Source organism: Bacterioplanoides pacificum, from assembly GCF_042648445.1.
Taxonomy (GTDB): domain Bacteria; phylum Pseudomonadota; class Gammaproteobacteria; order Pseudomonadales; family Oceanobacteraceae; genus Bacterioplanoides; species Bacterioplanoides pacificum.
Genome location: NZ_JBHRYB010000001.1, coordinates 113,401 through 169,425 on the forward strand (window position 1 = coordinate 113,401; position 56,025 = coordinate 169,425).

General features: G+C 51.8%; 58 protein-coding genes and 3 tRNA genes (2 of these 61 cut by a window edge). 41 read left to right on the top strand and 20 right to left on the bottom strand.

The window, feature by feature from the left end:
• Nucleotides 1-465: the 5' portion of a hypothetical protein gene (locus ACFOMG_RS00580; RefSeq protein ID WP_376864156.1), read on the bottom strand. The gene continues 210 nt to the left of window position 1, outside the view; the window shows 465 of its 675 coding nt (coding positions 1-465); the start codon lies at nt 463-465; its stop codon lies beyond the left edge, outside the window.
• 206 nt (nt 466-671) lie between these two features.
• Between ACFOMG_RS00580 and ACFOMG_RS00585 the strand changes: the two genes are divergently transcribed.
• Nucleotides 672-1,400 carry a TetR/AcrR family transcriptional regulator gene (locus ACFOMG_RS00585; protein WP_376864157.1) on the top strand — a complete coding sequence of 243 codons (729 nt, stop codon included), beginning with the start codon at nt 672-674 and terminating at the stop codon, nt 1,398-1,400.
• A 50-nt stretch (nt 1,401-1,450) separates the two neighbouring features.
• Here the strand turns inward: ACFOMG_RS00585 and ACFOMG_RS00590 are convergent, their stop codons facing one another.
• Complete coding sequence (locus ACFOMG_RS00590; protein ID WP_376864158.1) at nt 1,451-2,137, bottom strand: replication protein P; 687 nt, start codon at nt 2,135-2,137, stop codon at nt 1,451-1,453.
• Nucleotides 2,052-3,236, bottom strand: a complete 1,185-nt coding sequence (locus ACFOMG_RS00595) for a DnaT-like ssDNA-binding domain-containing protein (RefSeq protein ID WP_376864159.1) — start codon at nt 3,234-3,236, stop codon at nt 2,052-2,054. Before ACFOMG_RS00595 ends, ACFOMG_RS00590 begins: the two co-directional genes overlap by 86 nt.
• Nucleotides 3,237-3,334: 98 nt before the next feature.
• Between ACFOMG_RS00595 and alr the strand changes: the two genes are divergently transcribed.
• From alr to ACFOMG_RS00640, 9 genes are all read left to right on the top strand, one after another.
• Nucleotides 3,335-4,468: an alanine racemase gene (gene alr / locus ACFOMG_RS00600; protein ID WP_376864160.1), complete on the top strand. Its 1,134-nt coding sequence runs from the start codon at nt 3,335-3,337 to the stop codon at nt 4,466-4,468.
• Nucleotides 4,469-4,617: 149 nt separating this feature from the next.
• Complete coding sequence (locus ACFOMG_RS00605) at nt 4,618-5,052, top strand: MmcQ/YjbR family DNA-binding protein (protein ID WP_376864161.1); 435 nt, start codon at nt 4,618-4,620, stop codon at nt 5,050-5,052.
• 372 nt (nt 5,053-5,424) lie between these two features.
• Complete coding sequence (locus tag ACFOMG_RS00610) at nt 5,425-5,856, top strand: hypothetical protein (protein WP_376864162.1); 432 nt, start codon at nt 5,425-5,427, stop codon at nt 5,854-5,856.
• 99 nt (nt 5,857-5,955) lie between these two features.
• On the top strand, nt 5,956-6,312 hold the full coding sequence (locus tag ACFOMG_RS00615) for an immunity protein Imm33 domain-containing protein (RefSeq protein ID WP_376864163.1): 357 nt from the start codon (nt 5,956-5,958) through the stop codon (nt 6,310-6,312).
• A 268-nt stretch (nt 6,313-6,580) separates the two neighbouring features.
• Nucleotides 6,581-7,477: an RHS repeat-associated core domain-containing protein gene (locus tag ACFOMG_RS00620; RefSeq protein WP_376864164.1), complete on the top strand. Its 897-nt coding sequence runs from the start codon at nt 6,581-6,583 to the stop codon at nt 7,475-7,477.
• Nucleotides 7,474-7,800 (top strand): hypothetical protein, encoded by a 327-nt coding sequence (locus ACFOMG_RS00625; protein ID WP_376864165.1) that lies wholly within the window; start codon nt 7,474-7,476, stop codon nt 7,798-7,800. Before ACFOMG_RS00620 ends, ACFOMG_RS00625 begins: the two co-directional genes overlap by 4 nt.
• A 269-nt stretch (nt 7,801-8,069) precedes the next feature.
• Nucleotides 8,070-8,339 carry a hypothetical protein gene (locus ACFOMG_RS00630; protein WP_376864792.1) on the top strand — a complete coding sequence of 90 codons (270 nt, stop codon included), beginning with the start codon at nt 8,070-8,072 and terminating at the stop codon, nt 8,337-8,339.
• A complete protein-coding gene (locus ACFOMG_RS00635) occupies nt 8,339-9,253 on the top strand; it encodes an RHS repeat-associated core domain-containing protein (protein ID WP_376864166.1) in 915 nt (304 codons plus the stop codon). The genes ACFOMG_RS00630 and ACFOMG_RS00635 overlap by 1 nt, the downstream gene beginning before the upstream one ends.
• Nucleotides 9,253-9,798 (top strand): hypothetical protein, encoded by a 546-nt coding sequence (locus ACFOMG_RS00640; RefSeq protein ID WP_376864167.1) that lies wholly within the window; start codon nt 9,253-9,255, stop codon nt 9,796-9,798. The genes ACFOMG_RS00635 and ACFOMG_RS00640 overlap by 1 nt, the downstream gene beginning before the upstream one ends.
• A gap of 371 nt (nt 9,799-10,169) precedes the next feature.
• On the opposite strand, the gene ACFOMG_RS00645 is transcribed toward ACFOMG_RS00640, so the two are convergent.
• The gene (locus ACFOMG_RS00645; RefSeq protein ID WP_376864168.1) at nt 10,170-11,495 is read right to left on the bottom strand and encodes a YncE family protein; all 1,326 of its coding nucleotides are present in this window, start codon (nt 11,493-11,495) and stop codon (nt 10,170-10,172) included.
• A 262-nt stretch (nt 11,496-11,757) separates the two neighbouring features.
• On the opposite strand from ACFOMG_RS00645, the gene ACFOMG_RS00650 reads away from it, so the two are divergent.
• Complete coding sequence (locus ACFOMG_RS00650; protein ID WP_376864169.1) at nt 11,758-12,090, top strand: VF530 family protein; 333 nt, start codon at nt 11,758-11,760, stop codon at nt 12,088-12,090.
• Here the strand turns inward: ACFOMG_RS00650 and ACFOMG_RS00655 are convergent.
• Together ACFOMG_RS00655 and ACFOMG_RS00660 are read right to left on the bottom strand one after the other, a co-directional pair.
• Nucleotides 12,087-12,410, bottom strand: a complete 324-nt coding sequence (locus tag ACFOMG_RS00655) for a CZB domain-containing protein (RefSeq protein WP_376864170.1) — start codon at nt 12,408-12,410, stop codon at nt 12,087-12,089. The two genes, ACFOMG_RS00650 and ACFOMG_RS00655, sit on opposite strands and share 4 nt — an antisense overlap.
• Entirely contained in the window at nt 12,407-12,535 is a 129-nt protein-coding gene (locus ACFOMG_RS00660) for a hypothetical protein (protein WP_376864171.1), read from the bottom strand. The genes ACFOMG_RS00655 and ACFOMG_RS00660 overlap by 4 nt, the downstream gene beginning before the upstream one ends.
• A 292-nt stretch (nt 12,536-12,827) precedes the next feature.
• Here ACFOMG_RS00660 and ACFOMG_RS00665 point away from each other — a divergent pair, with 292 nt between their 5' ends.
• The 11 genes from ACFOMG_RS00665 to rpoS all read left to right on the top strand — a co-directional run bounded on the left by ACFOMG_RS00665 (nt 12,828) and on the right by rpoS (nt 22,902).
• Nucleotides 12,828-14,450 (top strand): CTP synthase, encoded by a 1,623-nt coding sequence (locus tag ACFOMG_RS00665; protein WP_376864172.1) that lies wholly within the window; start codon nt 12,828-12,830, stop codon nt 14,448-14,450.
• Nucleotides 14,451-14,480: 30 nt separating this feature from the next.
• On the top strand, nt 14,481-15,776 hold the full coding sequence (gene eno, locus ACFOMG_RS00670; protein WP_376864173.1) for a phosphopyruvate hydratase: 1,296 nt from the start codon (nt 14,481-14,483) through the stop codon (nt 15,774-15,776).
• Between the two features lie 73 nt (nt 15,777-15,849).
• Nucleotides 15,850-16,164, top strand: a complete 315-nt coding sequence (locus ACFOMG_RS00675; protein ID WP_376864174.1) for an FtsB family cell division protein — start codon at nt 15,850-15,852, stop codon at nt 16,162-16,164.
• Nucleotides 16,161-16,874: a 2-C-methyl-D-erythritol 4-phosphate cytidylyltransferase gene (ispD, locus tag ACFOMG_RS00680; protein WP_376864175.1), complete on the top strand. Its 714-nt coding sequence runs from the start codon at nt 16,161-16,163 to the stop codon at nt 16,872-16,874. The genes ACFOMG_RS00675 and ispD overlap by 4 nt, the downstream gene beginning before the upstream one ends.
• A gap of 8 nt (nt 16,875-16,882) precedes the next feature.
• On the top strand, nt 16,883-17,368 hold the full coding sequence (gene ispF, locus ACFOMG_RS00685) for a 2-C-methyl-D-erythritol 2,4-cyclodiphosphate synthase (protein ID WP_376864176.1): 486 nt from the start codon (nt 16,883-16,885) through the stop codon (nt 17,366-17,368).
• Nucleotides 17,365-18,432, top strand: coding sequence for a tRNA pseudouridine(13) synthase TruD (gene truD / locus ACFOMG_RS00690; protein WP_376864177.1), 1,068 nt, complete (start codon nt 17,365-17,367; stop codon nt 18,430-18,432). Before ispF ends, truD begins: the two co-directional genes overlap by 4 nt.
• 18 nt (nt 18,433-18,450) lie before the next feature.
• Nucleotides 18,451-19,200, top strand: coding sequence for a 5'/3'-nucleotidase SurE (gene surE / locus ACFOMG_RS00695; protein ID WP_376864178.1), 750 nt, complete (start codon nt 18,451-18,453; stop codon nt 19,198-19,200).
• A 42-nt stretch (nt 19,201-19,242) separates the two neighbouring features.
• Nucleotides 19,243-19,875, top strand: a complete 633-nt coding sequence (locus ACFOMG_RS00700; protein ID WP_376864793.1) for a protein-L-isoaspartate(D-aspartate) O-methyltransferase — start codon at nt 19,243-19,245, stop codon at nt 19,873-19,875.
• Nucleotides 19,876-19,907: 32 nt separating this feature from the next.
• Entirely contained in the window at nt 19,908-20,819 is a 912-nt protein-coding gene (locus ACFOMG_RS00705) for a DUF368 domain-containing protein (protein WP_376864179.1), read from the top strand.
• Between the two features lie 371 nt (nt 20,820-21,190).
• Nucleotides 21,191-21,832, top strand: a complete 642-nt coding sequence (locus ACFOMG_RS00710) for a peptidoglycan DD-metalloendopeptidase family protein (protein WP_376864180.1) — start codon at nt 21,191-21,193, stop codon at nt 21,830-21,832.
• A gap of 104 nt (nt 21,833-21,936) precedes the next feature.
• A complete protein-coding gene (rpoS, locus tag ACFOMG_RS00715; RefSeq protein ID WP_376864181.1) occupies nt 21,937-22,902 on the top strand; it encodes an RNA polymerase sigma factor RpoS in 966 nt (321 codons plus the stop codon).
• 181 nt (nt 22,903-23,083) lie between these two features.
• On the opposite strand, the gene fdxA is transcribed toward rpoS, so the two are convergent.
• Both fdxA and mutS read right to left on the bottom strand, forming a co-directional pair.
• Nucleotides 23,084-23,413 carry a ferredoxin FdxA gene (fdxA, locus tag ACFOMG_RS00720; RefSeq protein WP_376864182.1) on the bottom strand — a complete coding sequence of 110 codons (330 nt, stop codon included), beginning with the start codon at nt 23,411-23,413 and terminating at the stop codon, nt 23,084-23,086.
• A gap of 168 nt (nt 23,414-23,581) precedes the next feature.
• On the bottom strand, nt 23,582-26,215 hold the full coding sequence (gene mutS / locus ACFOMG_RS00725) for a DNA mismatch repair protein MutS (RefSeq protein WP_376864183.1): 2,634 nt from the start codon (nt 26,213-26,215) through the stop codon (nt 23,582-23,584).
• A 79-nt stretch (nt 26,216-26,294) separates the two neighbouring features.
• Here mutS and ACFOMG_RS00730 point away from each other — a divergent pair, with 79 nt between their 5' ends.
• The 4 genes from ACFOMG_RS00730 (at nt 26,295) to ACFOMG_RS00745 (ending at nt 29,732) form a co-directional block, all read left to right on the top strand.
• Entirely contained in the window at nt 26,295-26,777 is a 483-nt protein-coding gene (locus tag ACFOMG_RS00730) for a CinA family protein (protein WP_376864184.1), read from the top strand.
• A gap of 149 nt (nt 26,778-26,926) precedes the next feature.
• Nucleotides 26,927-27,967, top strand: a complete 1,041-nt coding sequence (gene recA / locus ACFOMG_RS00735; RefSeq protein ID WP_376864185.1) for a recombinase RecA — start codon at nt 26,927-26,929, stop codon at nt 27,965-27,967.
• Entirely contained in the window at nt 27,948-28,412 is a 465-nt protein-coding gene (locus tag ACFOMG_RS00740) for a regulatory protein RecX (protein ID WP_376864186.1), read from the top strand. The genes recA and ACFOMG_RS00740 overlap by 20 nt, the downstream gene beginning before the upstream one ends.
• A 276-nt stretch (nt 28,413-28,688) precedes the next feature.
• Nucleotides 28,689-29,732: a helix-turn-helix transcriptional regulator gene (locus tag ACFOMG_RS00745; RefSeq protein ID WP_376864187.1), complete on the top strand. Its 1,044-nt coding sequence runs from the start codon at nt 28,689-28,691 to the stop codon at nt 29,730-29,732.
• Here the strand turns inward: ACFOMG_RS00745 and ACFOMG_RS00750 are convergent.
• From ACFOMG_RS00750 to ACFOMG_RS00765, 4 genes are all read right to left on the bottom strand, one after another.
• Nucleotides 29,707-31,002 carry an NAD(P)/FAD-dependent oxidoreductase gene (locus ACFOMG_RS00750; protein ID WP_376864188.1) on the bottom strand — a complete coding sequence of 432 codons (1,296 nt, stop codon included), beginning with the start codon at nt 31,000-31,002 and terminating at the stop codon, nt 29,707-29,709. The two genes, ACFOMG_RS00745 and ACFOMG_RS00750, sit on opposite strands and share 26 nt — an antisense overlap.
• Nucleotides 31,003-31,114: 112 nt before the next feature.
• Nucleotides 31,115-31,363: a hypothetical protein gene (locus ACFOMG_RS00755; RefSeq protein ID WP_376864189.1), complete on the bottom strand. Its 249-nt coding sequence runs from the start codon at nt 31,361-31,363 to the stop codon at nt 31,115-31,117.
• Nucleotides 31,364-32,344, bottom strand: coding sequence for a hypothetical protein (locus ACFOMG_RS00760; RefSeq protein WP_376864190.1), 981 nt, complete (start codon nt 32,342-32,344; stop codon nt 31,364-31,366).
• 114 nt (nt 32,345-32,458) lie between these two features.
• On the bottom strand, nt 32,459-32,662 hold the full coding sequence (locus ACFOMG_RS00765) for a YgaP family membrane protein (RefSeq protein ID WP_376864191.1): 204 nt from the start codon (nt 32,660-32,662) through the stop codon (nt 32,459-32,461).
• A 148-nt stretch (nt 32,663-32,810) separates the two neighbouring features.
• On the opposite strand from ACFOMG_RS00765, the gene alaS reads away from it, so the two are divergent.
• The 7 genes from alaS (at nt 32,811) to ACFOMG_RS00800 (ending at nt 39,934) form a co-directional block, all read left to right on the top strand.
• Nucleotides 32,811-35,438 (top strand): alanine--tRNA ligase, encoded by a 2,628-nt coding sequence (gene alaS, locus ACFOMG_RS00770; protein ID WP_376864192.1) that lies wholly within the window; start codon nt 32,811-32,813, stop codon nt 35,436-35,438.
• Nucleotides 35,439-35,589: 151 nt separating this feature from the next.
• On the top strand, nt 35,590-36,822 hold the full coding sequence (locus ACFOMG_RS00775) for an aspartate kinase (protein WP_376864193.1): 1,233 nt from the start codon (nt 35,590-35,592) through the stop codon (nt 36,820-36,822).
• Nucleotides 36,823-37,014: 192 nt separating this feature from the next.
• A complete protein-coding gene (csrA, locus tag ACFOMG_RS00780) occupies nt 37,015-37,212 on the top strand; it encodes a carbon storage regulator CsrA (protein WP_376864194.1) in 198 nt (65 codons plus the stop codon).
• 93 nt (nt 37,213-37,305) lie between these two features.
• Nucleotides 37,306-37,395, top strand: a tRNA-Ser gene (locus ACFOMG_RS00785).
• Between the two features lie 82 nt (nt 37,396-37,477).
• A tRNA-Arg gene (locus ACFOMG_RS00790) sits at nt 37,478-37,554 on the top strand.
• Between the two features lie 61 nt (nt 37,555-37,615).
• Nucleotides 37,616-37,692: transfer RNA gene (locus tag ACFOMG_RS00795), tRNA-Arg, on the top strand.
• A gap of 319 nt (nt 37,693-38,011) precedes the next feature.
• Entirely contained in the window at nt 38,012-39,934 is a 1,923-nt protein-coding gene (locus ACFOMG_RS00800; protein WP_376864195.1) for a methyl-accepting chemotaxis protein, read from the top strand.
• Between the two features lie 64 nt (nt 39,935-39,998).
• On the opposite strand, the gene ACFOMG_RS00805 is transcribed toward ACFOMG_RS00800, so the two are convergent.
• Together ACFOMG_RS00805 and ACFOMG_RS00810 are read right to left on the bottom strand one after the other, a co-directional pair.
• Nucleotides 39,999-40,664 carry a VWA domain-containing protein gene (locus ACFOMG_RS00805; RefSeq protein ID WP_376864196.1) on the bottom strand — a complete coding sequence of 222 codons (666 nt, stop codon included), beginning with the start codon at nt 40,662-40,664 and terminating at the stop codon, nt 39,999-40,001.
• 14 nt (nt 40,665-40,678) lie between these two features.
• A complete protein-coding gene (locus tag ACFOMG_RS00810; RefSeq protein WP_376864197.1) occupies nt 40,679-42,136 on the bottom strand; it encodes a hypothetical protein in 1,458 nt (485 codons plus the stop codon).
• A 210-nt stretch (nt 42,137-42,346) separates the two neighbouring features.
• On the opposite strand from ACFOMG_RS00810, the gene ACFOMG_RS00815 reads away from it, so the two are divergent.
• The 3 genes from ACFOMG_RS00815 to ACFOMG_RS00825 all read left to right on the top strand — a co-directional run bounded on the left by ACFOMG_RS00815 (nt 42,347) and on the right by ACFOMG_RS00825 (nt 45,956).
• Nucleotides 42,347-43,165, top strand: coding sequence for a response regulator transcription factor (locus tag ACFOMG_RS00815; RefSeq protein WP_376864198.1), 819 nt, complete (start codon nt 42,347-42,349; stop codon nt 43,163-43,165).
• Nucleotides 43,165-44,799, top strand: coding sequence for a sensor histidine kinase (locus tag ACFOMG_RS00820; RefSeq protein ID WP_376864199.1), 1,635 nt, complete (start codon nt 43,165-43,167; stop codon nt 44,797-44,799). The genes ACFOMG_RS00815 and ACFOMG_RS00820 overlap by 1 nt, the downstream gene beginning before the upstream one ends.
• Nucleotides 44,800-44,918: 119 nt before the next feature.
• Nucleotides 44,919-45,956 carry a type I glyceraldehyde-3-phosphate dehydrogenase gene (locus ACFOMG_RS00825; protein WP_376864200.1) on the top strand — a complete coding sequence of 346 codons (1,038 nt, stop codon included), beginning with the start codon at nt 44,919-44,921 and terminating at the stop codon, nt 45,954-45,956.
• A gap of 8 nt (nt 45,957-45,964) precedes the next feature.
• On the opposite strand, the gene ACFOMG_RS00830 is transcribed toward ACFOMG_RS00825, so the two are convergent.
• Both ACFOMG_RS00830 and ACFOMG_RS00835 read right to left on the bottom strand, forming a co-directional pair.
• Nucleotides 45,965-47,068, bottom strand: coding sequence for a polysaccharide deacetylase family protein (locus ACFOMG_RS00830; protein WP_376864201.1), 1,104 nt, complete (start codon nt 47,066-47,068; stop codon nt 45,965-45,967).
• A 70-nt stretch (nt 47,069-47,138) separates the two neighbouring features.
• Complete coding sequence (locus ACFOMG_RS00835) at nt 47,139-48,317, bottom strand: tetratricopeptide repeat protein (protein ID WP_376864202.1); 1,179 nt, start codon at nt 48,315-48,317, stop codon at nt 47,139-47,141.
• 209 nt (nt 48,318-48,526) lie between these two features.
• Between ACFOMG_RS00835 and ACFOMG_RS00840 the strand changes: the two genes are divergently transcribed.
• From ACFOMG_RS00840 to ACFOMG_RS00850, 3 genes are all read left to right on the top strand, one after another.
• Nucleotides 48,527-49,690: a phosphoglycerate kinase gene (locus tag ACFOMG_RS00840; protein ID WP_376864203.1), complete on the top strand. Its 1,164-nt coding sequence runs from the start codon at nt 48,527-48,529 to the stop codon at nt 49,688-49,690.
• Between the two features lie 145 nt (nt 49,691-49,835).
• Entirely contained in the window at nt 49,836-50,900 is a 1,065-nt protein-coding gene (fba, locus tag ACFOMG_RS00845; protein ID WP_376864204.1) for a class II fructose-bisphosphate aldolase, read from the top strand.
• A gap of 253 nt (nt 50,901-51,153) precedes the next feature.
• A complete protein-coding gene (locus ACFOMG_RS00850; RefSeq protein WP_376864205.1) occupies nt 51,154-51,621 on the top strand; it encodes a bacteriohemerythrin in 468 nt (155 codons plus the stop codon).
• A 153-nt stretch (nt 51,622-51,774) separates the two neighbouring features.
• Here ACFOMG_RS00850 and ACFOMG_RS00855 read toward each other — a convergent pair whose 3' ends face one another.
• Genes ACFOMG_RS00855 through ACFOMG_RS00870 form a run of 4 tightly spaced genes read right to left on the bottom strand, consistent with a single transcriptional unit; the run spans nt 51,775 to nt 53,845 of the window.
• Nucleotides 51,775-52,176 carry a hypothetical protein gene (locus tag ACFOMG_RS00855; protein ID WP_376864206.1) on the bottom strand — a complete coding sequence of 134 codons (402 nt, stop codon included), beginning with the start codon at nt 52,174-52,176 and terminating at the stop codon, nt 51,775-51,777.
• A 1-nt stretch (nt 52,177) separates the two neighbouring features.
• Nucleotides 52,178-52,714, bottom strand: a complete 537-nt coding sequence (locus ACFOMG_RS00860) for a GTP-binding protein (RefSeq protein WP_376864207.1) — start codon at nt 52,712-52,714, stop codon at nt 52,178-52,180.
• On the bottom strand, nt 52,701-53,447 hold the full coding sequence (locus ACFOMG_RS00865; RefSeq protein ID WP_376864208.1) for a BLUF domain-containing protein: 747 nt from the start codon (nt 53,445-53,447) through the stop codon (nt 52,701-52,703). The genes ACFOMG_RS00860 and ACFOMG_RS00865 overlap by 14 nt, the downstream gene beginning before the upstream one ends.
• A gap of 38 nt (nt 53,448-53,485) precedes the next feature.
• On the bottom strand, nt 53,486-53,845 hold the full coding sequence (locus ACFOMG_RS00870) for a hypothetical protein (protein WP_376864209.1): 360 nt from the start codon (nt 53,843-53,845) through the stop codon (nt 53,486-53,488).
• Between the two features lie 334 nt (nt 53,846-54,179).
• Here ACFOMG_RS00870 and ACFOMG_RS00875 point away from each other — a divergent pair, with 334 nt between their 5' ends.
• Together ACFOMG_RS00875 and ACFOMG_RS00880 are read left to right on the top strand one after the other, a co-directional pair.
• Entirely contained in the window at nt 54,180-55,211 is a 1,032-nt protein-coding gene (locus tag ACFOMG_RS00875) for a phospholipase (RefSeq protein ID WP_376864210.1), read from the top strand.
• 78 nt (nt 55,212-55,289) lie between these two features.
• Nucleotides 55,290-56,025, top strand: partial view of a peptidylprolyl isomerase gene (locus ACFOMG_RS00880; protein ID WP_376864211.1) — the 5' portion only. Its footprint extends 593 nt past the window's final position; only the first 736 of its 1,329 coding nucleotides appear in the window; its start codon is at nt 55,290-55,292; its stop codon lies beyond the right edge, outside the window.

The following is a 56,025-nucleotide window of genomic DNA, read 5'->3' on the forward strand; positions in this document are numbered from 1 at the left end:
GTTCGCAACCACTGCACCGGCGGCAGCATTCACCACCCCCGCCAGCAGGTGATTAATCCAGCTTTGTTCGTATTGTTCCCGCTGTGCTACCTGAGCGAGCCACTGTTCTGCGCGTGCCAGTTTGGCTTGTTGCTGTTGTGGCGTTTGTTGCGGCATGGCCCGCAGCTGGCTGGCGTATTGATGGGTGCGCAGTGGATTCAGCAACATGTCTGCGGCCCCGAGAAAGCTGCTGGTAAAGCCCACGGCTCTGTCGGTCAGACGTGGCTCCTGTTCCGTCTGGCTATAGGCCAGTCCCTGAACGGCAGCCACCGAGGAAAAAAATGTCAGCCAGCCCTGTTGCCACAAGCGTGAATGTTGTTGCTGCTGATCAAAGTGTTGCTGGATAAAGTCGATTTTTTGTTGTGCATCGGCTGCATTGGCCTGGCAGCCCAGTGACAGCATTAGCAGCAGGGTAAGAAATTTCATAACACGTCGTCTTATTATTGTAAGTTATTGTTATCAGGCAGCGGCTATCTAAGCGTAAATCGGTACGAAAGTACATTAAAATCCGGGTTGATGTCATGAAGTGAAAAGATTGCCCGGCTGAGACCATAGTCCCGGTAAATTCCGTTTTATTATTCTCGCCAACAGGCATAATTGCTTTATTACAATAACTTTACCGGAGATCGCTTATGACGCCTGACGGCGCAGAATCAGGTGCTGGAGATAAATCCTTAATCTATCAGGGCCGCAAAGCCAGTCGTGCAAAAAGTGAGCACCGTCGGCGGCTGATCCTGGAAGCCGCTTTACGTATTGTGATCCGAGAGGGGGTTCGTGGCATCCGGCACCGGGCGGTGGCGAAAGAAGCCGATGTGCCGCTGGCTGCAACCACCTATTATTTTAAAGATATCCAGGAGCTGATTGTTGATACCTTCACCCTGTATACCGAAAAAGCCCTGAATGTGGTGAATCGTTTTACTGAGCGGTTTTATCAGCCATTGCAACAGTTGGTGGGTGGTAACCTGGCGGAATTACAGGCCGGCAATCTCAGTGATGAAGCGTTAAATACGATGCTCGATTACCTGGTCGCACAGTTAACTCTGTACGTGCGTGAGCAGGTCGGGGAAGAGCGCGATATGCTGATCGCAGAACAGGCATTCCGCTATGAAGCGATTGTGAATGAGCGTATCCGTGAGCTGGCGCTGATGCATCGCCGGGCGTTGTTTGGCAAGATCGAAGAGTTTATGCAGATGATGTCGTCAGCCACTCCCAGAGAAGACGCTGAACTGCTGTTGGGGTTATTCCATTCGGTGGAATATTCGGCGTTGTTATTAGGCGCTGAAAATACCGATTTTGATCATGTCAGTACGACGCTGAAGCGTCAGTTCTCGTTATTGTTGCCAGCCTTATTGTATAAATAAATGGTCTGAACAATACCTCTCCCGGCCTGTTTTGTCAGGCCGGCCGCACTTTATAATCCTTCAGCCAATCCTTTACGCAACTCTGCCAGACGTTGTTTTTGTTGTTGTTTATCCAGCGGCGTTTCACTTTCCTGTGGCAGGGCTTTGGCGATTTCCAGCTCCAGAGTTTCGCCGGCCTGAATGCGCTGCAACAAAATCTGATAATTTCGCTGAAACACCGGAAACGCTTTTTGTTCCGGGCTGTTGGCGAGAAAATACCAGTCGCTGGCACGGCCGGCGTAATACACCGCCGGATGGCTCCAGTTAAATTCTTTTTTCGGTGATGGCGCGCGACAGGCTTCTATATAAGCAGCGTGGACGTCGGGCAGGCCTAATACCTCTGCAATATCACAACGGGCCACAACTTCATGTACGTTGGGTAAAAAACTGCTTTCTTTAACCGCCTTTTCCGCTGCTTTCATAATGACTTCGCCGCTGTAATCCATCAGCAGCCGCGACCATAAGCGTTTGGCCATGATAAGGGTGTCGTAATCCGGGAACGCCTTTAAAAACTGGTTGTGGTAGTTAAAGCGAAATAACTCAAAAATCTGGTTAATGGCTTCTTTTTGTTCAACCGTGGCTTGCGGGCTGGTGATGGCGCCCGCCGGGTCGTTACCAGCTGGTGTCTTTGAGTCGCCGGACGCTGGCTTCAGCTGTTGCGTAACCCGGTTGATCAGTTGCTTGCTGGCTGTGTCCATGACGAGGGTCTCCCGGATTGGTGGATGGTTGCGCCAGGCGTTTGGCCCACTGTTGTTTTACATATTGCAGGAAACGGCTGTTCCAGCTGTTATGCACCTGGTTGGAATCGCGCCAGTACAATACAAACTCCGGCACCAGGCTGCGAGCGAATTCCGCATCGATATGTCCCATGGATAAAATATCGAAGCAGTCCTGGGCGGGTTGCCAGTCGTCGCTGATGCGGCTCGGCAGGGTGGAGTGTTCAACCGAGGCGCTGTAACGTGCCCATTGCTGACGCACATGCTGAATAAATTTACTGTTCCAGGTTTTAAACGCATCGCCGCGTTCGGCCCAGTACAGCACGAACTCGGGCACGGCGTCCTGAATAAACTGCGGATCAATACCGGCGCGTTGCAGAATCTGGCAGGCATCCTGACTCGGTTGCCAGTGGTTTTCAATTGGCCGCGGCTCATCGGCAACCACGTTAAACGCGCTGCGCTCCCGTACGCCCAGCTGTTGCTGGCGCTGGCGGGCGGCATCATTCTGGGTATACACCCACTGACCTTTTACATACTGGAAAAAACGGTGATTCCAGTCGTTGCGGTTGGCGCCCTGTTCCTGGCCACGCAGAATAAAACTATCAAGTTGGGCCATCGCAAAGGCACTGCTGATGCCATGTTGCTCTAACCGCTTCAGGGTATCTGCGCCCGGTTGCCAGCCCGCCTCCAGTGGCTGGTGGGGCGCTGGCTGGCTGGCTCGTGCTGCGGGTGATGTTGCCGGTCTGGTTGTCTGTGTCGCCGCAGGGCGCTGACCGGCTGATGTATTGCTGGTCTGGCGAAAGTGATAAATCAAGCCTTCGCCATCGGGAAATACCTCACCATGTAACGTCATCAGGCCTTTGTCGATCAGGCTATGCAACACCCGGCGTATGCTCACGTCATCCCAAAACGGTAACTGATTACGTAATGCCTGATTATGCAGCCGGGTCCAGCCGTTGCCCTGGATCACCGTTGCGTCGTTCAGCACCGTCAGCAGGATCGCTTCCTCCAGACCAATGGTGGCCGCCAGAGTGGCAGACAACGCGATGGTTTTGTCAGTCAGTAGCGGATGGCCGGGCATGAACAGCTTCCAGTTAGGCAAGGGTGAAATTACAACCGCGCAGGCTATGGAGCCGTTGCGCTGATCTGCTATTGTACTCACTTTTTACGACAACGCCCATGATCTCAACGGTTTCTCAAACGGCTTCAGCTGCCACAAGCAAACAGTTAACAACCCGTCCGACCTATGCCCGGATTAACTGGGCTAACCTGCGCAGTAACTACCAGATTGCCAAAGCCCAAGCCCCCGGAGCTGCGTATGCCGTGATTAAGGCCAATGGTTATGGCCATGGCATCGTGGCCTGTGCTCGGGCGCTGGGTGAGGCTGACGGTTTCGCCGTAGCCTGTGTTGACGAAGCCATGGCGTTACGTCAGGCCGGCATCAAACGTCCGGTGGTTGTACTGCAGGGGGCCTATTGCAGTAAAGAGTGGCAACTGGCCAGTGACAACGACCTGCAGCTGGTGGTGCAACACCCGCAGCAATTGCAGCAACGGGCGGAACTGGTGTTGCCGAATCCGGTCGCTGTGTGGCTGAAAATTAACTCCGGCATGAACCGTGTCGGCGTACGCGCTGATGAAGCGCAGGCATTGATTGATCTCATCGACGCCGATGAGCAGCTGCAACTCAGGTTGGTAATGACTCACTTTGCCGATGCCGATCAGGGTAGCGATGCTGCGCTGGCAGATGCCATTCAGGTGATGCAATCACAATCCTGGCCGGTACCGCTGAGTGTGTCGAACAGTGCCGCAACCCTGACCGGGTTAGCGTCTGTGCTGGAAACCTCTGACAGTGTCAGTCGCCCGGGAATTTTATTGTATGGCTCGTCACCGCTGCTTAATCAAAGTGCCGCTGAGCTGGGTTTAAAAACCGTGATGACACTGACGTCTCAGGTGATACATATCCACACCATTAAAGCTGGTGAAAAAGTCGGCTATGGCGGCGACTGGACGGCAGAGAAAGACGGCCGCATTGCCGTGGTCGCGATTGGTTATGGTGATGGTTATCCGCGCCAGGCACCGAATGGTACGCCGGTAATGATTAACGGCCATCGTTGCGCTCTCGCCGGACGGGTGTCAATGGATATGATCACGGTGGATATTTCCGCGCATGACGATATTCAGATTGGCGATGCCGTAGAGCTGTGGGGCGAGCAGATTGATGTCGATGATATTGCCGCACGCTGTAACACCATCGCCTATGAGTTATTTTGCCAGCTGACGCCGAGAGTGAAGCGGATTGCGGCTGAGGGTTAGGCTGTTTCAAACGGAACTAAACAAATACATTGTTTCTCAGCCGCCGGATCGTACGGCACGTCCATGTGCCGACGATCCTCGCGCGACGTCGTGTCGCTGCTTTGAAAAACAATCTATTTATTTAATTCTACTATTCAGGAATTTAAAAAATGGACCATTTAAAAATTCGCGATTATTTATTATCCAAACCTGAAGCCTGGGAAGACTTTCCGTTTTATCCGGACGTTGCGGTTATGAAAGTCAAAAACAAAATGTTTGCGACCTTATCCCCCGCCAGCTCTAAAAATTCTGACCCGAATGACGCAACCCCTGATGACAACTTCTATCGTATAAATCTGAAGTGTGACCCACACGAAGCTGTGCAATTACGCGATGTATTTGAATCGGTCGTGGCGGGTTATCATATGAATAAAAAACACTGGAATACCATTATTCTTAACGGCGAAGTACCAATGGGTGAATTGCAGCGCATGATCGATAACTCCTATGCGCTGGTGTTGAAAAGTATGACAAAAGCTGAGAGGCGGTCGCTGGAGACGGCTTACTCAGAAGAGGAGTTGTATGGAGATTTAAGTTATAAATAATACTTCTAATAAATAATTATTAGAAAATTACCTCGTTTCTTATGTTAAGGGATTTTGATCCGGTTTTTACTTTTTGGGCACCGCTTTCATTATTATTATAATTGTCGTTAATTACCCATTGCATTGAATTTCAGGAGTGTTGACGTTGGGTGTACTTGATGTTTTAGGTATGGATTCGTTGTGCGTAAGGGATTTATTATATTGGTGTATTTTTCGATTTTAATAGTATTTTCTTTCTTGTATTTTTTGGAGATAATCGTCAATTAAATGCAGACAGGAAAGATATATCCAAGCCTGCAGAGGTTAAACTCATAGCTCATTTTAATGATTCGAATGATGGGCTAGCAAAAGAAACTTTGGAAGGAATTTGAAATGGAATTATTTAAAAGTTTTTTCGTGGTTGTTATCTGCTTTTTTGTTGTTGAATCATATGTTTTTTCAGAAGAAATAAGAGATTATTATTCGGATCCTGGTATAACCCCGTTTAAGGATGGGGTTGTTTATGGCGACAACGAAAACATTGATACATTTTCTGGGAAATTACAGCTCAAATATAGGGATGTTTATATACCAGGAAATGGTGGGATGGATATTTCTATATATAGAACCTATACCAGTATACAGGCCAAATCATTTCCTCATCGAACACCGTATGGAGTTGGCTGGACAATGCATATGGGCCGTATTGTAACTCCAAAAGCGTATTCTGATCGAGTTTGTAGTCAATCCATGTGGGTGGGGGACACAAGAAAGCTCTTGTTGAAGAGTATTACGAAACGGGCACAATTGATAAAAAGCGTATGAGAAGTCTTGATGCTATTCAGCCAGAGTGCCCTACATGCTCAGCGAAAGAAGGCGCTGATATGCACGATTATCAAGGCAGAAGAAAAAGGATCCAGGGTTATGACGTATCTCGCGATAGAGGATTTGCAGAAAGATGTTTGCAAAAAATATGAGACAAAATTCTTTGCTTCGCCTTCTAATCTTAAGGTTGGTATATCCCTTAATGTTCGCGATGGAATTGTTCCAATTAATGGACTTCGCCACCCACCAGAGGGTGATACAACTGGTTGGTATATTTATGCAGGAGAAGGTGATATTCCTGACGATAATGAATTCTTTAAACCGCTTCATGTTGAGCATCTCGATGAATGGTGCCTTCAGATCAAAAAATACCTCGGCCTCCCGCCTGGCTGGAGATTCCTCATTGCTGGGGGGTATGAGGACGTGTGGTTTGATGAGAGCTTGCTAGATATTTAGTTTGTAACATCGGTTTGTTGTTACAAAGGGTAGAGTAAAAGGCGCTAAACAAGCTTCTAATCTGCCAGGATCATGAAGATGGAGATATCTCTGCAAACATTACATGGAGCTCCTCACGCGATGGATCACTGGGGAGTGGAGAAACCGTCTCTGCTACTTTGAGTGCCGGTACCCACACCATTACCGCTTCAGTAACAGACAGCACGGGAATCACCCCTGCTTATGAAGCGACCATAACCATTATCGTGACACAAGGAGGTGTTGAATAATGAACGTACTGCATACGTTTTTCATTCTTTTTGCATTGATCCTGGCCACTGGCCTGAGCCCTTTGGCTCAGGCCAAAGACCGGGTTCAATATTTCCACAGTGATTTATCCGGCTCACCGGTCGCAGCAACCAACACTGACGGTGAGCTGCTTTGGGAGGAATCCTACACCCCTTTCGGTCAGCGGCTGAAGCAAAGCGCCACCGATAACACCATCGGCTTTACCGGCAAGCCTGAAGAAGCGCACCTCGGGCTGCAATACTTCGGAGCGCGGTGGTATCATCAGGCGAGCGGCCGGTTTATCTCCCGAGACCCTGCCAGCGTGTTAGCACATGTGGAATCGAATCCCATGATGTTTAACCGCTATGCTTACGCCAACAACAACCCGTATCGGTATGTGGATACGGATGGGCGTTTACCCTTCCTGATACCGGTGGTGATTTTTGTCGCCAAAGAACTGGTATCAGAAGGCGTTGAGCAGGTCACCGGCGTGCCGATGCCGACGGTGAAGAATGGCCTGAGGGTAGCGATAAAGCAGGCGAATAAACAGCTTGCCCGGCAGGCGGTAGCACAGTCGAAGCAGGTTGTTCAGGCGACGGCGAAGAAGGGGGGAGCAAAGAGTGTAGATCCCAAAAGTTTAATAAGTCGCCAAGGTCGGAATGAAATGTCTGGAAGTCAAGTTAAAAGGTTGCGGAAAGATATGAAGGCTAATGGCTTCGATCCTAATAAGCCAATCGAGGCGGCGGATGTTGACGGGAAATTGATTATCCTAGACGGACATCATCGTACGAAAGGAGCTATTGGAGCAGGAATTAAAGAGGTGCCTGTTAATATTCAAAAAGCGACTAAAGAACAGGGTGACCAGTTACTCAGAGAAGCCGCTGAGGCAAGATTATGATGAGTAAATATTCTGTAGCTTTTTTGATTCCTCGCGATACAGTTCGATCTTTGTGTGATGATGGCTGGGAATTTAGTAGTGAGAGTAGAATTCCTTCAGAGGTAGAATCGCTATTAAAAAGTGAATTCTCTGAAACAGAAGTCACTCCCGAATATTCGTCATACGAATCAGGCAACGTGATGGTTGGCATATCTAAAGATTCTAGCGGGCAGATAGAAAATGTGTATTTTCGATTTTATGAAGGCCTTAAACCGACACTACCGCTCTTTTTGACGGAATTTTCGCAACTTAATAACTTGGACTTTTTTATCCCTTCGAATTGACTCAGTATACAGCGGCTTAAGCCGCTGTATTTCTTTTTAGCCCTCGAAATAAACGCATCGATAGTTCGGAACAAAGCATCTTGATCACGTTTAGGTAATTGGTCAATGGCTTGAAGTCGATGACTTAACCTTCGATTTTTTACCGCTCCCTTAGCCGCCTTTGGTGGGCTTCTATTAATATCACGCCCGATGCTGAGCCCTGGGGCTGGAATATCTTTGGCACAACTTTACCTCAGTGCGCGGCTGAAAATGGAGCACCGGTTGTCCGTATTATTGAACCGGCTGCGCCAGTCACGCTCACAGAAGGCAGTAGTGTTCAGCTGACAGCTAGCGCTCAGGATCATGAAGATGGGGAACTCTCTGCAAACATCACATGGAGCTCCTCCCGCGATGGATCACTGGGGAGTGGAGAAACCGTCTCTGCTACTTTGAGTGCCGGTACCCACACCATTACCGCTTCAGTAACGGACAGCACGGGAATCACCCCTGTTTATGAAGCGACCATAACCGTTATCGTGACACAAGGAGGTGTTGAATAATGAAAGTACTGCATACGTTTTTCATTCTTTTTGCATTGATCCTGGCCACTGGCCTGAGCCCTTTGGCTCAGGCCAAAGACCGGGTTCAATATTTCCACAGTGATTTATCCGGCTCACCGGTCGCAGCCACCAACACTGACGGTGAGCTGCTTTGGGAGGAATCCTACACCCCTTTCGGTCAGCGGCTGAAGCAAAGCGCCACCGATAACACCATCGGCTTTACCGGCAAACCTGAAGAAGCGCACCTCGGGCTGCAATACTTCGGAGCGCGGTGGTATCATCAGGCGAGCGGCCGGTTTATCTCCCGGGACCCTGCCAGCGTGTTAGCGCATGTGGAATCGAATCCCATGATGTTTAACCGCTACGCTTACGCCAACAATAACCCGTATCGGTATGTGGATCCTGATGGGCGCAGTCCAGTTGGCGCTGCCGGTATACTTGGCGTCATCTATGGTGTATATAAAGTTTCCAGTGTGACTGTTGATGGCCTGAGTATCGCCAGGGACATCTATGTAGGTAACTATATTGGGGCGACGATAACCGCAGTTGGAATGTTGGACCCATCAGGGGCTACCAATAAACTGCGAAATATAAATCGTGGCATGAAGGTTACAAACAAGACAGTCAAGCAGCAGTATCGAGAGTTAGCAGACCAGGCAATTGCAAAAACGAAAACTAATGCTAATCCGACAGTCACTCGAAATGGTAAAGATATTTTTAGGGTGCATAAGCCGGGTAGTGGTCATGGTGACAAAGTTACTCAAAATGTTATGAATGGCCCTCCGGGAAATAAAACTTTCCCAGGGACAAAAGATGTTAATGTGCGAGCTTCGCATAATAGGAAGCTTCAAAAGGCACTTAATCGCGAAGGTGGTTATGAATTGCGATACAGAAACGGAAAAATTGTTGAGTAATGTTTACTGTTTTGATCTGTGGAAATATAAAAACTGAAAAGTTGGCAGTGTTCTCTGAGGAGATCGCTGCCATTTCTCGTGGCGCTAATTACTATCCTATTGAAATCTCAAAGCCATTTGGAGAAGAGCCACTGGATTCTGAAGTTTCTGGTGGTGCTTCTCAGTTTTATAGTGCTATGAATTGTAATTACATGGTTTATTTAAACTGCCTTCCTGAATCAAATAAAAAAGTAAAATATTCTTGCTCTGAAATATCTGATGATTTAACTGACTATTTTGTGAAAGCAAAAAATCGTTCTGAGTTTCTAGAGTTTGTTAAAAGTTTGGCTGAGGCGTCAATAGTAGATATGACTGAAGAGTTGTATTTGGTTTTTTCTGACGAGTGGGATGAAGGTCAGGATGTACGTTTAATCGAGAGTGATCTCGATGGCGTAGTCAGTTACTTCACTGATAATAATGGTTGGGATCTATGGTTGTATAATGTCGCTAATCGTACTTATGTAACTAAGCACCATTACATACCATTGGTTTTTAAAGTTTTTTGATGGCCTAAAGCCCATATTTTCGGGCTTTTTTAATGTTCAGCTTGTTATATCACCGTCTCTAATATCTCACTGACAAACTTCTGTTTAGCTCTTGGCGGTTGCCTGACCTGCTCAACCTGCTTTAGCAAATTAGATTCAATATTCCCACAGTGATTTATCCGGCTCACCGGTTGCGGCCACCAACACTGACGGTGAGCTGCTTTGGGAAGAATCTTACATCCCCTTCGGAGCGCGGTGGTATCGTCAGGCGAGCGGCCGGTTTATCTCTCGGGACCCTGCCGGCTTATTAGCGCATGTCACGATTCAGACCCGATTGAAAGCCCTCTGAATGCTATTCAGAGGACTTTTTTATTTATTAAGCGTTAATGAGATTAATACAACGACGTCCAGTCAATCTTTAACATGCCTTCGCGCACACGCTGAGGGTGGTTGCCGACATCAATGCGTTTGATTTCTTCACCGGTTTCATAGTTGATTACTGAAACCTGATCGGTGGCGCTCCAGGAGATCAGGCAGTTTTCACCGGAGCGGTCGGTGACGGCCCAATAGGGTTTTTCGCCCAGCCCTTCGAGGATGGTGTATTCAAAGGTTTCACGGTCAACGATGGCGGCGTAGTCGCTCATGGTACCGGCAACACACAGTTTTGCGTCATCGTCACTCATGGCCAGGCCATGATGGGCAGAATCATTGACGTAGCTGATTTTAGGTGTGTGTGGAATCAGGTTGGGTAATTCGGCTAAGCGAGTTACCTTTTCGGTCTCCATATCAAATTCCACCAGTCCATGCAGGAAGGATAACTGGAAGTAGAAATAGCGATAATCACTGGTGTGTGCCATTGGGCGGATGACCGGACTCAGATGGCCTAAACCAGCTTCTTCCAGCTTTCCTTTGATATCAAAGTCTTTGATGATTTCTTCAGTTTCGGTGTCGTACACCAGGAATTTGCGTTCACCGCGCGTCGATTCACGCAGCAGCTGGCCGTCAAAAGGCATAAACACATAACCAATACTGGAGTGATAGATGCGTTTACCGTCGTCGGAGTAGAGGTTTTCGTGCGGTGAATTGCCGGTCGGGAAACGGCCCTGTTCTTCACCGCTGTAAACATCCAGCAGATGTACCACATTGCCGGTGGAGGCCGACACGGCTACCTGAGTGCCATCCGGCGATAACGCCATATGATCGGCACGGTCGCCGTCGACTTCAAAGCGCCAGACGATGTCGCCGTTATCCAGATCGAGTGCGACTACATCGGCAAAACTCGGGCGTGAAACAATTAACAGTTCTCCGTCCGGGGTGCTGTACATATCATCAACAAACTGGTCGTTGCCTTCACCGATCAGATTACGGATGCCGAGGAAAATAATGTGTTTATCCGGGTGGCTCCACAGGTATTCCATGCGTTGCTGGTAATCAGGAATGGCGTTGATCCGCCCCAGGATGTCGTAGTTATCGCCATCGATCACATCGATCGTACCGTCCCAGTTGTTGCCAACAAAAATGGCCGGACGTAAGCCGTCGGGGTATTGATCCGGGGTTCCCGGCTCGGTCGGTTGTGGCTCAACCGGTTCAACCACCGGTTCGGGGATTTTAAACAGCCAGCGCAGCCAGCTGGCGAAATCGGCTGATGCCGGGGCACTGGAGAAGGTCAGAAGTCCGAACAGGAGCAATCCTGTGATTTTGCTACGCAGTGAGTTCATACCGTTACCTTTTATTATTTGTTGTTGTCGTTGTCGTTGTTGTTGTTGTTGTTGTTGTTGTTTTAGCGGGCCGTAGCGCTGGTTAGCGCAGCTGCACCGGCAACAGAGTAGCGTCAGGGTGTGATTAACGGCTGTGCAAAGTGTGAAATCGCAGGTTTTGCAGTGTAAATGGCGGAAATGGTCAGGTTTTAACCAATTGGCGTCTCCGGCGGGCAATCAATGCTAGAATGGCGGCTGATTTCTTTATTACGGATACAACCTTTTGACTGGCAAAACCGATTATCTGCACGGCATTACTCTGGAAAAACTGTTGACCGAGCTGGTTGAGGTTTACGGCTGGAAGACGTTGTCGGGCTGGGTGCGCATTAACTGTTTCCGCAGTGACCCGAGTATTAAGTCGAGTCTGAAGTTTCTGCGTCGTACGCCCTGGGCCAGAGCTCAGGTCGAAGCGGTGTTTATTGCCTACAAAGAGGGTAAGGATAACAGCCAGATCGCGGCGATTATCAAACAGATGGCCGGTTTTTCATCGAATAAAAAACCGGCCGCCGCCGCCACTGGTCGCGGCAAAGTGAACCCCTGGGGGAGCAGGTCTTAAAGGTCTGCGTGACCATCAGGATAACGGTAGATTTCCTGTTCCAGTTTATCGATAGCCTGCATCAGTTGCTGCGATACCTGTTCCAGCTGGGCCATGATTGGACGGGCCATTTCTACACATTTTTGTTGCTGTCGTTGCTCTCCGCCCAACAGGCGGCTGAAAGTACCTGACTTTTTCTCCAGCATGACATCAAAAATCTGCCGGTAGAGCTGATGCAGCTCTTTGTGCAGGGCATCGATGTCGCGGTAACCCGGCACATCCCCCAGCGTTTCAAGCTGGCTGAAATACCATTGTCCGAAGTTGCATTCGGTGTGGTTCACCGGTGCTTTTCGCTGATGTCCTGCAGATGGTTGGGGGCACTGAGGATCGACTGCGCATAAGTTCGCCAGCGAATATGGCCACTGCGTGCCAGGCGAAGTTGTTTGAGAATGTCTTGCTTATTCATTATATAACCTGCTGGTAATGGATGGGCGGATGGTAGCAGATGTCTGCTGACTATTTTAGTCGCGCGTATCCGCTCACCGGGCTGACTGAATGAATCCTGACCCGCTGCTTGTCAGCGGCGAAATATTCGCCCATTCGGGTGTAAAAAACGGCTAAACAAATTTACCCCGGCGGCCTGTTCTGGTATTCTGCCCTCCCATCTTGAGTGAAGCTTTTGCAGCTCCGATCCACCGAGGTGGCGACCCTGCAAAGTCTTCCGAAAACTATTCATCTTCTCGTTCTGCGGACCTTCTATGACACGTTTTATTTTTGTCACAGGTGGTGTTGTTTCTTCTTTGGGGAAAGGCATCGCTTCTGCTTCTTTGGCTGCCATTTTGGAGGCTCGTGGCCTCAAGGTGACCATGCTCAAGCTGGATCCATACATTAACGTCGATCCGGGTACCATGAGCCCGTTCCAGCACGGTGAAGTATTCGTGACGGAAGACGGTGCTGAGACTGACCTCGACCTGGGTCACTATGAACGTTTTATCCGTACCCGCATGTCGCGTCGTAACAACTTTACCACCGGTCGTATTTATACCGATGTACTGGCCAAGGAACGTCGTGGCGATTACCTCGGTGGTACGGTACAGGTGATCCCGCATATCACCGATGAAATCAAACGTCGTGTACTGGAAGGTGCCGAAGGTGCCGATGTGGCGCTGGTGGAAGTGGGTGGCACTGTGGGTGATATCGAATCCCAGCCATTCCTGGAAGCGGTACGCCAGATGAAGGTGGAGCTGGGCTCCAAGCGGGCTCTGTCGCTGCATCTGACGCTGGTGCCTTATATTGCTACCGCTGGCGAGACCAAAACCAAGCCAACTCAGCATTCTGTGAAAGAAATGCGCACCATTGGCCTGCAGCCAGACGTGCTGATTTGCCGCAGCGATCACACTATCGATGCTTCGTCGCTGCGTAAAATTGCGTTGTTCACCAACGTTGAAGAACGCGCTGTGATTCCGCTGGAAGATGCCGACACCATTTATAAAATCCCGGCCATGCTGAATAAAGCCGGCCTGGATGAGCTGATTGTTGAAAAGTTCGACCTGACCTGTAACGAAGCTGATCTGTCGGAATGGGATGCGGTGGCGGATGCCAAGCTGAACCCGGAGCGCGAAGTGAATATCGCCATGGTTGGCAAATACATGGATCTGCTGGATGCGTATAAGTCGCTGATCGAAGCGATCGATCACGCCGGCATCGCGCATAAAGTGAAGGTCAATATCGACTACATCGATGCTGAAGATATCGAACGTAAAGGCAGTGAATTGCTGAAAGGTAAAGATGCCATCCTGGTACCCGGTGGCTTCGGCAACCGCGGTGTGGAAGGTAAAATCCGCACCGTTCAGTATGCCCGCGAAAACAAAATCCCGTTCCTGGGTATCTGTTTAGGTATGCAGAGTGCCGTGATTGAATTCGCCCGTAATGTTGTGGGCTGGAAAGATGCGCACTCCTCAGAATTCAGCAATGATACACAACACCCGGTGGTCGGCCTGATTACTGAATGGACCGATGCCTCTGGTAACACCGAAACGCGCAGCGAAAATTCAGATTTGGGTGGTACTATGCGTTTGGGTGGCCAGGAGTGTCGCCTGACGGAAGGCTCCAACACTGCGCTGGCTTACGGTTCTGATGTGATTGTTGAGCGTCACCGTCACCGTTACGAAGTGAACGCCAACATGATTGCCGATCTGGAAAAAGCCGGTTTACGCATCGCAGGCCGCTCCATCGACGGCGATCTGGTGGAAGTCGTTGAGGTGGAAGATCATCCATGGTTTGTGGGTTGTCAGTTCCACCCGGAATTTACTTCCACCCCACGCGACGGTCACGGTTTATTTAAAGCATTTATCGCTGCTGCCATTGAGCAAGCGAAATAAGCGGCAAAGCATTTTTTACGGAGAAATAGTATGGCTAACATTATCGACATCAAAGCACGCGAAGTTCTGGATTCACGTGGCAACCCAACCATTGAAGCTGACGTTACCCTTGAAGGTGGTTTCTTTGGTACTGCATGTGCGCCAAGTGGTGCCTCGACCGGCACCCGTGAAGCTCTGGAACTGCGTGATGGCGATAAAAGCCGTTACCTGGGTAAAGGTGTTCTGAAGGCGGTGGAAAATGTTAATACCACCATCAAGTCTGCCCTGATGGGTATGGACGGTACCGATCAGCGCGCTCTGGATAACAAAATGCTGGAGCTGGATGGCACTGACAACAAAGCCAACCTGGGCGCTAACGCCATTCTGGCAGTTTCGCTGGCGGCGGCCAAAGCGGCTGCGAAAGCAAAAGGTGTGGAACTGTACCAGCACATCGCTGACATCAACGGTACTGCCGGCCAGTACTCTATGCCGGTACCAATGATGAACATCATCAACGGTGGTGAGCACGCCGATAACAACGTTGATATTCAGGAATTTATGGTTCAGCCAGTGGGCGCGCCAACGTTCGCTGAAGCGCTGCGTGCCGGTGCTGAAATCTTCCACAGCCTGAAAAAAGTGCTGTCTGCTCAGGGCCTGAATACAGCCGTGGGTGACGAAGGTGGTTTCGCGCCGAACCTGGCATCCAACGCCGACGCTCTGGCAGCGATTAAAGAAGCGGTTGCCAACGCAGGTTACGAGCTGGGTAAAGACACCACGCTGGCGCTGGATTGTGCCTCTTCTGAATTCTACGTTGATGGCAAATACGACCTGAAAGGTGAAGGCAAAGTCTTCTCTGCAGAAGAATTCTCCGATTACCTGGCCGAGCTGTGTGACCAGTACCCAATCGTTTCCATCGAAGATGGCCAGGACGAGTCGGACTGGGCAGGCTGGAAATACCAGACTGAAAAACTGGGTGCAAAAGTCCAGCTGGTGGGTGACGACCTGTTCGTAACCAACACTAAGATCCTGGCAGAAGGCATCGAAAAAGACATCGCTAACTCCATCCTGATCAAGTTCAACCAGATCGGTTCTCTGACCGAAACGCTGGAAGCGATCAAGATGGCAAAAGACGCAGGTTACACCGCGGTGATTTCTCACCGTTCCGGTGAAACCGAAGACACCACCATTGCCGATCTGGCGGTAGGTACCTGTGCTGGTCAGATTAAGACCGGTTCTCTGTGTCGTTCTGACCGTGTGGCTAAGTACAACCGTTTGCTGCGCATTGAAGAGCAACTGGGTGCCAAAGCACCTTACAATGGCCTGAAAGAAATCAAAGGTCAGCAGTAAGTTAATCTGCTATAAAAAACGGGCTCAACGGCCCGTTTTTTTATTGGCAATGTGTTAAGTGTTGGCGAAAGTTATGTCTGCTCCTGTTATTACCCGACCCTGGTTTCAGACGGCGGCGGTGGTTACCGCGCTGTTATTGTTGCTCGTATTGCAATACCGTTTGTGGTTTGACGATACCGGCGTATTGGCTAGCCGTGACCTGCAGCGGAAGACTGAGCAACTGCGGCAGGACAATGAGGTGCGGCAGAATCAGAACCGGGCGTTGTTCGCGGAAGTGAAAGATTTAAAAAGCGGCAGCGAAATTCTGGAAGAAAAAGCCCGTGAAGATCTGGGGCTGGTGCGTTCCGGCGAAACATTTATTTTATTTGTCGATCCGGAGCAGCCATGAGTGTCAGCCGTTGCTGGGCGGTTGTGCCCGCTGCCGGGGTGGGCAGCCGGATGCAGGCCGAGCGGCCAAAACAATACCTGCCGTTACACGGCCGTTACCTGATGGACCACACGCTGGAAACCTTGTTGGGTTATAAGCGTTTCGAACAATTGGTGGTGGTATTATCCGAACAGGATCCTTATTGGTGTGACAGCGAATTTGCCGGTGATGCCAGAATTATCCGTGCACCTGGCGGCTCGGAACGTTGTTATTCGGTGTTAAACGGTTTGCGCGCATTGCAGGACCTGGCCGCCGCCGACGACTGGGTAGCGGTGCATGATGTGGCCCGACCGTGTTTACGCCACAGCGATCTGGATGCCTTATTCGGTGCGCTGCAAAATACGGCGGCGTGTGGCGCTATTCTGGCGTCTCCGACGCGCGATACCATGAAGCGCGGCGTGTTACACGCGGACGGTACGGTCGCCATCGACCATACCGTGGAGCGTACTCAGTTGTGGCATGCGTTAACGCCCCAGGTATTTCGCTACCAGGAATTAACTCAGGCTCTGGAATATTGCCTGGCACATCAACTGGAAGTCACGGATGAAGCCTCCGCGCTGGAGCAACGGCAGCGCTCAGCACTGCTGGTAGAAGGCCGGGCTGATAATCTTAAAGTGACCCGCCCCGAAGACCTGGCATTAGCCGGATTGTATTTAACCCCTGGTAAATAGAGATAAACATGCGTATCGGACACGGTTTTGATGTTCATAAATTCGGTGACGGTGATTTTATTACCCTGGGCGGAGTACAGATAGCCCACGATAAAGGCCTGATTGCACACTCCGATGGTGATGTGGCGTTACATGCGCTGGCCGATGCCATTCTGGGCGCTGCGGCGCTGGGGGATATCGGTCAGCATTTTCCCGATACCGATGAAACTTACGCCGGCGCCGATAGCCGGGTGTTATTACGGCATGTCGTGGCTCTGGTGCGTGATAAAGGTTACCGGCCGGGTAATGTGGATCTCACGGTTATTGCTCAGGCTCCTAAAATGGCGCCTTATATTCAGACGATGCGGGAAAATATCGCTGCTGATCTGGGAGTGCGGCTGGATGACGTTAACGTGAAAGCGACCACCACTGAAAAACTCGGCTTTGAAGGTCGTAAAGAAGGCATCTCAGTGCATGCCGTCGCATTGTTAATGGTGGATGATAACGCCTTATGACTACTTCCTTGTTGCCGGACTGGCCAACCTTATATCCGGCCAGTGGCGCCAGCGGCTGGCTGAAATTACATAATGAAGACTTTGTGGTGGTGGAAATGCCACAAACGTTACCCGCCGGCGATGGCGAACACATCTGGCTGGAAATCGAAAAAAGTGGCGTTAATACCGGCTGGATTGCCAAACAACTGGCAGAGCTGGTGGGCGTTAAAGAAATGGATATAGGTTACGCCGGGTTAAAAGATCGTCATGCGATTACCCGCCAATGGTTCAGTATTTATCTGCCACGGGTACCGATGCCGGATTTTTCGTCACTGGAAAAAAACGACGCTGACGAAACCATCACCATTCTGCAGCAGACCCGCCACAGCAAAAAACTGCGCCGCGGTGAATTATTGGGTAACCGCTTTGAAATCCGGCTGCGCGATATCGTTGGCGACCGCCAGGCGGTGGAAAACAATCTGGAAAAAATCAAACAGGGCGGCGTACCGAATTACTTTGGTGCCCAGCGTTTTGGTCATGACGGCGGCAATATTGATGCCGGTCGCCGGATGCTTAACGGTGAGCTGACAGTAAAACACCGTGGCAAAAAAAGTATGTATCTGTCGGCCGTGCGGTCGTTGTTATTTAACGAAGTGCTGGCCGAGCGAATTCGTCAGGGTAATGTCGGCCGGCTGATCAGCGGAGATATCGCTGCCGATCTGCCGGTGGCGGGTGATGCTGTCGCTACCGCACCTTTATGGGGACGTGGCCGGCTGGCGACAACGGATGAGGCGCTGGCGCTGGAGACCGCGGTGGTCGAGCCTTATGCCGACATCTGCGATGGCCTGGAGCACCGGGGATTAAATCAGGAGCGCCGGGCATTACTGGCGGCAGTGGAAAACTTCAGCTGGCAGTGGTTGCCGAGTGAAGTGCAGAAGTCCGCCAGCCATGAAAATGCCTGGCGTGGTACTTCCGGTCATGATTTAACGCTCTGTTTTTCGCTGGCAAGTGGGTATTATGCCACCTCCGTCATTCGCGAGCTGCTGACGCCGCTGGAAAAAACACCGCGCTACCGCGCCAGCTGACTACCACAAGGAGAAACCATGAAACTGATGCTTTCCAACGACGATGGTGTTCATGCACCGGGGTTGCAGACGCTGGCACAGGCGCTGGAGGCAGCAGGTCATGATATTCATGTTGTTGCTCCTGATCGCGATCGCAGTGGCGCCAGTAACTCGTTAACACTCGACCGGCCATTGCACCCGATTCATCTGGATAATGGTTATATCAGCATCAATGGCACCCCCACCGACTGTGTGCACCTGGGGGTCAACGCCTTCTATCTGGACCAGTGTCAGCGGGTGATTGCCGGAATTAATGCCGGTGCCAATCTGGGTGATGATGTGTTGTATTCCGGAACGGTGGCGGCAGCGATGGAAGGTCGTTTTCTGCAACAAACTCCGGTCGCCGTGTCGTTGTGCGGTAACCGCCACTTTGTCACCGCAGCACGTGTTGTTATCGAATTATTGCCACGGCTGGAACAGCTTACCTTACCGCCGAATTCGGTCATTAATATCAATGTCCCTGATCGCTCCTACGAGCAGTTAAATGGGTATGCCGTGACCCGCCTGGGCCATCGCCAGCGTTCCGATAATCCGGTGTTAACCACCAATCCGCGTGGTAAAGAGTGTTATTGGATTTCCGCCGCCGGAGACGTTGCCGACGCCGGGGAAGGCACTGATTTTTACGCCATTGAGCAGGGTAAGGTGTCGGTTACCGTGATTCAGATGGACATGACATTGCACAATGCTCAGCCAGCTCTGGCTGCACATTTTCAGGATCTGATTCGGTAGTGGGATAAATCAGTGAACGAACAATATTTCGCCGGCATTGGCATGACTTCACAACGTACCCGCAACCGGCTGGTGGAGCGGTTACGTGAGGCAGGCATCAAAAACGAGGATGTACTGCAGATAATCGCCACGACGCCGCGGCATTTTTTTGTCGATGAAGCGTTAGCCCATCGTGCCTATGAAGATACGGCGCTGCCCATTGGTAATGGCCAGACTATTTCTCAGCCGTATACCGTTGCCCGTATGACCGAAGTGTTACTGGCGGCCGGGCCCCTGAACAAGGTACTGGAAATCGGTACCGGTTCCGGCTACCAGACGGCGGTGCTGAGCCCGCTGGTAAAACGTCTGTACAGTGTTGAGCGGATCGAAGCGTTGCATAACAAGGCTGCTTCACGCATCGCAGCCCTGAAGCTGCGTAATGTTCGCCTGGCGTTATCGGATGGTACCTGGGGCTGGCAGGAAAAAGGCCCTTATGATGGCATTCTGGCCGCTGCGGCACCGGAACAGGTGCCGCAGTCTTTGCTCGATCAGCTGGCCGATGGTGGCCGTATGGTATTACCGGTTGGCAGCGAGCAGCAAAAACTGGTGTTAATCACCCGGCGCGGTGAACACTTTACCCGCAAAACGCTGGAACCCGCGCGTTTTGTTCCTTTTCTGTCAGGCATTCAGCGCTGACCCATGTCTATTTATCGTACACAGGAAACTGTATGAAACACTTCTGGCTGTTTCTTAAAGGCCTTGCTATGGGGGCGGCGGACGTTGTTCCCGGTGTCTCCGGCGGCACCATTGCATTTATTACCGGTATCTACACCGAGCTGCTGGATTCCATTAAAAGCATTAATCTCAATGCCGTCAGGTTGCTGTTCAGCCAGGGGCCGGCCGCAGCCTGGCGGGCGATTAACGGTACTTTTCTGCTGGTGCTGGGCAGTGGCATTCTGCTGGCGCTGTTATCGCTGGCCAAGGTTCTGCATTATTTGTTGCTGCACCATGCGGTATGGTTATGGTCGTTTTTTTTCGGTCTGATCATCGCCTCCAGCTGGCATGTCGGTAAAGAAATCCAGCACTGGAATATCAGTCGGGTTGTGACTCTGGTCAGCGGCGTTGCGGTAGCAGCGCTGATCAGCCTGCAGTCCCCCTCATCGGTTGAACCGACCGCGTTGATTATTTTTGTTGCCGGCAGTATTGCGATTTGCGCCATGATTCTGCCGGGCATCTCCGGCAGCTTTATCCTGTTACTGATGGGGCTGTACGAGCCGGTTCTGGCGGCCGTCAAAGCACTGGAACTGGGCACCATGGCGTTATTTGCGCTTGGAGCAGGCTTGGGGCTGCTGTTATTTTCGCGTCTGTTAAGCTGGTGTCTGCATCATTATAAAGACCTGATGTTCGCATTATTAACCGGCTTTATGCTGGGATCTCTGGTGAAAGTCTGGCCGTGGAAGGAAACCCTCTCGACCCGCCTCAATTCCAAAGGTGAAGTAGTGCCTTTTATTCAGAGCAATCAGTGGCCGGGAACCGAACAGCCCGAACTGTTATTGCTGGCAGCTGTCTTGATGCTTGCCGGAGGTGGGCTGGTATTATTGCTGGAAAAGGTCGCCGGAAGCGGGCAAAAAAGCGCCTGATACAACGGAGCGGTTGTTTATAACATTGCAAAAGCGGCAAGTTACCTTTGCCGCTTTTTTGTATCATCAGGTATCGCTAGTGTATAGAAAGACATGTCAGGGTAAATAATTCACTTTTTTTAGAGTTTTTTGGAATATAAATTACTTTTTTAATTTTACCTGGTTCAAAGAGAGCCGCTGACAAACGGAACTCAAAAAGCTGTCATTTTTGAGTGTCAAAAAACAACCATCTGTAGGCAATGATGAAAATAATAGCCCCTGTCACATTAGTCATGTTAGTTACACTCGTAACAGGGTGTATCTCCAGTCGCGAATTCGTGTCAGTTGAAAGAAAGTTCAGTAAAGAACAAATTTCGTCAGGATTCCATCGCGTGGAAAAAGGCGACACCTTGTTTTCGATTGCCTGGCGTTACGGGCTAGACTTCCGGCAGTTAGCAAGTGCTAACTCGATTTCTGCCCCTTACATCATCTACCCAGGACAAAAAATTGACATCCGCAATCTGCCTAAGACTCCTGTCTTAGCCACAAAGTCGACTGTCGAAAAACCGTCGAAACCGGCTGTTACAAAGCGTTCAGTGGCTAAACCCAAAAGCAAAATCAGTCATAAGACGCCACAAAGATCGTCTCCAGCGTCGGCAACGGACTGGATGTGGCCGGTGAACGGTCGTTTAATAGCACGTTTTTCGACCACTAAACCCGTCAACAAGGGGATTGATATCGCCGGTCCTTTGGGGGAATCTGTTCTGGCAGCAGCGGCTGGCACCGTAGTTTACGCAGGGCGTGGATTACGGGGATATGGCAACCTGGTAATCGTCAAACACAATGAGATTTACCTCAGTGCTTATGCCCATACCAGCCGCATTGTGGTCAGTGAGCAAGACGTTGTTAAAGCTGGCCAGAAAATTGCCGAAATAGGATCTACCGGTACCGACAAAGTGAAACTTCACTTTGAGATCCGCAAAAACGGCAAGCCGGTTGATCCGCTCAACCACCTACCGGGTAAACCGGGTTAGGCCATCCGTGTTCCCGGATCTGAGCGGATAAAAATAAATTATCGTGGCGATTCAAGCCTGTTTCGGTTCAGGCCCGGCACGATCTCTGAGAGGCGGGAAATGACATGGCAGTACAACAACAACGCGAAATACGTGAAGAAGACGTTTTTGAAGATGTGGATGCACTGGCGCTGGTTGAAGCGAATTCTGAAGAAAAATCAGATGAACGTTTTGCCGCAGATACATCCTACAAAGCGCTGGATGCAACCCAGCTTTATCTGAACGAAATCGGCTTTTCGCCGCTGCTGTCTGCGGAAGAAGAAGTGCACTACGCACGTCTGGCCCGTAAAGGTGACGAAATGGGACGCCGTCGTATGATTGAAAGTAATCTGCGACTGGTGGTGAAAATTTCCCGCCGTTATGTCAATCGTGGCTTGTCGCTGCTGGACCTGATTGAAGAGGGTAACCTCGGTCTGATCCGTGCGGTTGAGAAGTTTGACCCGGAACGTGGATTCCGCTTTTCTACCTACGCTACCTGGTGGATTCGTCAGACCATTGAACGCGCCATCATGAATCAGACGCGTACTATCCGGTTGCCGATTCATGTCGTAAAAGAACTGAATGTGTACCTGCGTGCCGCCCGTGAGCTGACTCAGAAGCTGGATCACGAGCCAACCGCAGAAGAAATCGCTGAGCTGCTGGAGAAACCGGTTGCTGACGTTAAACGCATGCTGAAGCTGAATGAGCGTGTGACATCCGTCGATACCCCACTGGGGCCGAGCTCGGACAAATCCATTCTCGATACCATTGCCGATGAACGGGCTTCCGATCCGAGTGAGGAGCTGCAGAGCCAGGACATTCACTCTAATCTGGATCAGTGGATTGAAGAATTACCGGAAAAACAACGCGAAGTTCTGTCGCGCCGTTTTGGCCTGCGCGGTTATGAAACCAGCACGCTGGAAGATGTTGGCCGGGAAATCGGCCTGACCCGCGAACGTGTACGCCAGATTCAGGTCGAAGCTCTGAAGCGGTTACGCGAAATTATGGAAAAACAGGGACTGAATGCCATGACCCTGTTTGGTGAAGCTTAAGCTATCCCGGGGCAGTTATTAAACTGCCACACCAGCCTGGCCTTGCTGCGGGTACCGGCTGGTAACCGACCACAGAGAAGATACCCGCATTCTCTTCTCTGTTCTGGAAACGAGCACTCCGGAAACAAAAAAGCGGAACCTTCGGGTTCCGCTTTTTTGTGTCTGACCGGTTTGTGACCGGTTAACGTTCCAGATATTGCAGTTTGTCCGGTACGCCATCCCACTCAGCTGCATCGGGCAGCGGGTCTTTTTGTTCGGTGATGTTGTTGTCCACCCACTCTTCTGACAGTTCTGCGTTCAGTTCGATGTATTGTTCCTGACCAGCGGGTACTTCATCTTCGGAGTAGATTGCTTCTGCCGGACATTCCGGCTCACACAGAGCGCAGTCGATACATTCGTCCGGGTGAATGACCAGAAAATTTGGTCCTTCATAAAAACAGTCCACCGGACACACTTCAACACAGTCGGTGTATTTACACTTAACACAGTTATCAGTTACCACAAAAGCCATGCGGTGTTCTCCTAATCTCAGTCGCTGGTCTGTGTGTCCACAGGCCTTTTTTAATAATAGTCGGCAATTCTAGGTAGAGGCCGGTTGCCTCGCAAGCGCTGAACCAGACGAAAGGGTTATAGTTTCCTTTCGTCTGGTTCTAAAAACGCATACATATAGAAGCAAGGTTTATAACAATTCCTGCAGCTGGTAAAGGGCCTCCAGCGCCTGACGGGGTGTCAGGTCATCCGGGTTCAGCTCCCGTAAGCGGTTTTCAGCGGCCGATGGCATGGCAGAAAACATATCCGCCTGCAGGGGCTGTGCGGCACTGCCGGGCTCAGATATTGGCTGTTCGGATGTAAGGGGCTCAGGCGTTTGTCCAGCGGATGTTGCTGTTGCTGGGCTGATTGCTTCTGCCGGAGCCTGCTGCTCCAGTTGCTGCAGCTGCGCCCGCGCCTGGTTGATTACGCTGGTTGGCACACCGGCCAGTTGTGCCACTTGTAGACCATAACTCTGGCTGGCCGGCCCGTGTTCGACGGAGTGCAGAAAGATAATTTTATCGTCGTGTTCCGTGGCTTTCAGGTGCACATTGGTGGCATTGGCGTGATGCTCGGGTAATGCCGTCATTTCGAAATAGTGGGTGGCAAACAGAGTAAACGCATTGATCTGATCGGCCAGTTCGGCGGCGGCCGCCCAGGCCAGGGACAAACCATCAAAGGTGCTGGTTCCGCGGCCAACTTCATCCATTAACACCAGACTGCTGGCGGTGGCATTGTGCAGAATATTGGCGGTTTCGGTCATCTCGACCATAAAGGTAGAACGTCCGCCAGCGACATCATCAGCGCTGCCCATGCGGGTAAAGATACGATCAATCGGCCCCAGGGTGGCTGCTTCGGCCGGGACGTAACTGCCGATATAGGCCAGCAATGTAATCACCGCCACCTGACGCATATAGGTCGACTTACCCCCCATGTTCGGGCCGGTGATAATTTGTATCCGTTGTTGCGGATCGAGTTGTGTATCGTTGGCGACAAACGGATCTGTAATCAGGTTTTCGACCACCGGGTGACGGCCCTGCTGAATATGTAACACGCTGTCGGTCACCAGTTGTGGTGCAACAAAACGCAGGGTTTCTGCGCGTTCTGCGAGGTTGGTTAAGACATCCAGCTCCGATAACCCGGCGGCGGAAACCTGCAGTGCCACCAGGTCTTCGCCCAGCTCGCGCACCAGCGCTTCGTACAACATTTTTTCGCGGCTCAGTGCCCGGCTTTTGGCGCTCAGTGCTTTATCTTCAAACTCTTTCAGTTCCGGGGTGATAAAACGTTCGGCATTTTTCAGTGTCTGGCGGCGAATATATTCGGTCGGAGCCTGATCGGATTGTGCCTTACTGATTTCGATGTAATATCCGTGGACGCGGTTATAACCCACCTTCAGGGTGTTCAGGCCGGTACGCTGTTTCTCACTTTCTTCCAGTTTTATCAGAAAATCACCGGCGTTTTCACTCAGGCCGCGCAATTCGTCCAGCTCGTCGTCGTAACCTGTAGCAATGACGCCACCGTCGCGTACCACCACTGGCGGGTTGTCGATGATCGCTTGCTGCAGGCGACTGACCCACTGCGGAAACTCCTGAATACGTTCATGCAGTTTGCTGGCTAACGGTGTGTCCAGCTGCGCCAATTGCTGGCGGATGTCGGGTAATACGCTGAATGCATCACGCAGCCGGGCCAGATCCCGCGGGCGCGCCGAGCCCAGTGCCACACGGGATAAAATCCGTTCGATGTCACCAACCTGTTTCAGCAGTTTATTCAGCTCTTCTGCGCTGTAATGGCTGATCAGTTGTGCGATAAAGCTCTGGCGTTGCTGCAGCTGCTGAATATCGCGGATGGGGCGGTTGAGCCAGCGTTTCAGTAAACGGCTGCCCATGGCGGTGGCGGTTTTATCCATGATCCAGGCCAGGGTGTATTGGTCATCGCCTTTCTGATTGATGTCGATTTCCAGGTTACGGCGTGAAGCCGGGTCGATGATGATGGCATCATCCGGTTGTTCGACCATCAGCGAGCGGATATGTGGCAGGCTGTTGCGCTGAGTGTCCTGGGCATAATGCAGCAGAGCCCCGGCGGCGCGTATCGCGGTGTGCATGCCCTCACAACCAAAGCCACGCAGATCCCGGGTTTTTAACTGCTGGGTTAACAGCCGCAGGGCGGTGTCGGATTCAAAATGCCAGGGGGACATACGCTTGCTGCCAGTGCGTTCGGCTATCGCTTGCGGGTAACTGTTTTCTTCATTCAGCAGCAGTTCCGCCGGGCGCAGGCGCTCCACTTCGGCCAGCAGGGATTCTTCGCCGTCGACTTCCAGCACCGAAAAGCGTCCGGAGCTGATTTCCAGCACGGCCAGGCCATGACGTTGTTGGTCGGAGCACAATGCGACCAGCAGGTTGTCGGAACGTTCGTCCAGCAGCGCTTCATCGGTCAGGGTGCCGGGCGTTAATACCCGCACCACTTTCCGTTCGACCGGCCCTTTGCTGGTTGCCGGATCACCGATCTGTTCGGCAATGGCAACCGATACGCCTTGTTTTACCAGCTTGGCGACGTAGTTTTCAGAGGCATGGAAAGGCACGCCAGCCATCGGAATCGGCTGGCCATCGCCACTTTTACCCCGGGCCGTCAGGGTGATATCCAGTAACTGAGCTGCTTTCTTGGCATCGTCATAAAACAACTCATAGAAATCCCCCATACGATAGAACAGAATGGTGTCTGGGAAATCGGCCTTGATGCGTAAATACTGCTGCATCATCGGCGTGTGTTTACTGGGCTGGGCTGCCATGGAATGTATCCTTGTGTCGCTGCGTTTCAGCGCGGTGAATCAAAAGCACGAATTGTAGTGATTCCGGAAGGAGAAAAAAATGCCGCAACTAATTGATTCGATCCACTCTCTGGCAGAGATGTTAAAAAGTCGGGGTTTGCGGGTGGTGACGGCTGAGTCCTGTACCGGCGGTGGCGTTGCCAGTGCACTCACCGATGTGGCTGGCAGCTCAGGCTGGTTTGAATGTGGTTTCGTGACCTACTCCAATGAAGCCAAGGTGCGTTATCTGGATGTGCCGCCGATGACGATCGAACAGTTTGGTGCCGTCAGTGAGGCAACAGTACGGGCTATGGTGGCCGGTGCGGTGAATAACAGCCTGGGTGACCTGGCCGTGGCGGTCAGTGGTATTGCCGGCCCCGGAGGAGGCAGTGAAGAAAAGCCGGTGGGGACTGTCTGGTTTGCCTGGGGTAACGACAAACAACAAATTGTTGAGTGTCACCGGTTTGCCGGCGATCGTCATCAGGTCAGGCAGCAGGCGATTGCCGTGGCGGTGCAGGGTTTGTGTCACTGGCTGGCTTCCTGATCGCCGGAACTGATTCCCAATGGCTGTATATCTTTCCAGTATTTTTTCATATTTGGGGTTGGCGGCAAAAAAAACCTGTGCTTAAATACTGGTTAAATTTACAGTGATCTGAACAGGGTGAGTCACCCACTCGTTTTAAAGGAATGTTTATGGACGCTAACAAGCAAAAAGCGCTAGATGCGGCATTAGGCCAGATTGAACGTCAGTTTGGTAAAGGCGCCATCATGAAGATGGGTGAGCAGCCGCGGGAAGCTATTCCGGCGGTATCCACCGGTTCTCTGGGACTGGATATTGCGCTTGGCATTGGCGGCCTGCCAATGGGCCGTATTGTTGAGATTTATGGCCCGGAAAGCTCCGGTAAAACCACGATGTGTTTGTCGGCCATGGCTCAGGCACAGAAGTCCGGTAAAACCGTAGCCATTATTGACGCAGAACATGCGCTGGATCCGCTGTATGCCGAAAAACTGGGTATCGATCTCGACAGCCTGTTGGTTTCTCAGCCGGATACCGGTGAACAGGCACTGGAAATCTGTGACAGCCTGGTGCGCTCTGGTGCAGTGGACGTGATTGTTGTCGACTCCGTCGCAGCGTTAACACCAAAAGCGGAAATTGAAGGTGACATGGGTGATTCTCATGTTGGTTTGCAGGCTCGTCTGATGTCACAGGCACTGCGTAAAATTACCGCCAATGTAAAAAATGCTAACTGTCTGGTGATCTTTATTAACCAGATCCGGATGAAAATTGGTGTGATGTTCGGTAGCCCGGAAACCACAACCGGTGGTAACGCACTGAAGTTTTATTCCTCGGTCCGTCTGGATATTCGTCGCACCGGCTCGGTGAAGCAGGGTGATGAAATCGTGGGTAATGAAACCCGGGTTAAAGTGGTGAAAAATAAGGTATCACCACCATTCCGTCAGGCAGAATTCCAGATCATGTATGGTCAGGGTATTTACCATATGGGTGAAGTGATTGACCTGGGCGTGAAGTGTAATCTGGTGGAAAAATCGGGTGCCTGGTACAGCTATCAGGGTGATAAAATTGGTCAGGGTAAGGCCAATGCTGCTAAATACCTGGAAGAAAACCCGCATCTGGCGGAAGAAATTGAAGCGCAGATTCGCGCACAATTACTGAACATTGCCGGACCGGAAGACAGCAAGGCTGAAGAGCAGGATGCCGAACAGGAAGCCTGATCTGCTGGAAGCCGGTGATTTACGCCGTGGCATCGTGGAGCTGTTGTCACGGCGTGATTATTCACGCCTTGAGCTGTTGCGCAAATTCCGGGATCGCTGTGAAGACGGTGATCTGCTGGAACAGATTCTCGATGATTTCCAGCAACGTCAGTGGCAGTCCGATTTGCGTTTTGCCGAATCTTATCTGAATTCACGCTTTCAGCGTGGCGTTGGACCGTTACGTTTACGCCAGGAGCTGAAAGAAAAGGGAGTTGACTCTCATACTATCGAACTGGTTTTTGACGCTTTTGACGGCGACTGGTTTGAAAATCTTTATCGCATTGCAGAAAAAAAATCCAAATCGATAAAAGAAAACGATAAGAATAAAAAACAAAAATTATTCCGTTTTCTGGCGTATCGTGGGTTTACCTCTGAGCAAATCAGCAGCGTTATCGACGACTTGTAAAACCCTTTAAAAATCAGATTGTTACTGATGATTTTTAACTCTTTTTTTGCAATCTGCTGAAATCTTGTCGTGTTTTTCCATACTTTGTAACTACTTTCCCGCTTTTGAACTGACATTTGTTTCGCTGTCGTCTCAGTCTATTGACATAATTCGTAGCACTTCACACACTCCATTTTGTATGGGCTTAGTCCGAGCATGCGGAAGTGCGTCTGCCGCATTTGCGCACATTTTCAGGAAGTCACAAATAAAAAACACAAGTCCGTGTCGGGGAGGGATATGAGCCCAACTGCTCAGGTTGATGTTGTCGTGTTGCAGCACTTATTGAATTTCTGGGATAGCCAGGGAATAGAAATCGATCCTGTTTGGCAAATTTTAGGAATTGATACGACGCAGCCGTTACCACGCTGGGTCAGCACGGATCGTTTAGCGGAAGTCTATGTTTTTCTGTCGCAACAGGGTTATGACCTGGGCTTCTTTGTGTCTGCCGGAAAATATCTGGCGGAACAGGAGTTGCCTCTGGATCATTTGCTGAAGCATGGTGAAAGCCTGGAGCAGGCGCTGCCATTGTGTTTTCGTTTTGCTTATCTGATGGTTGGCAGTGTTGAGTTTGAACTGAAGTCGATGCCGCAGTCGCGCAAGGTACTGGTAAGGCCGGTTAACGCTGAACATGCCAGTCATCAGCAGTTGCTGGTGGCGCTGAGTACGCTGACTCATGCCTGTTATAACGTGATTCAGGGTTCACATCAGCAGGGCGATCTGCAGGTATTTCTGCCGGACCTGGAGGACCGTTACCCTGACGCTGTGATGGCTTTTGATGTTCCTGTGGTGCAGGCGGATTGCTTTGCGCTGGAAATTTCGATGGCGGCCTGGCAGCGCAATAACCCGCACCGTAAGGAAAGTTTGTTCCGTATTGCCCAGCGTGAATTTGAGCGCGAGCATCAGAAATTTACCGAATACCTGGCGGTTTATACCGAGCTGAAAGATATTCTGCAGCAGTGTTTGTTGCAGCGTAACGTCAGTCAGGAAGATGTTGCTGGCCGCCTGGGCATCAGTGTCCGTAATCTGCAGCGCCGTCTGAAGGCACTGGGGACCACATACCAGTTGCTGCTTGATGAAGCGCGTCAGGCACTGGCGATGCGTCTGTTACAGGACGAAGCGACTCCGCTTTACGAAGTGTCCTTTATGGTGGGGTATAACGAGCCGAGCGCATTTTATAAAGCATTTAAACGCTGGACTGACATGACGCCAGGCGATTACCGCCTGACGCATATACCGGTGCAGCAAGCTGCCCGTATTAATGCAGTTTCAGACGAGGTCTGATGACCTTATTGATGTGTCCTACCAGGCTGAGCAACAGGGTGTGCCAGTAACCGTGTAGAGCAATCTGATGCAGCCGGTACAGTGAGACATACACCAGTCTTGCCAGCCGGCCTTCGATCATCATGGAGCCTCGGGTCAGGTTACCCATAAGACTGCCCACGGTGCTGTAGCGACTGAGCGATACCAGCGATCCTTTATCTTTGTAGACAAACTCCGGCAAAGGCTTGTTATTGTGCCGTGCTTTAAGCGCGCGGAACAAATGGCTGGCCTGCTGATGAGCTGCCTGAGCCCGCGGTGGAACCGGTTTACCATCCTGTTGCAACATGCTGGCGCAATCCCCGAGGGCAAAAATATTTTCATCCTCGGTCTGCAGGCTGCGGTTGACCACCAGCTGGTTCGCACGATTGGTTTCCAGCCCCAGTTGGGTCATAAAATCGGGCGCCTTAACACCGGCGGCCCAGACTTTAAGACGTGCCTGGATAGAACCCTGATCTTTGGTTTCAAAGCCGTCGGCGGTGGCGGCAGTAATCAGAGTGTTAGTGCGTACCGTAACCCCCAGTTTCTCCAGCTCACGGGTGGCGGCTGCGGAAATTCGCGGCGGTAAAGCCGGCAGAATCCGTTCTCCGGCTTCGATCAGTGTGACCTTGAGGTTTTCCGGGCGCAGGTTTTTCATCCCGTAACTCACCAGCACTTCCGCGGTGTTATACAGTTCTGCCGATAATTCCACGCCGGTGGCGCCGGCACCCACAATGGCAATTTCCAGGTCCTGGATGGCCCCATCGCTGCTGGCGCTGGCGTTCGCACGTAAGAACGCATTGAGCAGTGTTTGATGAAACTTCTCAGCCTGTTGCCGGCTATCGAGGAACACGCAGTGATCTTTGGCGCCCTGGGTACCAAAATCGTTGGTGACACTGCCGATGGCCAGTACCAGGGTGTCGTAGCTGACGCGCCGTTCACTCAGTACCTCATCGCCCTGATCGTCGAGCATCGCTGACAAAACAACCTGTTTGTTGTCGCGATCCAGCCCGGACATGCGGCCAATCTGAAAATTAAAGCCATGTTTTTTGCCGTGGGCGCGATAGTTCAGTTCATCGATTCCTGAATCGAGTGCGCCGGTGGCGACTTCGTGCAGCAGCGGTTTCCACAGGTGGGTAGGGTTGGCGTCAATCAGTTCGATCTGCGCTTTTTTACGGCGCCCCAGTGATCGGCCCAATTGGGTAGCCAGCTCCAGACCGCCGGCACCACCGCCAACAATGACAATGCGTTGCATAAGCAAACTCCGAAAGTGAATGTAAAAGTGAAAAATCTGGCGCCATTATACGGACAATGCCGTCATTTGTGGCGTGCTTTCGGAGATGAAAACCGCTGCTGAAATGCGTGTTTTACAGGGTGTTCTGAAATGACCAGAATCCGGTCAGGAGGGTCAGTGCCAGCAGGATGATGGCTACTGACAGGGTTGTCAGGCTGTGTCTTACAGCAACCGGCCATGTTAAATAGGCCTTATGCAAATGGATAAACTTCATATGGCCAAAAGGCCCCACCGCCAGCTGCAACATTAACAGTGTGGCGGCGACGATCAGTGCAATTAACAGCAGCGGGGTGGCGGTTTCAGCCGCAAATGGCAGAGTCATTCAGTTACCGGCGATTACAGAGGCAGACAGCCTATTCTGACATGAGTCGCGGTTTAATGCTTCCTCGGCACTGTAGACCGGCAGTTTGGCACAGCGTTGCAATACCTGACGGATTTGGTCAGCGTATTCTTCCTCGTCGAGGCGGATCAGTGCTTTGGCATATTCATTCAGAATAACCGGCAGGTCTGATTCCAGCTCCAGTGCCTGGCTGAAAGCCTGCAGTGCTGCGCTTTCGCTGGAGCCGTAGGTAACCCGGCCAATAAATGAACCGACCCGCTCGACAACACCGGCGTGCAGTCCGCCCAGCATCGCCGGATATAACGCCCGCTGCGGGTATTGTTGTTGCATTTGTTCCAGTGTGTCGCGGGTTTCACTGAGGTAACCGGTGGCCGTCGCTTCACTGGTGCCAAGCAGCTCCAGTTCCCGGGCATGGGCATAAGCCAGGCCAAACAGGGCAAAAGCGTGATCGGGCGCTTTTGGTAATAACTCCGCGGATAAGGCGGAAACCTCACGGTACACCGCCAGTCGTTGCTGCTTGTCGGGTTCCAGCAGAGCGGTATGCATCAGGCGGGAATACAGTGCCGGGATAAATCCGGCCGGACCGAGTTGAGAGCCAAGCTGGTAGGCCTGCTGAAAGTCACCTTCAAAATGGAAACGCCAGACCTGAGCGACGGCTTCGGACAGCGGCTGATAGTTGCCATCCAGGGCCGCTTTTAATGCCGGATGAGCGTTGTTCTGGCTGGCTTGTTGCCGGGTATATTGCTCCAGCGCCGGGAAACGTTGTGCTTCAGCCCGCAGATTAGCTGCGCTGGGGTAGGCAATAAAGGTCGCCTGAGTCAGTTGTGGCCAGGCTTGTTTAAGCTTGTCACCCTGGTAGTCAAACTGAGGCAGGTGAGCGGGATATGGGTGCCAGCCCGGTGCCGCGGCGCAGGTAACGGAAATAAATAACAGCGTGGCTGTCAGGGATCGGGCAAATGACATGACAATACACCTCTGAATCAGAGGGGCATTATAACGACGAGCGGTTGTGATTCAGGGTGAATTCGGGCCAAGATGAGCCGTGTCAGCACCGCTCACCTGTGACCGCAGCAGCTTTCAGTGAAAGGCGTTGCCCGGCTGTACCCCCAGCTTTTTCAGCATCATCGCCAGAGGACAGAAACCGGTAAACGCGGCCTGCAACATATTCAGGCCAACGAAGGCGGTAAAACCCAGCCAATAAATACTGTGCAGTTGTGACAAGGTCACGCTGAGCAGGATAAAGCAGCCGGCAATGGCAAAAACCAGACGATCAACGTTCATGGTGGTACCTCATTGTTTAAATAAGATTATTCTAATATAGTTATATTTAACAGATTTTTAGTCAAGTCTTTTGTTGATGGATGGAGTGGTTAACAGCAAACCGCTATACTCCCGCTTTTACCTTATTCCGTTCGGATTCAAGCACCGTATGAAAAGCTCAGAAATTCGCCAGAAGTTCCTCGACTTCTTTGCTTCCAAGGGGCATGACATTGTTGCCTCCAGTCCGCTGGTTCCGGGTAATGACCCGACACTGCTGTTTACCAATGCCGGTATGGTGCAGTTTAAGGATTGTTTCCTGGGCAAAGACAAGCGCAGTTATACCCGGGCCACTACCTCGCAGCGTTGTGTGCGCGCCGGCGGTAAACATAATGACCTGGAAAATGTCGGTTATACCGCCCGTCACCACACCTTCTTTGAAATGCTGGGTAACTTCAGCTTTGGTGATTATTTTAAACAGGATGCAATTGCGTTTGCCTGGGAATTCCTGACTTCAGAGCAGTGGCTGAATCTGCCCGTCGACAAACTGATGGTCACCGTTTACGAAGACGATGACGAAGCATACGACCTGTGGCACAACACCATGGGTGTGCCAGCCGAAAAAATTGTTCGTATTGGTGATAACAAAGGCGAACGTTACGCATCCGATAACTTCTGGGCGATGGGTGATACCGGCCCGTGTGGCCCGTGTAGCGAAATTTTCTACGATCACGGCGAAGAAATCTGGGGCGGGCCTCCGGGGTCTCCGGAAGAAGACGGTGATCGTTTTATCGAAATCTGGAACATCGTTTTTATGCAGTTCGACCGTCAGCCAGACGGCGAAATGTTAGCGCTGCCAAAACCGTCGGTGGATACCGGTATGGGACTGGAGCGGCTGGCGGCTATTCTGCAACATGTCCACAGCAACTATGAAATCGATCTGTTTCAGGCGTTATTGCATGCCGCCGGTGAACTGACCGGTTGCAAGGACACAGAAAATAAATCGTTGCGGGTTATCGCGGATCATATCCGCTCTACCAGTTTCCTGATTGTCGACGGGGTATTACCGTCCAATGAAGGCCGCGGTTACGTATTGCGCCGCATTATTCGTCGTGCGGTACGCCACGGACATATGCTGGGTGCGCCGGCCGGCTTCTTCCACAAACTGGTGCCGGCGCTGGTTGAACAGATGGGTGAAGCGTATCCGGAGCTGACCAATCTGGCCGAACACGTACAAAAAGTTCTGCGTCTGGAAGAAGAACAATTCGCTAAAACCCTGGATAAGGGCATGGCCATTCTTAACGACACCATTGCCGGGCTGGATGGCGATATCATCCCTGGCGAAACCGCGTTTAAACTGTACGACACCTACGGTTTCCCGCTGGACCTGACCGCCGATGTCGCGCGTGAGCGTGAACTGCAGGTTGATGAAGCCGGGTTTGACGCGGCGATGGAAAAACAACGGGCAGCAGCCCGCGCCGCCGGTAACTTTGCCGGTGATTATCACGCTGGTCTGGAAATTGACGGCGAAACGGTATTCCGTGGTTATGAGCAGCTGGAAAACCAGGGGCAGGTTAAAGCGCTGTTTAAAAATGGTGAAGCGGTACAGCAGCTGAACGCCGGTGATGAAGCGATTCTGGTGCTGGATGAAACCGCGTTTTATGCCGAAAGTGGTGGTCAGGCGGGTGATACCGGTTTCCTGAAAGCTGATGGTATCGTGTTCCAGGTTAAAGACACGACCAAAGAAACGGACAATCACCTGCACCAGGGGGTGCTGGTAGAAGGGCAGCTTCAGATTGGTACTCAGCTGACAGCCTGTGTTGATGCTGAAAAACGTCAGACTACGGCGTTGCATCACTCCGCAACTCACTTATTACATGCAGCGTTGCGTAGCGTGCTGGGTGATCATGTGGCTCAGAAGGGCTCTCTGGTCACCTACGATAAACTGCGTTTCGACTTCTCTAATCTGGAAGCAGTATCCGCTGCTGAGCTGCAGCAGATCGAAACCATAGTGAACGCCCAGATCCGCGCGAATACGCCGGTCACTACCCGTCTGATGAATATCGATGAGGCGAAAGCATCCGGTGCAATGGCCTTGTTTGGTGAGAAATACGACGACGAAGTCCGGGTATTATCGATGGGGCGTGATGACTTTTCGGTTGAGCTGTGTGGCGGTACCCATGCCCAGCGTACCGGTGATATCGGCGTGTTAAAAATCACTGCAGAAAGTGGCATTGCCGCCGGTATTCGTCGTATTGAAGCGGTGGTGGGCCAGGCTGCACTGGACTTTATTGCAGCAGAAGAAGCGGCACTGCAAAACATCGCCCGTCAGCTGAAAGGTTCAAAAGACAATGCGGCGGAAAAAGTCGAACAACTGGCCAAGCGCAGCCGTGATCTGGAAAAAGAACTGGAAGCGTTAAAAGCCAAGCTGGCTTCCAGTGCCGGTTCCGACCTGGCGGGTCAGGCAAAAGACGTTAACGGTGTGAAGGTTCTGGCCGCACAGATGGACGGTGCCGACGTACCGGCGCTGCGCAACACCATGGATCAGCTGAAGAATAAGCTGGGCAGTGCCGCGATCATGCTGGCCGCCAACAACGATGGCAAAGTCACCTTGCTGGCTGGCGTCAGCAAAGACCTGATTGCTAAAGGTAAGGCCGGTGATGCGGTTAAGGCCTGCGCTGGTTATGTTGATGGCCGTGGTGGCGGTAAGCCGGAAATGGCCCAGGCCGGTGGCCAGAAACCTGAAGGCATTGCCGAAGCACTGGCAGCCTTTGAACGCTGGGCTGAAGAGACCTTCTGAAGCCACGGTGAGTCAGGCTCCGGCTGCGGAGCCTGACAACGATTTATTCAGTACAGGAAACGGGTTGTTTAAAACGCAGCCAAATCTTTCCTGGTTCGGCTAATTATTGTTTAATTAGCGCCCTTTAATTCAGGCTATTCAGTAATTCGACATGGCGTTATACGTACAGAAATACGGCGGGACCTCGGTGGGTTCGGTCGAGCGGATTGAACACGTCGCGGATAAAGTGAAGTCTTTTCATGATGCGGGTCATCAGGTTGTGGTTGCCGTTTCTGCCATGAGTGGCGAAACCAACCGTCTGATCTCGCTGGCAAAAGATGTCACCGAAACTCCGGATCCACGTGAAATGGATGTGTTGGTGTCCACCGGTGAGCAGGTGACCATTGCACTTTTATCGATGGCGTTGCAGAAACGTGGCGTTAATGCCCGTTCCTTTACTGGCTGGCAGGCAGGTATGAAAACCGACAATGCCTATATGAAAGCCCGTATTGAAAATATTGATACCGATGCCATGCGTAAGCAGCTGAATGACGGTGGTGTGTGTGTGGTGGCTGGTTTTCAGGGCATCGACGACGACAACAATATCACCACTTTAGGTCGTGGCGGTTCTGATACCACGGGTGTTGCGCTGGCCGCCGCACTGGGGGCTGATGAATGTCAGATTTACACCGACGTAGATGGGGTATACACCACCGATCCCCGCGTGGTGCCGAACGCCAAACGTATGGAAAAAATTACCTTCGAAGAAATGCTGGAAATGGCCAGCCTGGGCTCGAAGATCCTGCAGATCCGTTCAGTTGAATTTGCAGGGAAATACAAAGTTCCGCTCCGTGTTCTTTCCAGTTTCGCGGAAGGAAACGGCACTCTGATCACGATGGAGGAGAACAGCTCCGTGGAAAATCCAGTTATCTCCGGTATTGCATTTAATCGCGATGAAGCCAAAGTTACCGTTAAAGGGGTGCCGGACATTCCGGGTGTTGCCTCTAAGATTCTTGTTCCGGTCAGCGATGCCAATATTGAAGTGGATATGATCGTACAGAACGTTTCTGAAGACGGTACCACGGACTTTACCTTTACCGTACATCGCAACGATTACCACAAAGCGCTGGATGTATTACGCAACACCGCCGCCGAGCTGAATGCCCGTGAAGCAACCGGCACCGATGATATCTGTAAAGTATCTATGGTGGGTGTGGGTATGCGCTCACACGCCGGTGTGGCGAGTCAGATGTTTAAGGTTCTGGCGGATGAAAATATCAATATTCTGGCGATTACCACCTCTGAAATTAAAATCTCTGTGGTGATCGAAGAAAAATATCTGGAGCTGGCTGTTCGGGCACTGCATTCCGCCTTCGGCCTGGACGCCGACAGCGACGCAAACTGAACAACAGCCCATCAAGAATAGTGTTAAGAAGGGGTCAACGATTGACCCCTTCTTAATAACTAAAAGTTCTCAAACCCACGTTTACGTGACTTTCAATCTGGTCAGACTGGTCAATACTGGAAGTAAAGGGATGAGAATCAGGCAACTGCCAACAGCACCCTAAAATCGAACAGGAACGTTAGGAGAACCCCTATGTTAATTTTGACTCGTCGTGTCGGCGAAACACTGATGGTTGGTGATGACGTCACCGTGACTGTACTTGGCGTAAAAGGAAACCAGGTACGGATCGGTGTGAATGCACCTAAAGAAGTGGCTGTACACCGTGAAGAAATCTATCAGCGTATTCAGCGCGAAAAAGACGGTGACGGCGAAACAAACGGCAATTATTGAGTGCCGGTTTCAGAGAAATTAGCTAACGTATTAATTTCTTTGAAATTTTCCTTTGAATTTCTGAAGAACGTGGTATTATGCGCGCCGTGACTTGGAGAGATGGCCGAGTGGCTGAAGGCGCGCCCCTGCTAAGGGCGTATAGGTTTACCCCTATCGAGGGTTCGAATCCCTCTCTCTCCGCCACGTTCTTTCTGCTTGTTGCAGATGTGTATTAAAGATAGTTGACAACTCATGCTAACTACCTATAATACGCGCCCCACGATGCGCGCTCGTAGCTCAGCTGGATAGAGTACCTGGCTACGAACCAGGCGGTCGGAGGTTCGAATCCTCCCGAGCGCGCCATTCTTTTTTGAATGATTCCAATCGTGATTTTACTCTGTTTTCAGAGAATGCCTTAAGAGACGCGCTCGTAGCTCAGCTGGATAGAGTACCTGGCTACGAACCAGGCGGTCGAAGGTTCGAATCCTTCCGAGCGCGCCATTTAAGCATCCTTTCTAAGAAATCTAATACTCTGATTTATCCCAGCTATTTAAATCTCTTCGCATCAGCGACGAAGGTGAGAACCTTCTGGTTCGTATCGAGCGTAGCGACAAACGTCAGAGCCTGCGACGACGGCCCGAAGGGCATTGGTAATCCTCCCGAGCGCGCCATTTCTTAAGCTTCATCCGAAGCAGTTTAAATACCTTATTATTTTTCAGATATTAAAGCCATCGTCTCAGCGACGGAGGTAAGAAACCCGTTTTCTCATACTTTTTGACTTCTCTGCTAGGCTTTAAGCAAACTTGCCGGAGAAAACTGTATGTCCTGGTCGCACATCCCGCTGAAACGCAAATTATTACTGGCGATGGCGGGCGCCTTGCTGATTTCTATTACTTTGTCGACCATCATGACGGGGATGTTGATAAAGAACAGTACGGTTAAGCGTATTTCAACGGCTGAAATTCCCGCCACTCTGACCGGAGTTGCTGCTCAGGTGGCGGTAGAAATTGAAACCCGGCTGGCGGTTGCCCGTACCATGGCGGGTAATGTATTTGTTAAGCGCTGGTTGCAGCAAGGTGAAAACAATACTCAGCAGGCTGATGTCACAGCTTACCTGCAACAACTGAAACAGGACGAACAGGCCATCACGGCCTTTCTGGTGTCTGGTGACAGTGGCAATTATTACACTGAAAACGGTCTGGCGCGGCGCCTCAACCCGACTAAGGATGATTGGTTTTACCAGTTTATTAACAGTGGTAAAAATTACAGCCTCGACCTGGATATTGATGACACCACCAAAGTACCGACGTTATTTATTAATTATCGTATTCAGGGGCAGCAGGCGATCACCGGTATTGGCCTGGAAATTCGTCAGTTGTCCGAATTTATCCGCAACTACCAGGTCGGTGAGCGTGGCCAGGTGTATCTGGTGGATGGACAGGGCGATATCAAAATTCACCCCGACAGTCAGTTATCCGGTAATGCCTCGCTGCGGGACCGGCCGCAGTTAAATGCCCGGCTGACCACTTTATTAGCGGATGGTAAACCACAGGTGTTACAGATTACCGAGCCTGTGCCCAGTCTGGTTGCAGCACAATACATCCCGGCCCTCGACTGGTACGTGGTGGTTGAATTGCCAACCGCTGAACTGTTTGCCGCGTTACAACAAATGACAACACTGGTGGTGGTGCTGAATCTGGTGCTGGTGGCGCTGTTTATTATGCTGGCGGTGTGGCTGGCGTCCTCCATTACCCGGCCGATCATCAACACGTCGGCCATGTTGCAGGCGATTGCAGATGGTGATGCCGACTTAACCCGGCGACTGGAAATCAGCAGCGCTGATGAAGTGGGGCAGTTGTCGTCGGCGTTTAATCGCTTCAGCGAAAATATGCGTCAGCTGATTACTCAGCTGGCCGGTACCTCCGGTCAGGTGCATAACGCTGCCGGCGAGGTGTTATCGTCGGCCCGCAGTTCCCACGAAAATTCCCGCGATCAGGTCGACAGCATCACCATGGTGGCTACCGCAATGACAGAAATGGGCGCCACGGTCAGAGAAATCGCCGGCAATGCCGAACAAACTGCCGGTGCCAGCCGCAGTGCGGTACAGGAAGCAAACGCCGGGCAGCAGGTGATGGAAGAAACCACCGCTGAAATGCAGCAATTAAACAACGAGTTGCAGGATATCGCCGCCGCGGTTGGTGAGCTGGCGGGGGATGTTGGCCAGATCAGTTCAGTACTGAGTGTGATCTCCGGGATTTCTGAACAAACCAACCTGCTGGCTCTGAACGCTGCGATTGAGGCCGCCCGCGCCGGAGAACAGGGGCGTGGCTTTGCGGTCGTAGCGGATGAGGTACGTAATCTGGCACAAAAATCACAGCAGGCCACGGAAGAAATTAATGCCATGATTGAACGGCTGCAGAAGGCTTCGGCCACCGCCGTGGATGCGATGCAACATGGCAGCGAACGGTGTGAGGCGGTAGTCAATCGCTCAGCGGATGCGCTGGCGGCGCTGGATGGGGTGCGGCAGTCGATTCAGCTGATGACCGATATGGCGACCCAGGTGGCGACCGCAACGGAAGAACAATCGACCGTGGTCAGTGATCTGGATAAACACATCAGTCATATCAACAGCCTGGCGGAGCAGACCGTACAGGCGTCTGAAACAACCGCCACCGTATGCGAGGAACAGCTCGAATCGGCGTCGCAGGACCTGACTCAGATCGTCGCCAATTTCCGTTATTAACCACGGCTTAGCGGCAATAAAAAAAGCTCTCCAGCCGGCGGCTGGAGAGCTTTTTGCTGACTGCTTATTGCAGTGCTAATAATTTCTCCATACGTTCCAGATCATTTAACACACGCCAGTCACCACCGCCATCTACGACCCGGTTTTGCCAGTTGGCGAGTCGTGACAGGTAGTCTCGCGGGTCGATATTATCGCTGCGTAACTTAGTGACATTGAGAGCAACGACGTGAATGTTATCCAGGCTAATTGGAAAGTCTCTAATGTGATCATCGGGTAAATCCTCTTCTAAATCAGAAAAAATAAATACGTATTTATTGCCGGCGCCGGTTTCGTTTAAATATTGTGTCGCCTGTAATACCCCACCGCTGATATCGGTATTGGCGCTGCCATGACTCAGACCCGCGGCAAACTGATCGATGGCCTGTTTAAATCGGCGTTTCTGGTCATTGGCAGCACTGGGGCGCATGTCAAAAGTAGTTTTGGCAATAATGTCTTTTTCGCTGAAGCTGCCGCTGTCGATGCGGGCGACTGCCATAGAATCACCACTGTCGAGGTTCGCCAGCAGGTAATTAATAATCGCCTGGGCTTTATTCAGTTCGGCGGTGTAAGTGCCGGAGGTATCAATTAATAAATACACGGCATTATTTTCAGCTACCGGTTCGCCACAGCCGGCCAGTGATAAGGTCACTGGCAAACTGACGGTCGCGATGAATTTCTGTAAGCGGTTCATTATTCATTCCTCCGTCAGGCGGCCAGTGCGTTGTTGTCGTCAGTGTCGTGGTTCTGGATATTGCGGGGTTTAGGTGTACGTTTTGTCAGCGCCTTTTCCAGTGCCAGCGGTATCATGATGGCCAGGTCATACACATGGGTCAGGGTTGTGAACAGGCTGGCGGCTAAGCGTCCGCTGCTGCGGCAGATAATGGCCAGCAGTTGTAATGCGCTGCTCAGCACTACCCCTAACACCGTGCGTAATGAATGGATAAAGGACTCCAGCGGAATGGCGATAAACGCCAGTGCAAAAGGCAGAATAAAGCCCATCACCATCTGACCAATCGATGGAATCCAGCGGAATTCCGCATGGCCGTCAATAACACCGCTGCTGGCGGCCGCCAGACTGAGCGACTGCTGCAGTGCTTCACGGTCAAGGGCCAATAAATCACGCATATACGCCAGTGATGCTTCGATCCCTGCCAGTACGGTGAGAATGGTCAGGCTGATGATCATCATGCGGCGGCGCATTTTATCGTCCATGCTGGCAATCACCGGGAACAGCCGGGTAATACGCATGGATTCCAGTAAAAACAGGCCCATGGCCACTTCGATCAGGATAATCACCAGCGCCGCGATGTCGGAGGTTTTCATGGCGCCGATATAACTGGTGCCGCCCACCATTTCTGACATTGGCATAGCAATTAACTGGAAGTTAATCAGGCCACCCAACAGTGCAATGGTTAATACCAGGCCGGAAATAAAAAACTGCGTCAGTGAACTGGAGGTCAGGCTGCGCAGCGTGCCGTCTTCGGCGCGGCGGATTTCTTCATATTGCTGCATCTGTTTATCCAGCTGATGGCTGCGCTGATCCAGGCCGTCGATGGTGCTACCCACTTCAGCGACCTGATCGTTCAGGCGGCGCCACAGTGGCTGCATTTTACTGAGCTGTTGCTGTCGCTGAGCGACGCTGTGCTGGTACGCCTTCAGGGTTTCTTTGTGGGTTTCTTCCACCGCTTGCTGAATATTGGTCAGTACTTTAGCGACCGCCGGATCACCATGGCTGGGTAATTCGGCAATGGTGCTGACCACCTCGCTCCAGGCCGGTGGTAACGGCGGATTATCGGCGGTTTGCTGGTAGTTACTCTCGATCTCGGCGATATGGCTGCTGATCTGGCGCTGCAGCCCCGGGTAACCTGCCAGATCGCGGGCGACCAGGGTCTGGATACGGCAGAACTCGCGTTCAATCCGGCGTTCGGCATCGTGACGGGCGGCGCTTAATAACACCTCGCGATTACGTTCGTTCAGCGCCCGCTGCCAGCGTTGCAGGGCACGGCTGCTGAGACGCAGCAGTTGCTGCAGACCGCTCCCCAGCGATAACAGAATCTGGTGCGCCGGCTGGCGGGCAAAATACATCAGGGTCATAACCAGCAGCAGCCAGACAGAAGCGGATAAAGCTGCGTGGTCAGACCAGAGAGTCAGAAGGTTGGTCATGGTCTTATCCTCGTTGCGGGGGCCCGTTGTGAGCCGATGAAACCAGTGTGTAAAACGCTGGTGAAAAATCGGTGAGAAGAATGTGATTTGTGTCGCTGCTGCTGTGTTGCCGGCTTCTGTTTCTGACGCTGGCTGGTATGCTGAAGGCCTGCCGCAGCGCTCAGTCGCGGCCAATCAGGACGTGACTGAAACAGGTAAAAGGATCGCAGCATGATTAAAATTTTCTGGGTGGAGGATCAGCAACACTGGATCGATAAGTTCCGGCCAGTGCTGCAAAGTAATCACTTTGCGCCCGGTGAGCCGCCGCTGGCTGGCGCTGAACAAAACCGCTTAGAAGTGTTTAAACAGCTGGATGCGGCCCTGGCCCGCATCGCCCAGACCGACCACAGCGATGCCCCCCAGATTGCGCTGCTGGACGCCAGCCTGAATGGCGACGACGATGGTGGCTATACCATAGCCCGGGCGTTGTTAAAAAAATGGCCGGCATTACCGATCGTCTTTTTATCGGAACACTCCGGTACCGGGATTGAGCAGAAAGCGTTTGAAGAAGGTGTAAGCCGCGATTTTATTGCAAAAAATCAGCGCAATATTGAAGCGGTACTGCTGTGGCGTATGAAAGCGTTGCTGAAAGATGTATTGGCTCCGGCAGCGCAATCACGGCAGCTGACCAGTGGTGACCTGAGTATCGATCTGATCAGCTGGGAAGTACGCTGGCGAGGTAATGTGCTGATGAATCCGGCCAATCCGAAACGGCCGCTGGCGCCGACACCGCGTAAAATTTTACGCTTTCTGGTTGAGGCTTCCCCGCGCCCGGTAACCACATTACAGATGGCTGAGTGGCTGGAAGCAGACCTGGAAAAATTTTCTTACGCCAATTACCGCCAGCATATTAAAACCCTGCGCAAATCACTGGCGCTGGCTCATGGTGATGAACAGGCTTTTATGGATTTGTGTCGTGCCGGTGACGGTGTGGCGACATTTGGCGCCGATGGCGCTTATTTATGGAAAGCACCAGCGGAGCGTGTGTAATGAACAAGGGCAGGGAGGAAAAATTCCGGTTTTCCATGCATTACCCCTGGCGCACCTTATGTGCGGCTGTGTTGCTGGGCAGCTATGCCTTGTTGTTATTGTCGCCTGCACTGCAACAGCGGCTGGCGCTGCCAGCTGGCTGGTGGCAGCCGGAATACCTGCAGGGCGCGTTTGTGGTGTTGCTGTTGGTTGCCTGGTTTGAGCTGGTCAGATTTCGTCAGCAGCAACAAAAACTGCGCTCCCTCGTTGAGCAGTTATGGCTGACTAAGCGTGAGTTGCAGCTGAAAGCACAAACGTCGGCCAGTCATACCGATAAACTGAAATTATTTATCAGTGATAAATTACTGGAATACATCGAATACGACGAAAAATTTCTGCATTTTAAAAGCATCGCGTCTGAGGTGCGTCATAACGGTGTTATTTCATTTGATAAAGTGCAGTCAGCGTTATTGTACGCCCGGGATCACAGTCTGCCGGATGAACAGGGCACACAGGCGACCTTGTACCTGGAAGCGCTGGTGGGGATGCGTTATTTATGGGATCTGCTGGATTTATCCACCACCGATAATATGGCGTTGCATATTGGCGATCATATTGCGGCCTGTGAAGAACAGGTATTCGCCGCTGAGCTGCAGGGGATTAATGCTGAGGAATTACCACAGGCTCCGTTGTTTGATCCGCGCCAGGCATTGGTCGATAGCCTGACGTTACACCTCGGGCTGGAGGTGTTGCGACGTGGCAATAAGGACAGCACTGAGGCGGCGGAACCACAAGCGCTGTGGCAGGCCGTGCTTGAGGATCATCCTGACGAACCTTTGTATTTGCAGGATAATAACGGCCACTTCCGGGTTGATATTTTTCCGTGTGAGGTGTTGTTGGGCAATGCCAATCACTTTGTTTTATTACTGGAGAATCTGTTACGTAATGCGCAGTTTTTTGCCGGTAAACGTCAGTATAAAAGTCCGTTCCCCGGAGTCAGTGTCAGCCTGAAAGAACAGCAACATTATCTGGATCTGAGTATTTATAACCGTGGACCGCATATCAGCCCGCAACAACAGGCGCAGATGTTTCAGCTGGGGTATTCCACCCGGCGGGTGAAAGAGCATAACGGCAAAGGGTTAGGGTTGTATTTTGTGCAGCAGATTGTGCAGGGGTTTGATGGTGTGGTGGTGCCGCATAATATCGACAATCAGGCCTGCCAATATCATTTGCGGCTGCAGCTGGCAGACGGAGAAATACGCCATATCAGTCTGCATCAGCAGCTTGAGGACGGTTTGCCACTGATTCGCACGGATGACTGTGCAGCACAAAAACACTGGCAGCTGGTACTGGATAAAGCGCTGGTCAGCATTGAAGTCTCGCAGCCGGCGGCTGATTGCGTCAGCCGGCTGGAAGTGAATAACAGATTCAGAAGCTGGTTTGATCCACAACATCCGGGCCGGCCGCAGTGGCAAATCACCCTCAGTGGCCGTAAACAGGATAAATTAAGTTTTATTGCGCTGGATATCCGCGGTGTTGAATTTAATCTGCGTATGCCAACGCTGACGGGCCGGATGGACGGCATTCCGGCATTAGATGATGGCCCGGATGTGGATAAGCTGGGTGAGCATTTTCAGGCGCCGGATGATTTTTAAGCAGTCGCTTTGTGGGTTGTAACGTTGTGGGTTGTAACGGCAGCAGCGCACGTATGATCAGTTAGTGATAAAATCCGGCGTAAGATTCAATCCCGAACCCTTTGCCGAACGGAGCTGACGTGACCACCCGCATAGCAATTAATGGCTTTGGCCGTATTGGCCGTTGTGTTTTACGTGCGCTGTACGAGAACGGTTATCGCGACCGCCTGCAGGTGGTGGCCATTAACGAGCTGGCGGATATCGAATCGCTGCGCTATATGCTCAACTACGACAGCACCCACGGGCGTTTTCCCGGTGATGTCAGCATTGCCGATGAGCGTCATTTGCTGGTCAACGGCGATCGTATCTGCGTCCGCCATGTTGAAGATCCGGCACAGCTGAACTGGTCTGAGCTGGGCATTGATCTGGTGCTGGAGTGTACCGGCCAGATTAAAACCCGCGCTGATGCCGAACAACATCAGCAGCGTGGCGCCGCCAGGGTACTGATCTCCAACCCGGCCGATGCCGCGGTGGATAACACCATTATTTATGGTCTGAATCACACCAGCCTGACGGCTGAACACCGTATTGTGTCGAACGGCTCCTGTTCCACCAATTGCCTGATCCCGGTGTTAACCCTGCTTGATCAGGCCTATGGCATTGAAGCCGGTGTCACCACCACCATTCACTCGGCGATGAACGATCAGCCGGTGATCGATGCCTACCACTCGGATTTGCGCCGCACCCGTTCCGCGGTACAGAGTATTATTCCGGTGGATACCGGTTTGCCAAAAGGGATCAGCCGCCTGATGCCACAGCTGGATGGCAAAATCGAAAGCCTGCATCTGCGGGTGCCAACCGCTAACGTATCGGCCCTCGATCTCAGTATTCAGCTGCAACAAAATACCAGCGCGGCGGCGGTGAATGAACTGCTGCGCGCAGCGGCAGCAGGCCAGGTGGAAGGGCTGAATCTGCAGGGAATTCTGGGGATCAGCGCTGAACCTCACGCCTCCATCGACTTTAATCACGACCCGCGTTCCGGGGTGGTGGATGCCACCCAGACCCGGGTCAGTGGCGGCCGGTTGTTAAAACTGCTGGTATGGTTTGATAACGAATGGGGCTTTGCCAACCGTATGCTGGATACCGCAGCACTGATGACACAGCCCGACGAGTGGTAAACAAGCCGTCAGAACTGACGGCAATCGAGCCACTGTTTATTGCTGTTGCTGACCAGTTGCTGCAGTGCCGGTAAATTATGCAACGCGCGGCTGTGAATATCGTGGTACAGGATAATGCCACGGCGCCATAACAACATCAGCGTGGTTACCCGGTCGGCCACCTGCTGATCGGTTAACTTACGGTTCCAGTCCTGGCTGTCGATATTCCATAACATCAGCTTTTCCTGCTGTTGCTGCAGATCGGTTAACAACGCTGGCTGACGCTGGCCATACGGCGGCCGGAACCAATAAGGGCCGGGCTGATAGGCGTTTAACTGCGTGCGGGTATCGGCCAGTGACTGTTGCCAGTTTTCCCATTTCTGATGGCTTTTATGCTGATAACCGTGAGACGCCAGACACTGATCTTTATAGAGTGCTTTGGGCGGTTTTACTTTCTCCAGATTTTCACCCAGCACAAAAAAGAAGGCGTGAATATTCAGCTGATTCAGCGCCTGAGTTAAGGGTGCGCTGCGTTTCGCCGATGGGCCATCATCGTAGGTTAATAAAAACTCACCATCGTTTAATTCAAAACCGCTGACTTCCTGCTCAGAAAATACCTCAATTTCACTGCTGATACGCGGAAACAAGGCGGCTAAACGCACCTGTTCGTATAAATAACGCTGATGAAATTTACGGCTGTGTTGTGCCCATTCGGCCAACCCGGCGGGTAACTGTTGTTGCAGTTGTTTTTGACTGAGTTGTTGCAACGCCGGCCAGTCGGTTGCGCAGGAACCGGCGTCCAGGCTGTGGCAGGCTTGTCGATGATTATTCAGCAGCCGCTGCCGGGTGCTGGTTAACCAGTGTTGCACCTGTGCCGGGTTAATCTTCTTTAATCCGGTAAAGGCTTTTATATCCGCTTCCTGCTGCAGTGCGGTCTGGCTGATAACCAGGGTTAACATCTGAATTTCGGCATTGGAAGCACGATCAAACTGTTCACTGCTGCTGATCGGGTAAGGCCATAAATCGCGCTTTAAAGTGGCGACTTTTTCCGGCCCGGCGGCCTGTGCCACTAACGGCAGACAAAGGCAGGATAACAGGCCAAAACGTGATAAAAATAAGCGCGCTGATTTCATAACGGCTCCTGTTGAGGGGAGAAAAGACAGGAATCACCCGACGGCAGAACACCGCCGGGTAACGCAGCACTTATTGCAGTTTTTCCTGCATGCGCTGAATGCCTTTGTCGTAAGCACTGTGCTGGCGCAGCGCTTTGGCTTTATTGAAGTTATCCAGCGCGTCCTGCCATTGGCCATTACCTTCGTAGATACGGGCAATGTTGTAATAGCTGCTGGCCTGAACCCGGTTTTTGTTTTTACCGCTGGCCAGTTCAATGGCTTTACGGTTAGCCCACAGCGCTTCGGCGGTGCGGTTCAGTTTCTGGTAAGTCAGACCCAGATTGCTGTAAGCCTGGCCGTAAGACGGATACAGGTTGATGGCATCCTGGAACTTGTACATGGCATCTTCCAGGCGTTTTTCGTGGTACAGAGATTCGCCCCGGGTATTGATGCGCTTCGCTTCTTTTTTGATTGCCGGTGTTACCAGCGAGTGATTCTCGAAGGAGTCGGCGGCAATCAGGCTGTCCATATGGCTGGCCAGACCCTCACGGCTGAGGCTCAGGTACTGGTTGATATCGTGGAATGCGCCGTTTTCATCAATACCAAATACCACCCAGCTGGTGGCGGTGGTATCCGGCTGGACGCGGTAAGTCCGAATCAGAGTCTGGCCGACATACACTTCTACCCGGGCGTTGCTGAAGCCCATCTCTTTGGAATCTTTGCGATTACCGGAGCCGTTAGTGAAGTCGTGCACCGCATACACATAACGCTGACCATCGTACTTCTGTTCAATGGTGATGGTTTCAGGGCCAAAGCTGGTGGTGTCATCGACGTCCAGGTTGGCGTTGTCACCGTTTTTCTCAACGTAAAACACGTGGTTGTTGGGGAAGGTCAGGTGAGAATCCAGGTCGCGTGGCGTTTCGCCCCAGGTTAATACCGCCCGCAGGCCATCCAGATTCTGCATTACCGGCGATAACGCGTAGGTGAAGTTATCACACGGGCACTTCACCACCAGGGTGGAATACCCCGGCTTATTGATGATCATGGTGGTGTCAGCATCGTCGGTCAGGCTGGCGGGTACCGTAGCGCTGCCGTCGGCGGCGGTCACCGCCTGTTGTGAACCTTCACCGTTACGCTGCCAGGTCACCTGAGCGCCATCGATGGATTTGTCTTTTACCACGGCGCTCAGCACCTTAATATCACCAGCCTGTGCCTGGCCGGCTAACAGTGCTGTGGCGGAGAACAGCACGGAAGTAAACAGATTGCGCATTATCATTCCTTAATGTCGTAAGCAGGAAGCTGTGCCGTAGGCCGGCCAGCAAAGGGTAAAGTCTAATGGCTCAAACCCGAGTTCACCAGTGATAAACTTCTCATTTTAAAACAGCTTTAAGCGGTTATTGTTGCTGCTATAATGCCGCCTTTTGTTCGCCCGGCTGGCCAGCTGGCAGGGCTCAACGGGTAATAACAGCGGGAGAGACCATGACTGTTTTAAAAATGACCGATCTGGATCTGAAAGGTAAACGGGTTCTGATTCGTGAAGACTTAAACGTACCGGTAAAAGACGGCAAAGTAACATCGGATGCACGTATCCGGGCCTCGTTGCCAACCATCCAGCACGCGCTGGCAGCCGGTGCCAAGGTCATTGTTATGTCTCATCTGGGTCGCCCGACCGAAGGCGAGTACGAGGAGAAATTCTCGATGCAGCCGGTGGCTGATCACCTGGCGGGTCTGCTGGGTCGCAACGTCGAAGTAGTGAAAGACTTTAACGCCGGTGTTGAGGTCGCGGAAGGCGAGCTGGTGTTGCTGGAAAACGTGCGTTTTAACCCGGGTGAAAAGAAAGACACTGATGAACTGGCACAAGCGTACGCCCAGCTGTGTGACGTGTTTGTGATGGACGCTTTTGGTACCGCTCACCGCGCCCAGGCGTCGACTCACGGTGTTGCTAAATTCGCCCCGGTTGCCTGTGCCGGACCTCTGCTGGCTGCTGAGCTGGAGGCGTTAGGCAAAGCGCTGGATAACCCCGCTCGTCCGCTGGTGGCGATTGTTGGTGGCTCCAAAGTGTCGACCAAGCTGGAAGTGCTGGAAAGCCTGTCTGACGTATGTGACCAGATCATCGTCGGTGGTGGTATCGCCAATACGTTCCTGGCGGCGGCAGGCAAGCCGGTAGGTAAGTCTCTGTGTGAAAACGACCTGATTGCAAACGCCAAAGCTCTGATGGACAAGGTGTCTATTCCGGTTCCGACCGATGTGGTGTGTGGTAAAGAATTCTCCGAAACGGCTGAAGCGACGCTGAAATCGGCAGACGATGTTGCTGAAGACGATATGATCTTTGATATCGGCCCGGATTCTGCCAAAGCCCTGGCTGAGCAATTAAAAGAAGCCAAAACCATTATCTGGAATGGCCCGGTGGGGGTGTTCGAATTCGACCAGTTTGGTGAAGGCACTAAAGCCCTGTCGCTGGCTATTGCCGATTCCGACGGCTTCTCCATCGCCGGTGGTGGTGACACACTGGCTGCCGTGGATAAGTACGACATTGCCGATAAAGTCTCTTACATCTCTACCGGTGGTGGTGCCTTCCTGGAATTCGTTGAAGGCAAAACCCTGCCTGCGGTTGCGATTCTGGAGCAACGTGCCAAGCAGTAATATCCAGCGTACCGGATAACTGATCAGCCGATGCCGACCGAGAGGTCGGCATCGGCTTTTTAGTCGCTGGCCACACCTGTTACTAAGCGGCAGAAACCGCTAGAATAGCGGCCAATTGACTAACCTCAGATAAGGTACTTTTTTCATGGCTCTGATCAGCATGCGTCAGATGCTGGACCACGCTGCCGAATTTGGCTACGGCGTACCAGCTTTCAACGTTAATAATCTGGAACAGATGCGCGCCATCATGGAAGCGGCGGACAAAACTGATTCGCCGGTGATTGTTCAGGCTTCTGCTGGTGCCCGCAAGTACGCCGGTGCGCCTTTCCTGCGTCACCTGATTCTGGCGGCGATCGAAGAGTTCCCGCATATTCCTGTGTGTATGCACCAGGATCACGGTGCTTCCCCTACCGTTTGTCAGCGTTCTATCCAGCTGGGTTTCAGCTCGGTCATGATGGACGGTTCTCTGGGTGAAGACGGCAAAACCCCGATGAGCTACGAATACAACGTCGACGTTACCAAACGTACCGTGGAAATGGCCCACGGTTGTGGTGTCTCGGTTGAGGGTGAGCTGGGTGTGCTGGGTTCGCTGGAAACCGGCCAGGCTGGTGAAGAAGACGGTGTTGGCGCTGAAGGCACGCTGACTCACGATCAGATGTTAACCGATCCGGAAGAAGCGGCTGACTTCGTCAAGCAAACCGGTGTTGATGCGCTGGCAATTGCCTGTGGCACGTCGCACGGGGCTTACAAATTCACCCGTCCACCAACCGGTGACATTCTGGCGATTGACCGCATTAAAGAAATCCACAAACGTATTCCGGATACTCACCTGGTGATGCACGGTTCTTCTTCGGTACCGCAGGAGTGGCTGGCAATCATCAACGAATTCGGTGGCGAGATTCCGGAAACCTACGGTGTGCCGGTTGAGCAGATCGTTGAAGGCATCAAATTTGGTGTACGCAAAGTCAACATCGATACCGACCTGCGTCTGGCATCGACCGGTGCGATTCGTCGCTTCCTGGCGGAAAACCCGGCTGAGTTCGATCCGCGCAAATACCTGACGGCGTCGGTGAAAGCGATGAGCGAGATTTGTATCGCCCGCTACGAAGCTTTCGGCACCGCCGGTAATGCCTCTAAGATCAAAGCCTTGTCTCTGGACGCTATGTTTGATCGTTATCAGTCCGGTGAACTGGATCCGAAAGTGAACTGAGTTTGCCCGGCTGCTGATAAAACAACCCATCTTCGGATGGGTTTTTTTATGCCCGCAATTCGCCAGTGTTTATTGGGGCGGGTGAAAGTATGCCAATAACCTGATAAAAACTGCTGACTTTTACGCAAATAACCATTGAAAATATAAGGAATTGATCTGGGTCAATTTCCGCCCGACACGACCCCCTAAACTCCCGCCTCTGGTATTGAGAAAAAAATAAGTAATAACACCAAACTTAGGGAGCTTGTGTTGTATGGAGCATTACGACTGGACCGCCGACCTCGACCTCGGCATCGATGTGATCGATTCCCAGCATCGCCGTATTGTGGATTACATTAACGAGATTAACGACGCCATCGCCCAGCAGGATGTGACCATGGTGTTTGATGTGATGGAACGTCTGAAAGACTACACCATGGACCATTTTGCCTTTGAGGAACAATTACTGAAGCAGGCCGGTTATCTGTTGATGGAAGCGCATCAGCAGGTGCATCGCCGCTTCGAAGATCGCATCGCGAAATACGAAGAGTCACTGCTGAACGGCCACGATCCGTTTGGTGTGGCACGTCGCATTCGTACCGCGCTGATGGCTTGGCTGATTCAGCATATTAAACAGGAAGACGCCGATTACGTGCCGGTGGTGAAAAAGGTACTGAAACGTGAGGAAAGCTGGATTAACGGTGCGCTGAAGCGCATTTTCGGCCAGCCCGAAAACGCCTGAACGGCGCTGGACAAGGTCCTTTTTTCGGGTATGGTGTGGCCTCTTTTTTTACCGGAGGTCCGCCATGTTAAAAGGACTTATCAGCGCTTCTCTGTGTGTCCTCAGTAGCCTGGCTGTTGGCACTGTGCGTCTGGGTTATATGTTCTGAGGCGGTTATAAAGCCTGTAAAATAGTTTGTCGTAGCCGGCGCGCAATAAATCGTGCTGTTGCCAGCGAACAGTCGTGCTGACAACACAAAGTAATCACCAGCTGCCCGTGGGAACTGCTGATGGTTTCAATCACAATTTTGCCGCAGTTTGATTCAATATCAATGGTCTGGCTGTCTTCAGAAAATACTGCCCTGGCAGCGGAGTTACTCATTGCCATAATGGAGCTGGTAACCGCGGCAATTTTATCGCCTTCAATATTTAACCCCTGGCGCGCTACCTGACACACGCGAAAGCCATCGGTGGTAGCCAGGTTCAGTAGTTGTAATTGTTGATTGTTTTTCAGCTCACTGACAAACGCATGTTTGGCGATGTCACTGGGTACCCATGCGGGGATATTGCTGCTCATATTAGTTGGCCAATGTATTGATAACAGTTAACAGGGACAAAGCCTGGTGCGGGTCGCGACAATTGAGCGGCAGCACGGGTAAGCATAAATCATTCTGTTGCTGGTGGTCGTTGATTGCTCGTTGCAGTCGCTGGTAATCTTCATCACTAACCTGGTCGCTATGAGAGATGGCGACCAGTAGTGGTAATGAATTGGCGGAGACATCAAAAAACTGCAGCCAGCGCTGAAATGATAACGGATCAAATTCCTGCTCTGCGTGCAGTAATAAAATCATTCCCCAGGTGCCCGGCTTTACAGTTTCCCATATAAAGGAATAACGTGTTTGTCCGGGAACACCATACAGCCCGAGGGCGAGATTGCCGTTGAGATGAATACGACCATAATCAATACCAACCGTGGTGGTGTCTTTGCCGATATCAATGCTGGAGGTGACATCGGTATTGATGGTGTCTATCTCACTGAGTGTACTGATCAACTGTGTTTTACCACTGCCAACATCGCCTACGATGACCAGTTTACGGTAGTCAGGTTCTTGCATTCGATAAGGACCGGTTAATAAATTGACGAAGGGAGGAAAAAAAGCGGCTGCGTGTCGGGCTGGCGATCGGTTGTTCACCCAGCCGCAGTAAAGATTGCTGTTGCAGCTGTTGCAGTTCTTGGCGTAGTTGTTGTTCGTTGCTGAAAGGATTGCATCGCAATACGTCACGATAGTGCAATGGTGCACGGCTGAGCAAAGCATACAGCTCCAGTTGCTCACGTGCTGGCTGCAGACGGCCGGTAGTTGGCCAGCGTTTCAGTTTCAGCGTCTGTTGTTGCAGTGGTTGTTGCAGTGGTTGTTGCAGTGGTTGATTGGCGCCATGCTGCTCAAATACTGCTTCGAGTAAATTGTCCACTGTGCTGGCTGGAGGGTGTTGCAGACCGAAATGATGGCACAGATACTGTTGCAGCGTTGTGCTGGATTCGTTGCCAGACAGCAGTCGCAACGCACCATCGTCAAGCAGCCGCTGAGTGATCGGACGATTCAGCAGCAGTTGTATTTGCGAGTGGCGCGGATCTTGGCGGATGTTAGCCAGTAGCATTTGTAACGCTGGTTGTTGTCCTTCCAGAGCCTGAAAATATTGACCTTTATGGAAACATAATACGGACGATATGCCGTGGTCTTTATTCCGGCTGCGGCCGTGTACCAGAATGCCACTGATTGAGCGCGGTAATTGTTGTGCGTTTTGCTGATCGTTTGGACGACTGACGAACGCAAGAGTGTGAAGGTTCATTCGTAATTCCGCAAAAGTGCCCTCCGTGGCGATAAATATCAGATCTGAATATTGCTTTCTATTTCCAGCACTTTTCGGCGGGCTAGTGCCAGGTTGGCATTTGGGCGATCCAGTACCAGGTAGATAAATAATCCACTGTGCAGACTGGTTGGCCGCAGGATGTGCAGCTGATTGCTGAGGGTGATCAGCATATCTTCGATATCCCCCTCAATACCCAGTGACTGAATGGTTTTCAGCTTGGCTTTGATGACTTCGGAGTTACCGGCGGCAGCCAGGTCCAGGTCGACACCACCACCCTGTTGTCCGAGCACCATGCCGGAGTCGTAATCAACAATGCAGCAGCCCATCGCACCAGTAATAGCCATCAACTGGTCGAGGCTTTGTTCGATATTGTTCATCTGAAAAGTCCTGAAGGAAGAAAGAAGGGAAAATGTCCAAAATATGCAACTTAATACTTATAAAAATATGATACGAGTATTTCACCTATTCGCAACGGATCGTGGCGCATTTTTACAAATGTTTAACAACTAACCACTTTTATATGGTTTTTATCAGCAAGCGCCGGATTGAACCATCGTTCAGGACTTTTGGAGCCAGTTGGTACTTATTTATTGCATTTGTTTTCCCTGAGGCAGTATTCTCCGGCCAGATCTCTGCATTGCTGGCCGGAATTAACCGCCGCCGATGCTGTCATCGCGACCAAAGCCAACAATAAAAAACAGGTGGCTCACCATGAAAACTTCTCTGACGATCGCGCTGGGTAGCGCATTAACTCTGGCTTCGGCAACCAGTCAGGCTTTTACTCAGCCTACGCACAAACGCATTGTGACCGATGCCGTGGCTTATATGCAGGCGCATCCGGATTCCACCAACTTCGCTAAGTTAAAAGCTGCTGCCAATGCCGCCGGTTACAGCGTCGCCCAGTTTGCCGATGCCATTGGCCAGGGTGCTTATGATGTGGATGACTTTTCTGACACCTACCTGTGTGGTGCCGTGACCGGTGATTGTGTCCAGGCGCCGGTATTTGGTGTCGGCAGTTTTGTCGCCACGTATACCGCCTGGTGGCACTTCCAGAACCATTCGCGCAGCGGTGATGTGCACGGTAACGATATCCCGGGCTACAACAACTCGCAGATTCCGGTGAAAGGGACTGAAGACAGTTTGCTGGCCACCTGGCTGGTGGGTGATCACCTTGATGATGGTAACGGTGGCATGACCGGCTGGTGTTTCTGGTGGAGCTGTGCCGAAGACTCGGAATACAATTCTTACGGCATTACCGAGCGTAATTACCGCCTCGACAGTTATTCGTCGAAATCGCATTACGACGACTTTGAAGATGCGGCATTCCAGCCGATCGATAACCTGGGCCAGTACTGGTACAACGAGTTTCTGAAACGGCCAACCGCACAGACGCTGGGTTTTGCTTTGCACACCACCGATCTGCTGCAACCGCATCACACCTGGTCAACCTCAGCAAACCACCACGGTGGCTGGGAATCCTGGGTGGAAGATAATTACGATGCCAAAAACATGAATGACGATGCCGCGGTTACCTCCGCACTGGCAGCCTTTACTCCGCTGCCAGCCGGGCAGAATGATATCCGGCCGTTATTAACGGAAGGTGGTGCCATTTCTTATGGCCTGGGTGGTATCGTGCTGAGCAGCACCAGTGATGCCGACCGCTCAGAAGTGGCGGGTATTGTGATTCCGCATGCCATTGCGATGACGGTTCACGTACTGAATCACGCTGCCGAACGTTTCTGATTCACCTCTGCTGAACGACTCACCTCAGGCGGGCACAGTCCCGCCTTTTTGTTAACATTTTTTCAGACGGATACTGTTGTGAAACTGCTACTTCTCAGCCTGCTGTTGTTTTGTGCGCCATTGCAGGCGGCCATTCGTTACGATATCGATGATCCGCAACAGCTGGCGCGGGTGAATGATTTAACTCTCAGTGCTACGGTGGTGGAGATTTTCTGGCAGGCTTATAACCATCCGAGCCGGCCACTGAGTCCACCGCAGGCGATGCAGCGGATTATCGACGATGCATTATTGGCCGCTCATGCCCGTCAGACATTAACGCCACAACAGTTGCAGCAGGAAAATGCGGTCGGATTTTTACTGCAGGTACAACAGCAGGACAGGGCAACCGCGCTGTTACGCAAGTATTACGAAAAACCTCTGTATCAGGCGATACAACAATTACCCGGCAGCAGTCTGGATGGTATTTATCAGTTTGCTGAGGAAATAAACGAACAATGGCTGCAACAACATTTTGCCCTGTTATCCCGGGTTAATATTGAAGCGACCGCAGCGCAGCAGCAACTGGCCGAAAACACTGTGATTGCCCGGGTCAGACTGGCCGGCAACAGCCACACTCTGAGCTTGTGGGATATTTACCGGCGCCAGAATGTACAGGGCCGGCTGGCCATTCATAACGCCGACCTGCAGTTTCTGCGTGGCCAGGCGAAACAGCGGGCCGGTTCGTTATTTGTCCTCGACTGGACGCAACGGAAAATGGGCGAAAAGGATTTTAACGCTGTTTTTCAGATCGTAAAAAACGAACAGGATAAAGCCA

Coding starts and splice junctions, on each gene's coding strand:
- ACFOMG_RS00675 (WP_376864174.1), top strand. CDS start 15,850: ATGTCTGCTCCTGTTATTACCCGACCCTGGTTTCAGACGGCGGCGGTG.
- ACFOMG_RS00740 (WP_376864186.1), top strand. CDS start 27,948: ATGCCGAACAGGAAGCCTGATCTGCTGGAAGCCGGTGATTTACGCCGT.
- ACFOMG_RS00810 (WP_376864197.1), bottom strand. CDS start 42,136: ATGACCAACCTTCTGACTCTCTGGTCTGACCACGCAGCTTTATCCGCT.
- mutS (WP_376864183.1), bottom strand. CDS start 26,215: ATGGCAGCCCAGCCCAGTAAACACACGCCGATGATGCAGCAGTATTTA.
- ACFOMG_RS00815 (WP_376864198.1), top strand. CDS start 42,347: ATGATTAAAATTTTCTGGGTGGAGGATCAGCAACACTGGATCGATAAG.
- ACFOMG_RS00745 (WP_376864187.1), top strand. CDS start 28,689: ATGAGCCCAACTGCTCAGGTTGATGTTGTCGTGTTGCAGCACTTATTG.
- alr (WP_376864160.1), top strand. CDS start 3,335: ATGATCTCAACGGTTTCTCAAACGGCTTCAGCTGCCACAAGCAAACAG.
- ACFOMG_RS00760 (WP_376864190.1), bottom strand. CDS start 32,344: ATGTCATTTGCCCGATCCCTGACAGCCACGCTGTTATTTATTTCCGTT.
- fba (WP_376864204.1), top strand. CDS start 49,836: ATGGCTCTGATCAGCATGCGTCAGATGCTGGACCACGCTGCCGAATTT.
- ACFOMG_RS00640 (WP_376864167.1), top strand. CDS start 9,253: ATGTTTACTGTTTTGATCTGTGGAAATATAAAAACTGAAAAGTTGGCA.
- ACFOMG_RS00615 (WP_376864163.1), top strand. CDS start 5,956: ATGACGTATCTCGCGATAGAGGATTTGCAGAAAGATGTTTGCAAAAAA.
- ispF (WP_376864176.1), top strand. CDS start 16,883: ATGCGTATCGGACACGGTTTTGATGTTCATAAATTCGGTGACGGTGAT.
- eno (WP_376864173.1), top strand. CDS start 14,481: ATGGCTAACATTATCGACATCAAAGCACGCGAAGTTCTGGATTCACGT.
- ACFOMG_RS00585 (WP_376864157.1), top strand. CDS start 672: ATGACGCCTGACGGCGCAGAATCAGGTGCTGGAGATAAATCCTTAATC.
- ACFOMG_RS00595 (WP_376864159.1), bottom strand. CDS start 3,236: ATGCCCGGCCATCCGCTACTGACTGACAAAACCATCGCGTTGTCTGCC.
- ACFOMG_RS00730 (WP_376864184.1), top strand. CDS start 26,295: ATGCCGCAACTAATTGATTCGATCCACTCTCTGGCAGAGATGTTAAAA.
- ACFOMG_RS00705 (WP_376864179.1), top strand. CDS start 19,908: ATGAAACACTTCTGGCTGTTTCTTAAAGGCCTTGCTATGGGGGCGGCG.
- ACFOMG_RS00765 (WP_376864191.1), bottom strand. CDS start 32,662: ATGAACGTTGATCGTCTGGTTTTTGCCATTGCCGGCTGCTTTATCCTG.
- ACFOMG_RS00625 (WP_376864165.1), top strand. CDS start 7,474: ATGATGAGTAAATATTCTGTAGCTTTTTTGATTCCTCGCGATACAGTT.
- ACFOMG_RS00840 (WP_376864203.1), top strand. CDS start 48,527: ATGACTGTTTTAAAAATGACCGATCTGGATCTGAAAGGTAAACGGGTT.
- ACFOMG_RS00865 (WP_376864208.1), bottom strand. CDS start 53,447: ATGAACCTTCACACTCTTGCGTTCGTCAGTCGTCCAAACGATCAGCAA.
- ACFOMG_RS00830 (WP_376864201.1), bottom strand. CDS start 47,068: ATGAAATCAGCGCGCTTATTTTTATCACGTTTTGGCCTGTTATCCTGC.
- ACFOMG_RS00750 (WP_376864188.1), bottom strand. CDS start 31,002: ATGCAACGCATTGTCATTGTTGGCGGTGGTGCCGGCGGTCTGGAGCTG.
- ACFOMG_RS00610 (WP_376864162.1), top strand. CDS start 5,425: ATGGAATTATTTAAAAGTTTTTTCGTGGTTGTTATCTGCTTTTTTGTT.
- ACFOMG_RS00870 (WP_376864209.1), bottom strand. CDS start 53,845: ATGAACAATATCGAACAAAGCCTCGACCAGTTGATGGCTATTACTGGT.
- ACFOMG_RS00800 (WP_376864195.1), top strand. CDS start 38,012: ATGTCCTGGTCGCACATCCCGCTGAAACGCAAATTATTACTGGCGATG.
- recA (WP_376864185.1), top strand. CDS start 26,927: ATGGACGCTAACAAGCAAAAAGCGCTAGATGCGGCATTAGGCCAGATT.
- ACFOMG_RS00775 (WP_376864193.1), top strand. CDS start 35,590: ATGGCGTTATACGTACAGAAATACGGCGGGACCTCGGTGGGTTCGGTC.
- ACFOMG_RS00660 (WP_376864171.1), bottom strand. CDS start 12,535: ATGAATAAGCAAGACATTCTCAAACAACTTCGCCTGGCACGCAGTGGC.
- ACFOMG_RS00635 (WP_376864166.1), top strand. CDS start 8,339: ATGAAAGTACTGCATACGTTTTTCATTCTTTTTGCATTGATCCTGGCC.
- csrA (WP_376864194.1), top strand. CDS start 37,015: ATGTTAATTTTGACTCGTCGTGTCGGCGAAACACTGATGGTTGGTGAT.
- ACFOMG_RS00665 (WP_376864172.1), top strand. CDS start 12,828: ATGACACGTTTTATTTTTGTCACAGGTGGTGTTGTTTCTTCTTTGGGG.
- ACFOMG_RS00645 (WP_376864168.1), bottom strand. CDS start 11,495: ATGAACTCACTGCGTAGCAAAATCACAGGATTGCTCCTGTTCGGACTT.
- ACFOMG_RS00590 (WP_376864158.1), bottom strand. CDS start 2,137: ATGGACACAGCCAGCAAGCAACTGATCAACCGGGTTACGCAACAGCTG.
- ACFOMG_RS00860 (WP_376864207.1), bottom strand. CDS start 52,714: ATGCAAGAACCTGACTACCGTAAACTGGTCATCGTAGGCGATGTTGGC.
- alaS (WP_376864192.1), top strand. CDS start 32,811: ATGAAAAGCTCAGAAATTCGCCAGAAGTTCCTCGACTTCTTTGCTTCC.
- ACFOMG_RS00620 (WP_376864164.1), top strand. CDS start 6,581: ATGAACGTACTGCATACGTTTTTCATTCTTTTTGCATTGATCCTGGCC.
- ACFOMG_RS00605 (WP_376864161.1), top strand. CDS start 4,618: ATGGACCATTTAAAAATTCGCGATTATTTATTATCCAAACCTGAAGCC.
- surE (WP_376864178.1), top strand. CDS start 18,451: ATGAAACTGATGCTTTCCAACGACGATGGTGTTCATGCACCGGGGTTG.
- fdxA (WP_376864182.1), bottom strand. CDS start 23,413: ATGGCTTTTGTGGTAACTGATAACTGTGTTAAGTGTAAATACACCGAC.
- rpoS (WP_376864181.1), top strand. CDS start 21,937: ATGGCAGTACAACAACAACGCGAAATACGTGAAGAAGACGTTTTTGAA.
- ACFOMG_RS00850 (WP_376864205.1), top strand. CDS start 51,154: ATGGAGCATTACGACTGGACCGCCGACCTCGACCTCGGCATCGATGTG.
- ACFOMG_RS00805 (WP_376864196.1), bottom strand. CDS start 40,664: ATGAACCGCTTACAGAAATTCATCGCGACCGTCAGTTTGCCAGTGACC.
- truD (WP_376864177.1), top strand. CDS start 17,365: ATGACTACTTCCTTGTTGCCGGACTGGCCAACCTTATATCCGGCCAGT.
- ispD (WP_376864175.1), top strand. CDS start 16,161: ATGAGTGTCAGCCGTTGCTGGGCGGTTGTGCCCGCTGCCGGGGTGGGC.
- ACFOMG_RS00835 (WP_376864202.1), bottom strand. CDS start 48,317: ATGCGCAATCTGTTTACTTCCGTGCTGTTCTCCGCCACAGCACTGTTA.
- ACFOMG_RS00875 (WP_376864210.1), top strand. CDS start 54,180: ATGAAAACTTCTCTGACGATCGCGCTGGGTAGCGCATTAACTCTGGCT.
- ACFOMG_RS00755 (WP_376864189.1), bottom strand. CDS start 31,363: ATGACTCTGCCATTTGCGGCTGAAACCGCCACCCCGCTGCTGTTAATT.
- ACFOMG_RS00700 (WP_376864793.1), top strand. CDS start 19,243: ATGACTTCACAACGTACCCGCAACCGGCTGGTGGAGCGGTTACGTGAG.
- ACFOMG_RS00855 (WP_376864206.1), bottom strand. CDS start 52,176: ATGAGCAGCAATATCCCCGCATGGGTACCCAGTGACATCGCCAAACAT.
- ACFOMG_RS00820 (WP_376864199.1), top strand. CDS start 43,165: ATGAACAAGGGCAGGGAGGAAAAATTCCGGTTTTCCATGCATTACCCC.